The organism is Nocardiopsis sp. CNS-639, assembly GCF_000381685.1.
GTDB lineage: Bacteria > Actinomycetota > Actinomycetes > Streptosporangiales > Streptosporangiaceae > Nocardiopsis > Nocardiopsis dassonvillei.
The window spans coordinates 4,530-60,795 of the sequence record NZ_KB906867.1 but is presented as its reverse complement, the minus strand read 5'-3'; the positions used below and the strand labels follow the sequence as shown (position 1 = coordinate 60,795).

55 protein-coding genes, 4 tRNA genes and 1 pseudogene are annotated in these 56,266 nt (G+C 71.2%); 20 read left to right on the top strand and 40 right to left on the bottom strand.

Annotated elements, in window-relative coordinates; translation table 11 throughout:
- Positions 1-317 precede the first annotated feature (317 nt).
- Complete coding sequence (gene rplL / locus G011_RS0120290) at positions 318-707, bottom strand: 50S ribosomal protein L7/L12 (RefSeq protein ID WP_019610089.1); 390 nt, start codon at positions 705-707, stop codon at positions 318-320.
- Positions 708-804: 97 nt separating this feature from the next.
- Positions 805-1,332 (bottom strand): 50S ribosomal protein L10, encoded by a 528-nt coding sequence (gene rplJ, locus G011_RS0120285; protein WP_013156102.1) that lies wholly within the window; start codon positions 1,330-1,332, stop codon positions 805-807.
- Positions 1,333-1,797: 465 nt separating this feature from the next.
- On the opposite strand from rplJ, the gene G011_RS0120280 reads away from it, so the two are divergent.
- A complete protein-coding gene (locus G011_RS0120280; RefSeq protein WP_231391542.1) occupies positions 1,798-2,643 on the top strand; it encodes a hypothetical protein in 846 nt (281 codons plus the stop codon).
- A gap of 131 nt (positions 2,644-2,774) precedes the next feature.
- Here G011_RS0120280 and rplA read toward each other — a convergent pair whose 3' ends face one another.
- The 5 genes from rplA to G011_RS0120255 all read right to left on the bottom strand — a co-directional run bounded on the left by rplA (position 2,775) and on the right by G011_RS0120255 (position 5,794).
- Positions 2,775-3,452, bottom strand: a complete 678-nt coding sequence (gene rplA / locus G011_RS0120275) for a 50S ribosomal protein L1 (RefSeq protein ID WP_013156099.1) — start codon at positions 3,450-3,452, stop codon at positions 2,775-2,777.
- Positions 3,453-3,573: 121 nt separating this feature from the next.
- Positions 3,574-4,002: a 50S ribosomal protein L11 gene (rplK, locus tag G011_RS0120270; RefSeq protein ID WP_013156098.1), complete on the bottom strand. Its 429-nt coding sequence runs from the start codon at positions 4,000-4,002 to the stop codon at positions 3,574-3,576.
- Positions 4,003-4,353: 351 nt separating this feature from the next.
- A complete protein-coding gene (gene nusG / locus G011_RS0120265; RefSeq protein WP_019610087.1) occupies positions 4,354-5,196 on the bottom strand; it encodes a transcription termination/antitermination protein NusG in 843 nt (280 codons plus the stop codon).
- A gap of 171 nt (positions 5,197-5,367) precedes the next feature.
- Complete coding sequence (gene secE, locus G011_RS0120260) at positions 5,368-5,622, bottom strand: preprotein translocase subunit SecE (protein ID WP_013156096.1); 255 nt, start codon at positions 5,620-5,622, stop codon at positions 5,368-5,370.
- 99 nt (positions 5,623-5,721) lie between these two features.
- A tRNA-Trp gene (locus G011_RS0120255) sits at positions 5,722-5,794 on the bottom strand.
- Positions 5,795-6,016: 222 nt separating this feature from the next.
- On the opposite strand from G011_RS0120255, the gene G011_RS0120250 reads away from it, so the two are divergent.
- Entirely contained in the window at positions 6,017-7,225 is a 1,209-nt protein-coding gene (locus G011_RS0120250; protein ID WP_174547194.1) for a pyridoxal phosphate-dependent aminotransferase, read from the top strand.
- Positions 7,226-7,521: 296 nt separating this feature from the next.
- Positions 7,522-8,571 carry an adenosine deaminase gene (locus G011_RS0120245; protein WP_013156094.1) on the top strand — a complete coding sequence of 350 codons (1,050 nt, stop codon included), beginning with the start codon at positions 7,522-7,524 and terminating at the stop codon, positions 8,569-8,571.
- A 121-nt stretch (positions 8,572-8,692) separates the two neighbouring features.
- Here the strand turns inward: G011_RS0120245 and G011_RS0120240 are convergent, their stop codons facing one another.
- The 17 genes from G011_RS0120240 to G011_RS0120160 all read right to left on the bottom strand — a co-directional run bounded on the left by G011_RS0120240 (position 8,693) and on the right by G011_RS0120160 (position 25,131).
- Entirely contained in the window at positions 8,693-9,286 is a 594-nt protein-coding gene (locus G011_RS0120240) for a TMEM165/GDT1 family protein (protein ID WP_013156093.1), read from the bottom strand.
- Between the two features lie 327 nt (positions 9,287-9,613).
- Entirely contained in the window at positions 9,614-10,678 is a 1,065-nt protein-coding gene (locus G011_RS0120235) for a UDP-N-acetylmuramate dehydrogenase (RefSeq protein ID WP_019610085.1), read from the bottom strand.
- 2 nt (positions 10,679-10,680) lie between these two features.
- Complete coding sequence (locus G011_RS0120230; protein WP_013156091.1) at positions 10,681-11,109, bottom strand: MaoC family dehydratase; 429 nt, start codon at positions 11,107-11,109, stop codon at positions 10,681-10,683.
- Entirely contained in the window at positions 11,106-11,555 is a 450-nt protein-coding gene (locus G011_RS0120225; RefSeq protein WP_013156090.1) for a MaoC family dehydratase N-terminal domain-containing protein, read from the bottom strand. Before G011_RS0120225 ends, G011_RS0120230 begins: the two co-directional genes overlap by 4 nt.
- 146 nt (positions 11,556-11,701) lie before the next feature.
- Positions 11,702-11,866 (bottom strand): 50S ribosomal protein L33, encoded by a 165-nt coding sequence (rpmG, locus tag G011_RS0120220; protein WP_013156089.1) that lies wholly within the window; start codon positions 11,864-11,866, stop codon positions 11,702-11,704.
- Positions 11,867-11,945: 79 nt separating this feature from the next.
- Positions 11,946-12,021: transfer RNA gene (locus tag G011_RS0120215), tRNA-Met, on the bottom strand.
- Positions 12,022-12,123: 102 nt separating this feature from the next.
- Positions 12,124-12,199, bottom strand: a tRNA-Thr gene (locus G011_RS0120210).
- A gap of 162 nt (positions 12,200-12,361) precedes the next feature.
- On the bottom strand, positions 12,362-14,392 hold the full coding sequence (locus G011_RS0120205; protein ID WP_019610084.1) for an ATP-binding protein: 2,031 nt from the start codon (positions 14,390-14,392) through the stop codon (positions 12,362-12,364).
- A 127-nt stretch (positions 14,393-14,519) separates the two neighbouring features.
- Positions 14,520-19,274, bottom strand: coding sequence for a TIGR02680 family protein (locus G011_RS0120200; protein WP_019610083.1), 4,755 nt, complete (start codon positions 19,272-19,274; stop codon positions 14,520-14,522).
- On the bottom strand, positions 19,216-20,610 hold the full coding sequence (locus G011_RS0120195) for a TIGR02678 family protein (RefSeq protein ID WP_019610082.1): 1,395 nt from the start codon (positions 20,608-20,610) through the stop codon (positions 19,216-19,218). The genes G011_RS0120200 and G011_RS0120195 overlap by 59 nt, the downstream gene beginning before the upstream one ends.
- Positions 20,610-22,169: a DUF2397 family protein gene (locus G011_RS0120190; RefSeq protein WP_019610081.1), complete on the bottom strand. Its 1,560-nt coding sequence runs from the start codon at positions 22,167-22,169 to the stop codon at positions 20,610-20,612. The genes G011_RS0120195 and G011_RS0120190 overlap by 1 nt, the downstream gene beginning before the upstream one ends.
- Before the next feature lie 191 nt (positions 22,170-22,360).
- Positions 22,361-22,915, bottom strand: coding sequence for a hypothetical protein (locus G011_RS0120185; RefSeq protein WP_019610080.1), 555 nt, complete (start codon positions 22,913-22,915; stop codon positions 22,361-22,363).
- 137 nt (positions 22,916-23,052) lie between these two features.
- Entirely contained in the window at positions 23,053-23,379 is a 327-nt protein-coding gene (locus tag G011_RS0120180; RefSeq protein ID WP_019610079.1) for a hypothetical protein, read from the bottom strand.
- 10 nt (positions 23,380-23,389) lie between these two features.
- On the bottom strand, positions 23,390-23,653 hold the full coding sequence (locus tag G011_RS0120175) for a hypothetical protein (protein ID WP_013156082.1): 264 nt from the start codon (positions 23,651-23,653) through the stop codon (positions 23,390-23,392).
- 10 nt (positions 23,654-23,663) lie between these two features.
- Positions 23,664-23,915 (bottom strand): hypothetical protein, encoded by a 252-nt coding sequence (locus G011_RS0120170; RefSeq protein WP_019610078.1) that lies wholly within the window; start codon positions 23,913-23,915, stop codon positions 23,664-23,666.
- 56 nt (positions 23,916-23,971) lie between these two features.
- Positions 23,972-24,223, bottom strand: coding sequence for a hypothetical protein (locus G011_RS0120165; RefSeq protein ID WP_013156080.1), 252 nt, complete (start codon positions 24,221-24,223; stop codon positions 23,972-23,974).
- A gap of 826 nt (positions 24,224-25,049) precedes the next feature.
- Positions 25,050-25,131 (bottom strand) — tRNA-Tyr (locus G011_RS0120160).
- Positions 25,132-25,363: 232 nt separating this feature from the next.
- Between G011_RS0120160 and G011_RS0120155 the strand changes: the two genes are divergently transcribed.
- Positions 25,364-25,861, top strand: a complete 498-nt coding sequence (locus G011_RS0120155) for a YajQ family cyclic di-GMP-binding protein (RefSeq protein ID WP_013156079.1) — start codon at positions 25,364-25,366, stop codon at positions 25,859-25,861.
- A 130-nt stretch (positions 25,862-25,991) separates the two neighbouring features.
- Here G011_RS0120155 and G011_RS0120150 read toward each other — a convergent pair whose 3' ends face one another.
- A complete protein-coding gene (locus tag G011_RS0120150; protein ID WP_019610077.1) occupies positions 25,992-26,855 on the bottom strand; it encodes a M48 family metalloprotease in 864 nt (287 codons plus the stop codon).
- Positions 26,856-27,381: 526 nt separating this feature from the next.
- Between G011_RS0120150 and G011_RS0120145 the strand changes: the two genes are divergently transcribed.
- The 6 genes from G011_RS0120145 to G011_RS0120120 all read left to right on the top strand — a co-directional run bounded on the left by G011_RS0120145 (position 27,382) and on the right by G011_RS0120120 (position 32,650).
- On the top strand, positions 27,382-29,232 hold the full coding sequence (locus tag G011_RS0120145; RefSeq protein ID WP_019610076.1) for a 2-oxoacid:acceptor oxidoreductase subunit alpha: 1,851 nt from the start codon (positions 27,382-27,384) through the stop codon (positions 29,230-29,232).
- Positions 29,225-30,316 (top strand): 2-oxoacid:ferredoxin oxidoreductase subunit beta, encoded by a 1,092-nt coding sequence (locus G011_RS0120140; protein WP_019610075.1) that lies wholly within the window; start codon positions 29,225-29,227, stop codon positions 30,314-30,316. The genes G011_RS0120145 and G011_RS0120140 overlap by 8 nt, the downstream gene beginning before the upstream one ends.
- A gap of 170 nt (positions 30,317-30,486) precedes the next feature.
- Positions 30,487-31,155, top strand: coding sequence for an SDR family oxidoreductase (locus G011_RS0120135; RefSeq protein WP_019610074.1), 669 nt, complete (start codon positions 30,487-30,489; stop codon positions 31,153-31,155).
- A 154-nt stretch (positions 31,156-31,309) separates the two neighbouring features.
- A complete protein-coding gene (locus G011_RS0120130) occupies positions 31,310-31,825 on the top strand; it encodes a hypothetical protein (RefSeq protein ID WP_013156074.1) in 516 nt (171 codons plus the stop codon).
- A 301-nt stretch (positions 31,826-32,126) separates the two neighbouring features.
- Complete coding sequence (locus G011_RS0120125; protein ID WP_019610073.1) at positions 32,127-32,339, top strand: hypothetical protein; 213 nt, start codon at positions 32,127-32,129, stop codon at positions 32,337-32,339.
- Between the two features lie 95 nt (positions 32,340-32,434).
- Positions 32,435-32,650 carry a hypothetical protein gene (locus G011_RS0120120; protein ID WP_013156072.1) on the top strand — a complete coding sequence of 72 codons (216 nt, stop codon included), beginning with the start codon at positions 32,435-32,437 and terminating at the stop codon, positions 32,648-32,650.
- A 105-nt stretch (positions 32,651-32,755) separates the two neighbouring features.
- Here G011_RS0120120 and G011_RS0120115 read toward each other — a convergent pair whose 3' ends face one another.
- The gene (locus G011_RS0120115) at positions 32,756-33,292 is read right to left on the bottom strand and encodes a GNAT family N-acetyltransferase (protein WP_019610072.1); all 537 of its coding nucleotides are present in this window, start codon (positions 33,290-33,292) and stop codon (positions 32,756-32,758) included.
- 186 nt (positions 33,293-33,478) lie between these two features.
- Here G011_RS0120115 and sigJ point away from each other — a divergent pair, with 186 nt between their 5' ends.
- Together sigJ and G011_RS0120105 are read left to right on the top strand one after the other, a co-directional pair.
- Entirely contained in the window at positions 33,479-34,387 is a 909-nt protein-coding gene (gene sigJ, locus G011_RS0120110) for an RNA polymerase sigma factor SigJ (RefSeq protein WP_013156070.1), read from the top strand.
- 4 nt (positions 34,388-34,391) lie between these two features.
- On the top strand, positions 34,392-35,537 hold the full coding sequence (locus G011_RS0120105; protein ID WP_019610071.1) for an FAD-dependent oxidoreductase: 1,146 nt from the start codon (positions 34,392-34,394) through the stop codon (positions 35,535-35,537).
- A 142-nt stretch (positions 35,538-35,679) separates the two neighbouring features.
- Here G011_RS0120105 and G011_RS0120100 read toward each other — a convergent pair whose 3' ends face one another.
- Positions 35,680-36,048, bottom strand: coding sequence for a VOC family protein (locus tag G011_RS0120100; RefSeq protein ID WP_019610070.1), 369 nt, complete (start codon positions 36,046-36,048; stop codon positions 35,680-35,682).
- A 135-nt stretch (positions 36,049-36,183) separates the two neighbouring features.
- Here G011_RS0120100 and G011_RS0120095 point away from each other — a divergent pair, with 135 nt between their 5' ends.
- A complete protein-coding gene (locus G011_RS0120095; RefSeq protein WP_019610069.1) occupies positions 36,184-36,810 on the top strand; it encodes a Uma2 family endonuclease in 627 nt (208 codons plus the stop codon).
- Here the strand turns inward: G011_RS0120095 and G011_RS0120090 are convergent.
- The 3 genes from G011_RS0120090 to G011_RS0120080 form a co-directional block, all read right to left on the bottom strand.
- Positions 36,792-37,478 (bottom strand): response regulator, encoded by a 687-nt coding sequence (locus tag G011_RS0120090; protein WP_013156066.1) that lies wholly within the window; start codon positions 37,476-37,478, stop codon positions 36,792-36,794. The genes G011_RS0120095 and G011_RS0120090 overlap by 19 nt on opposite strands.
- Complete coding sequence (locus G011_RS0120085; protein ID WP_019610067.1) at positions 37,475-39,151, bottom strand: sensor histidine kinase; 1,677 nt, start codon at positions 39,149-39,151, stop codon at positions 37,475-37,477. Before G011_RS0120085 ends, G011_RS0120090 begins: the two co-directional genes overlap by 4 nt.
- A gap of 208 nt (positions 39,152-39,359) precedes the next feature.
- On the bottom strand, positions 39,360-40,232 hold the full coding sequence (locus G011_RS0120080) for a phosphorothioated DNA-binding restriction endonuclease (protein ID WP_019610066.1): 873 nt from the start codon (positions 40,230-40,232) through the stop codon (positions 39,360-39,362).
- A gap of 271 nt (positions 40,233-40,503) precedes the next feature.
- Between G011_RS0120080 and G011_RS0120075 the strand changes: the two genes are divergently transcribed.
- The 4 genes from G011_RS0120075 (at position 40,504) to G011_RS0120060 (ending at position 44,976) form a co-directional block, all read left to right on the top strand.
- Positions 40,504-41,556: a LacI family DNA-binding transcriptional regulator gene (locus G011_RS0120075; protein ID WP_019610065.1), complete on the top strand. Its 1,053-nt coding sequence runs from the start codon at positions 40,504-40,506 to the stop codon at positions 41,554-41,556.
- Between the two features lie 216 nt (positions 41,557-41,772).
- On the top strand, positions 41,773-43,089 hold the full coding sequence (locus G011_RS0120070) for an extracellular solute-binding protein (RefSeq protein WP_019610064.1): 1,317 nt from the start codon (positions 41,773-41,775) through the stop codon (positions 43,087-43,089).
- A 62-nt stretch (positions 43,090-43,151) separates the two neighbouring features.
- Entirely contained in the window at positions 43,152-44,144 is a 993-nt protein-coding gene (locus G011_RS0120065; RefSeq protein WP_013156061.1) for a carbohydrate ABC transporter permease, read from the top strand.
- On the top strand, positions 44,137-44,976 hold the full coding sequence (locus tag G011_RS0120060; protein ID WP_013156060.1) for a carbohydrate ABC transporter permease: 840 nt from the start codon (positions 44,137-44,139) through the stop codon (positions 44,974-44,976). The genes G011_RS0120065 and G011_RS0120060 overlap by 8 nt, the downstream gene beginning before the upstream one ends.
- Positions 44,977-45,101: 125 nt before the next feature.
- Here the strand turns inward: G011_RS0120060 and G011_RS32570 are convergent.
- Positions 45,102-45,203, bottom strand: a pseudogene (locus G011_RS32570) (peptide-methionine (S)-S-oxide reductase); the annotation flags it as partial.
- Between the two features lie 115 nt (positions 45,204-45,318).
- Here G011_RS32570 and G011_RS32900 point away from each other — a divergent pair.
- Positions 45,319-46,503 carry a tyrosine-type recombinase/integrase gene (locus tag G011_RS32900; RefSeq protein ID WP_019610062.1) on the top strand — a complete coding sequence of 395 codons (1,185 nt, stop codon included), beginning with the start codon at positions 45,319-45,321 and terminating at the stop codon, positions 46,501-46,503.
- A 59-nt stretch (positions 46,504-46,562) separates the two neighbouring features.
- Here G011_RS32900 and G011_RS30065 read toward each other — a convergent pair whose 3' ends face one another.
- The 9 genes from G011_RS30065 to G011_RS33030 form a co-directional block, all read right to left on the bottom strand.
- Positions 46,563-46,775 carry a hypothetical protein gene (locus G011_RS30065; RefSeq protein ID WP_019610061.1) on the bottom strand — a complete coding sequence of 71 codons (213 nt, stop codon included), beginning with the start codon at positions 46,773-46,775 and terminating at the stop codon, positions 46,563-46,565.
- A gap of 17 nt (positions 46,776-46,792) precedes the next feature.
- Positions 46,793-47,725 carry a replication-relaxation family protein gene (locus tag G011_RS30060; protein WP_019610060.1) on the bottom strand — a complete coding sequence of 311 codons (933 nt, stop codon included), beginning with the start codon at positions 47,723-47,725 and terminating at the stop codon, positions 46,793-46,795.
- Between the two features lie 804 nt (positions 47,726-48,529).
- A complete protein-coding gene (locus G011_RS32560) occupies positions 48,530-48,868 on the bottom strand; it encodes a hypothetical protein (RefSeq protein WP_155979808.1) in 339 nt (112 codons plus the stop codon).
- A 380-nt stretch (positions 48,869-49,248) separates the two neighbouring features.
- Complete coding sequence (locus G011_RS0120040) at positions 49,249-50,088, bottom strand: hypothetical protein (RefSeq protein WP_231391541.1); 840 nt, start codon at positions 50,086-50,088, stop codon at positions 49,249-49,251.
- 5 nt (positions 50,089-50,093) lie between these two features.
- Entirely contained in the window at positions 50,094-51,389 is a 1,296-nt protein-coding gene (gene hisS / locus G011_RS0120035; protein WP_019610058.1) for a histidine--tRNA ligase, read from the bottom strand.
- Between the two features lie 47 nt (positions 51,390-51,436).
- Entirely contained in the window at positions 51,437-52,453 is a 1,017-nt protein-coding gene (locus G011_RS0120030; RefSeq protein ID WP_231391540.1) for a hypothetical protein, read from the bottom strand.
- Positions 52,454-52,707: 254 nt separating this feature from the next.
- Positions 52,708-52,860 carry a hypothetical protein gene (locus G011_RS32155; RefSeq protein ID WP_019610056.1) on the bottom strand — a complete coding sequence of 51 codons (153 nt, stop codon included), beginning with the start codon at positions 52,858-52,860 and terminating at the stop codon, positions 52,708-52,710.
- Between the two features lie 78 nt (positions 52,861-52,938).
- Entirely contained in the window at positions 52,939-53,496 is a 558-nt protein-coding gene (locus tag G011_RS33035; protein WP_369757417.1) for a helix-turn-helix domain-containing protein, read from the bottom strand.
- Between the two features lie 347 nt (positions 53,497-53,843).
- Entirely contained in the window at positions 53,844-54,440 is a 597-nt protein-coding gene (locus G011_RS33030) for an ATP-binding protein (protein WP_369757401.1), read from the bottom strand.
- Between the two features lie 120 nt (positions 54,441-54,560).
- Here G011_RS33030 and G011_RS31255 point away from each other — a divergent pair, with 120 nt between their 5' ends.
- On the top strand, positions 54,561-55,379 hold the full coding sequence (locus tag G011_RS31255) for a helix-turn-helix transcriptional regulator (RefSeq protein ID WP_196808529.1): 819 nt from the start codon (positions 54,561-54,563) through the stop codon (positions 55,377-55,379).
- On the top strand, positions 55,376-55,552 hold the full coding sequence (locus G011_RS31250; protein WP_081642999.1) for a DUF397 domain-containing protein: 177 nt from the start codon (positions 55,376-55,378) through the stop codon (positions 55,550-55,552). The genes G011_RS31255 and G011_RS31250 overlap by 4 nt, the downstream gene beginning before the upstream one ends.
- Positions 55,553-56,266: the final 714 nt, after the last annotated feature.

Sequence of the window (56,266 nt, the reverse complement as noted above, 5' to 3'; positions counted from 1 at the left end):
GGGCCTGGGGCCGGGCGGCGGGGCGGAGAACACGGCGGGCACCGACACGGGGCGCGGGGAAAGGCAAGGACCCCGTGGCGGGGAGCACGGCGGGCGCGGGACACGGCGGGCACCGGCCCGGGGCGCGGGGAAGGGAAGGGCCGCGGGGGCGCCGCGGTCCCGGACCGGAGCGCGGAGGAGCGCGGGCCGGAGGGGGCGCGGGAGGGCCGCCCGGAGCCGGTGAGGGGTTCCAGGACGCACGAAGGCGGCCGCCCCTCCCCGGAAGGAGGGACGGCCGCCGGAAGCAGGCCAGCGGGCGCTCAGCGGCCCGCGTGGGACTACTTGAGGGTGACGGAGGCGCCAGCGCCCTCGAGAGCGGCCTTGGCCTTCTCGGCCGTCTCCTTGTTGACGCCCTCCAGCAGCGGCTTGGGAGCGTTGTCGACCAGGTCCTTGGCCTCCTTGAGGCCCAGGCTCGTGAGGCCGCGGACCTCCTTGATGACCTGGATCTTCTTGTCGCCAGCGCCCTCGAGGATGACGTCGAACTCGTCCTTCTCCTCGGCCTCGGCGGCGCCGCCGCCACCCTGGCCGGGAGCGGCGACGGCCACGGCGGCCGGAGCGGCGGCGGTGACGTCGAACTTGTCCTCGAAGAGCTTCACGAAGTCGGCCAGCTCGAGAAGGGTCATCTCCTCGAACGCGGCAAGCAGGTCCTCGTTGCTGAGCTTCGCCATGGTGCGATCTCTCTTTCTCTGCGGACACGCGGTCCTGTCGGGCCCGCGTGCGAGTCAGTGTCCGAGCGCCCTCGGCGCCCGGCGGGTTTCAAAAAGGTCAGGCGGCTTCCTGGGAGCGCTTGTCCGCCAGGGCCTGCGCGAGACGCACAGTCTTGGAGGGAAGCGCCTGGAAGACGGCGGCGGCCTGGCCCTGCTTGGCCTTGAGCGCACCCGCCAGCTTCGCGAGGATGACCTCGCGGGACTCCAGATCGGCCAGCTTGGTGATGTCGTCGGCGCTCATCGACTTGCCGTCGATGACACCGCCCTTGATCACCAGGGGCGAGTTCGCCTTCGCGAAGTCACGCAGACCCTTGGCGGCCTCGACCACGTCACCGTGGACGAAGGCGATGGCGGACGGGCCCTCGAGCAGGTCCTTGACCTGCTCGTCGACACCGGCCTCCGTGACCGCGATCTTGGTCAGCGTGTTCTTGACGATGCGAAAACGCGCGCTCTGGCCGAGGCTGCGACGCAGTTCAGTGATCTGCGCGACAGTGAGCCCCCGGTATTCGGTCAGCACGGCGCCGTTCGACTCACGGAACTCGCCCGTGAGTTCGGCGACCGCGGCTGCCTTGTCCGGCCTCGCCATGGGACTCCTTCCAACATTGAACGCTGGTTGACTCCAAGGGCCCGGGCGATCGGCGTCAGCACGAGAAAAAGCCCCGGGCGCGAGGCGCACGGGGCATGACCGCGTTCCGGGGGCCGCGCGGGGCGCGGCGTGGAACGGGAAGCTCTTGTGACACCTGCGCGGGCGCCCATCGCGGATGGGCCCTTAGGTCACCCGTTCGGGTGACGACCAGCGGTCTTCGGCAAGAACCCATCGTACCGCACGCTCGGGAGCCCCCGTTCCGCACCGGGGGGCCGAAACCGTGATCGCGCTCACTCCCCCGCGGGCGCGGAATCGCCGGGGCGCGGCCGACGTCGAATCGGTGGCCGCGCGGAGGAACCGGCAGGGACCGGAATGTCCCTCCGACGTGGCAGCATGACGCTACCGGGCACCCCCGCTCCCAGTCGTGCCCGTGTCCCCCGCACAAAAGAAGAAGGCGAACACCCCGTGAAGACCCGTATGCCGGTCCTGATCTCCGCCGGCACCCTCGCTCTGTCCCTCACCGCCTGCGGCGGAGGCGCCGCGGAGGAGGAGCCCGCCGAGGCGGCGGCCGAGTCGCCCGAGGAGGGCGGTGGCGGCAGCGTCCTGGACCTGGTCGCCGGTCTCGGAGCGAGCACCCAGGACATCGAGAACTACACCCTCGACATCTCGATGGTCATGCCCGACCCGGACATGGGCGACATCGACATGGACATGACCTACGAGGTCATGGAGGACCCGCAGGCGGCCAAGGTCACCATGGTCATGCCCTCGATGGGCGAGATGCTCCTGGAGCTGGCTGCGGTGTCCGGCCAGGATCTGGGCCTGACCGCCGAGGAGATCGGCACGTCCATCGTCATCATCCCGGCGGAGGGCGACGCCCTCGTCTCCAACCACAACGGCCTCCAGGAGGTCGACACCGCCTGGGTCCGCGGCGCCCAGGACACCGACCAGATCGCCCCGGAGGAGATGTTCGACATCAACGCGCTCCCCGACATCGTGGGGGCGTTCGCGGAGATCGAGCAGATCGAGGAGACGGGCGCCGAGGAGATCAGCGGCGTCTCGACCACCCTCATCGAGGGCACGATGACCGGCGAGGACGTCGAGGCCCTGAACCAGGAGCAGCAGGACGCCGTCAACGAGCTGCTGGGCGGCGTCAGCGGATCCGTCGACGTGTCCGTCTGGGTGGCCGACGACGGCTTCCCGATGCGCTTGGACTTCTCCGACGAGGAGGCCGACATCTCGATGGTCTTCTCCAACCTGGGTGAGACCTCCTTCGAGATGCCCGCCGAGGACGAGATCACCGACAGGTAGGCGCTGGGACACCCCGGGGCTTGTCCGGCCGCCGTGAGGCGGCCGGACAAGCCCCGGGAGAAGCGGAGCGGCCCCCGCCGTCCTCTCGGACTGCGGGGGCCGCTCTCGTCTGCGCTGGGCAGCCGCGAAGGCTAGACCTCGAGCGGGATGCTCGGGCCCATGGACGTGGAGACCACGGCCTTCTTGATGTAGCGGCCCTTGGCGGCGGACGGCTTGAGGCGGTTCACCTCGTCGATCGCGGCCTGGTAGTTCTCCAGGAGCTTCTGGTCGTCGAAGGAGGCCTTGCCGATGATGAAGTGCAGGTTCCCGTGGCGGTCCACGCGGAACTCGATCTTGCCGCCCTTGATGTCGGTGACGGCCTTGGCGACGTCGGGGGTGACGGTGCCGGTCTTCGGGTTCGGCATCAGGCCGCGCGGACCGAGCACGCGGCCGAGGCGGCCGACCTTGCCCATGAGGTCCGGGGTGGCCACGACGGCGTCGAAGTCGGTGAAGCCCTTCGAGACCTTCTCGATCATCTCGTCGTCGCCGATGATGTCGGCGCCAGCCGCGAGAGCCTGCTCGGCACGCTCACCGGTCGCGAAGACCAGGACCCGAGCGGTCTTGCCGGTGCCGTTCGGCAGGTTCACGGTGCCGCGGACCATCTGGTCGGCCTTGCGCGGGTCGACGCCCAGGCGCAGGGCGACCTCGACGGTCGCGTCGAACTTGACGGTGGAGGTCTCCTTGGCGAGCTTCACGGCCTCGGCGGGGCCGTAGAGCTTGTCACGGTCCACCTGCTGGCTGGCTTTGCGGTGGTTCTTGCTGCGCTTCACTCTGTTCTCCTGGGGAACGTGTGGTCACCGGGCCAGCGCCTGGCCCTGCCACGGTGGTTCTTGAACGTCGAGCGTCCCCGGTCGCTCCGGTCCTCCGCGGACCGGTGCCACCGTGCGGGGACTACTTGACCTCGATGCCCATCGAGCGGGCGGTACCGGCGACGATCTTGGCGGCGGCCTCGATGTCCTCGGTGTTGAGGTCGGGCAGCTTGGTCTGCGCGATCTCGCGGACCTGCTCGGCGGTGATGGAACCGGCGGTGCTGCGGCCCGGGTCGGTCGCGGCCTTGTCCAGACCGGCGGCCTTCAGGATCAGCTTCGGCGCCGGAGGCGTCTTGGTGACGAAGCTGAAGGAACGGTCCTCGTAGATGGAGATCTCGACGGGGATGACGTTGCCGCGCTGGGACTCCGTGGCAGCGTTGTACTGCTTGCAGAAGTCCATGATGTTGACGCCGTGCGGACCGAGCGCGGTACCGACGGGCGGCGCCGGGGTGGCCTGACCGGCGGGGAGCTGCACCTTGACGAGTGCGGCCAGTTTCTTCTTCGGAGGCATATCGGGTCCTTTGCCTGATCTGCGTTGTGTTCTGGTCCCGTTGCCTCCCTGACGGCACCGCGCGGCCGCGGGGGCCGGGGAACCGCTGCCGAAGGAGGCGGGAACCCCGCGCTCGACGGGCGCGGGGCGTCGGCCCGCCGGGACCGGGCGGGCCGGGGCGCGCCCCGCCGGGGCGGGACACGCGAGTGGGTCCGCCACGGGGCGGACCCACCAAGTCTATGCCGATCATGGAGGTGCCCTGACAGGCACCTCACGACCGCGGGGCCCGAGCCCGGGCGGCGGGGGCGTGGAGTGCCCCGACAGCCGTTCCGCGACCGCGGGCCCGAGCGGTGAGAGCCGGGAGTGGACGGGCTAGATCTTGGCGACCTGGTTGAACGACAGCTCGACCGGGGTCTCGCGGCCGAAGATCGACACCAGCACCTTGAGCTTCTGAGTGTCGGGGTTGATCTCGCTGACCGTCGCGGGCAGGGTCGCGAACGGGCCCTCCATGACGGTGACGGACTCGCCGACCTCGTAGGCCACGTCCATGCGGGCCTCTCCGACGCCGCCAGCGGTCCGGGCCTGCTGCGCCTGCTCCGGCTCCACCTCCGGCTCGGGGGCGAGGAGCTTGGCGACCTCGGTCAGGCTCAGCGGCGCGGGCTTGTTGGACAGGCCCACGAAGCCGGTGACGCCCGGGGTGTTGCGGATGGCCGACCAGGACTCGTCGGTCAGGTCCATGCGGACGAGCACGTAGCCGGGCAGGACCTTCTCGGTGACCTGCTGGCGCTTGCCGCTCTTGACCTCGGTGACCTCGTGCTCGGGCACCTCGACCTGGAAGATGTACTCCTCCATGTTGAGGGACTGGGTGCGGCTCTCGACGTTGGCCTTGACCCGCTTCTCGTAACCGGCGTAGGTGTGCACGACGTACCAGTCGCCGGGCAGCAGGACGAGCTCGTTCTTGAACTCCTCGACGGGGTCCAGGCGGGGGGCCTCCTCCTCGGCGGCCTCGTCCTGCTCCTCGTCCTCCTCCACGACGCCCTCGTGGTCGTCGGCGGCCTCGGACGCGTCGGCGTCACCGGTCAGCTCCGGGCTGTCGGTGTCGACCGCGTCGGTCGCGTCCTCCGGCAGCTCGCCCGCCAGGCCGGTCTCTTCCGCCGACGACTGAACCGGCTCCTCTTCGGGGAAGTCGTCAGAGGTCAGTGGGGACTCGGACACGGCTGCTCTTTCTCTCGTCGGATTCGCTCTCGGGGCGACGCACACGAGGCAGCGCTGTGCGTCGAACCCGGTTCTGCCAGCTTACGGTCTCTCCGGGCGGACCGGGACCAACGCGCGGACGAGGAGGCCGCGTCCCGGCTCCTGCCGGAGGACGCGGCGCGGAAGTGGTGGTCAGACGCCCTGCGGAGTGCCGAACGTGCCGTACAGCCAGGTGACCGCCTCGCCGAAGCCCCAGTCCACGAGGGAGACGTATCCCAGGACGACCAGAACGAAGACGAGGACCACGATGGTGTAGGTCACCAGCTCGCGGCGCGTGGGCCAGCGGACCTTGCGCAGCTCTCCGGCGACCTGCTTGGTGAACGTCACCGGACCGGTACGACGCTTGGGCTCCTTGTCGGGCTTGGCGTCGGCGTCAGTCTGAGTCACCTGGGGTCCTTAGGGTCGCGGGCTGCTACTTGTCCCCGTAGTTTCGGTGCCCGTGCCGTGCGGCGCCCGCCGGGGCGCCGCACCGCACGCGCGAAGGTGCAGGGCAGGAGGGACTCGAACCCCCAACCGCCGGTTTTGGAGACCGGTGCTCTGCCAATTGAGCCACTGCCCTTAGCGGAAACTGCAATCCCACCATAGCCGGTTCCGGTGCGCTGCGCACACCGTGCGCCAGGTAACACCTGGGCCACGACCGGCCGACCCGAAAGAGTGTATGCGCTCGGGGCGCCGTGACCAAACCGTTCGTCCCTCCGAGGAGGGTGAACGACCCCTTCGTCCGGTTGCGCCCTCCTTCCCGCCCGCGCCCGGACCAGGGGCGCATGACAACATGGGACGCATGACTGATCGACCCCGTCTCTCTGCACGTATCAGCGCGATCTCCGAGTCCGCCACCCTGGCCGTGGACGCCAAGGCCAAGGCGATGAAGGCGGAGGGCCGTGCCGTCATCGGCTTCGGCGCGGGAGAGCCCGACTTCCCGACCCCCGACTACATCGTCGAGGCCGCCGTCGAGGCCGCCCGTGAGCCCCGGTTCCACCGCTACACGCCCGCCGGCGGCCTGCCCGAGCTCAAGAAGGCCATCGCCGAGAAGACCCTGCGCGACTCCGGCTACGAGGTCGACCCCGCCCAGGTCCTGGTGACCAACGGCGGCAAGCAGGCCATCTACGAGGCCTTCGCCGCCATGCTGGACCCGGGCGACGAGGTCATCGTCATCGCCCCGTACTGGACCACCTACCCCGAGTCGATCAAGCTCGCGGGCGGCGTCCCGGTCTTCGTCGTCACCGACGAGAGCACCGGCTACCTGGCCAGTGTGGAGCAGCTGGAGGCGGCGCGCAGCGAGCGCACCAAGGTCCTGGTGTTCGTCTCCCCGTCCAACCCGACCGGCGCCGTGTACCCGCGCGAGCAGGTCCGCGAGATCGGCCGCTGGGCGAACGAGCACGGCCTGTGGGTGCTGTCCGACGAGATCTACGAGCACCTGGTCTACGGGGACGCCGAGTTCTCCTCGCTGCCCGTCGAGGTGCCCGAGATCGCCGACCGCACCGTCATCGTCAACGGCGTGGCCAAGACCTACGCCATGACCGGCTGGCGCGTGGGGTGGATCATCGGCCCCAAGGACGTGGTCAAGGCCGCGGGCAACCTCCAGTCGCACGCCACCTCCAACGTCGCCAACGTCTCGCAGGCCGCCGCCCTGGCCGCGGTCTCCGGCGACCTGGACGCCGTGGCGACGATGCGCGAGGCCTTCGACCGCCGCCGCAAGACGATCGTGCGCATGCTCAACGAGATCGACGGCGTGGTCTGCCCCGAGCCGCAGGGCGCGTTCTACGCCTACCCCTCGGTCAAGGGCGTGCTGGGCAAGGAGATCCGGGGCCGGACGCCGCAGACCTCCACCGAGCTGGCCGAGCTCATCCTGGAGCAGGCCGAGGTCGCCGTGGTGCCCGGTGAGGCCTTCGGCACCCCCGGCTACCTGCGCCTGTCCTACGCGCTCAGCGACGAGGACCTCGCCGAGGGCGTGAGCCGCATCCAGAAGCTGCTGGCCGAGGCCAAGTAGCGGCGCCTCTTCGGGGCTCCGCTGCGCTTCGCCCGTGTCCGGGCGCCCAAAGAGCGGGAACCTTCGGTGCCTCCGGCGGGTTCGCTCGTTCCTCGCGAACCCGCCTCCGCCACCTCCAGAACCCCGCGGGCGCCCGGACAGAACCCCCTGAAGCCGGGCACCCGGTCACCGGCTCCGTTCACGCGCCCCGGGGACGGGTTCCCCGGGGCGCGTCCGCGTGTACGGGGACCGGCCCCCGCGCGGCCGGGTGGGGCGTACTGGCACCGGAGGCGTCCCGTATACGGCAGGCTTACGTCATGGAGACACCGACCAGCGCCCGCCGGTTGGACCGGCTGCCCAAAGCACACCTGCACCTGCACTTCACCGGATCGATGCGCCATCCCACCCTGGTGGAGCTGGCCGCCGAGCACGGCATCCACCTCCCCCAGGCCCTGGTCGAGGAGTGGCCGCCCAGGCTCCGCGCCACGGACGAGCGCGGCTGGTTCCGCTTCCAGCGCCTGTACGACATCGCCCGGTCGGTGCTGCGCAGACCCGAGGACGTGTACCGGCTGCTGCGCGAGGCGGCCGAGGACGAGCGCGCGGCCGGGTCCGGCTGGCTGGAGATCCAGGTGGACCCGAGCGGTTACGCGTCGCTCTTCGACGGGCTCACCGCCACCCTGGAGCTGTTCCTGGACGCGGCCCGCGCCGCCGAGCGCGAGACCGGCGTGCACGTCGGCCTGATGGTGGCGGCCAACCGCACCAGGCACCCGCTGGACGCCAAGGTGCTGGCCCGCCTGGCCCGCCAGTACGCGGGCAGGGGCGTGGTGTCGTTCGGCCTGAACAACGACGAGCGGCGTGGCCGCGCCCTGGAGTTCGAGGGGGCGTTCCGGATCGCGCGGCGGGCCGGGCTGCTCTCCGCTCCGCACGGCGGCGAGCTCCAGGGGCCCCGCAGCGTGCGCGAGTGCCTGGACGTGCTGGACGCCGACAGGATCGGGCACGGTGTGCGGGCCGTGGAGGACCCGCGGCTGGTGGAGCGGATCGCCGAACGCGGGGTGACCCTGGAGGTCTGCCCGACCTCCAACGTGGGCCTGGGGGTGTACGACGACCTGGGGCAGCTGCCGCTGCGCACGCTCTTCGACGCCGGGGTCCCGGTCGCGCTGGGCACCGACGACCCGCTGCTGTTCGGGCCGCGCCTGGTGGAGCAGTACCGGATCGCCCGCGAGGTGCTCGGGTTCTCCGACCCGGAGCTGGCCGAGCTGGCGCGGATGTCGGTCCGCGGCTCGGGTGCGCCGGAGTCGCTGCGCAAGGAGCTGCTGGCCGGGGTGGACGCCTGGCTGGCCGCAGACCCGGAGCCCGTCGGGGACTGAGCCGCCCCCGGCTCCGGCCGCTCGCGGAGGCATCGGCCGTCCGGGGCGCGGTCCCGGCCCCGCCGGAGCCACCCGCCCCATCCGGCCCAGGGCTCAGGGCTCAGGGCTCAGGGCTCAGGGCTCAGGCGAGGAGCATCCAGGCGCCCTGGCCCAGCATGGCGACGCCCGCGACGAAGAACAGGGTGGCCGCGCCGATCTGGATGGCGCGCTCGGGCAGCTTCTTGCCGAGCACGGCGCCCAGCGCGATGGCGATGGCGTCGGCCGCGACCATGCCCACGGTGGAGCCGATCCACACGGGCAGCCAGTGGTGCTGGGTGCCGACGGTGATCGTGGCGAGCATGGTCTTGTCGCCGAGTTCGGCGACGAGGAAGACGACGAAGACGGTCGCGAAAGCGGAGCGGATGCGCCGGGAGGCCGCTCGGGCCTCGTCCTTGTCGCTCATCTCGTCGCCGCGCAGGGTCCACGCGCCGAAGAACAGGAACGCGACACCGGCGGCGAGGGTGAGCCAGTCGGTGGGGAGCGCGGCGCCCAGGACCTCGGCCAGCAGGACGCTGCCCGCGTGTACGACGGCGGTGGCGGCGGTGATGCCGAGGATGACCGTGAGGGCCCGGTAGCGGGTGGCCAGGGACATGGCCACGAGTTGGGTCTTGTCGCCCATTTCGGCGATGAAGATGGCGAAGGCGCTGAATGCCAGCCCGGCGGCGAACCCCGTCATGTTTCCCCTTCCGTCCGATCCTGTCTGGGCAGAAGGAGGCGGACACCACTTCAACCCGGTCTTTTCCGGGTCAAAGGTCTCGTCCGCTCCTGGCTCGGCGTGTCTGGCCTGGCCGGGCTCGTACGACCGGGCCGCGGGGCGGCCAGTGTGTCGATCGCACGCATTGGGGACTACTCCCCTTCGACGCCTCCGACTTTATGGCACAACAGAAGGGGAATGCAATTCATGGCTTTACTGAATTGATTTATCAGCCCGCCCTGAAAAACAAGTTTGCCGCGCCCAACTCGGAAATTGGGCGCGGCTGGGGCCGGGGCTCGGGGCACCGGTTCAGAGGGAGACGCCGACCATCACCGGCTCGTTGACCAGGCGGACCCCGAAGGCCTCCTCCACGCCCGCCCGCACCTCGCGGGCCAGCTCCAGCAGGTCCTTCGTGGTGGCGCCGCCGGGGTTGGTCAGGGCGAGGCTGTGCTTGCCGGAGATGCGCGCGGGGCCGTCGCCGTACCCCTTGGTGAACCCGGCGCGGTCGATCAGCCAGGCCGCGGAGAGCTTGACGTTCCCCCGTGCGTCGGGGTGGCCGGGCACCTGCACGTCGGCGCCCAGGCGGGCGGCCGCCCGTTCGCGCACGGCCGCGAACTCCTCGGCGGTGACCACCGGGTTGGTGAAGAACGACCCGGCGCTGCGGGTGTCGGGGTCGGCGGGGTCCAGGACCATGCCCTTGCCCTTGCGCAGCCCCAGGACGGTCTCGCGCGCCCGCTCCAGCGGCACCCGGGCGCCCGCCTCGGCCCCCAGGGTGCGGGCCACCTCGGCGTAGGCGACCGGACGGCTGAGCTTGGAGCGGCGCAGCGCGAAGACCACCTCGCACACCACGTGGCGGTCGTCGCCCTTGAAGACGCTGTCGCGGTAGCTGAAGCCGCACTCGGCGTTGGTCATCCGGCGCCGCTCGCCGGTGCGCCGGTCGTGGACGAGCACCTCGCGGATGGTCTGGCTGACGTCCTGGCCGTAGGCGCCCACGTTCTGGATGGGCGTGGAGCCGACCCGGCCGGGGATGCCCGACAGGAACTCCAGCCCGCTGAGGCCCTCGGCCACGACGCGCTCCACCAGCGGGTCCCACTCCACGCCCGCGTCGGCGCGCAGCAGCACGACCGGTTCGCCCTCGTCGTCGGTGCCCGCCTCCTCGAAGGAGACGCCCTTGGAGTCCACGAGGACCACCGTTCCGGGGAACCCGTCGTCGGAGACCACGAGGTTGCTGCCGCCGCCCAGGACGAGGACGGGCTCGCCGGCGGCGTCGGCCCGGGTCACGGCGGTGACCAGTTCGTCGGTGGTGCCCGCGACCAGGAAGGTCCGCGCCGGGCCGCCCAGACGCAGGGTGGTGTACTCGGAGAGTGCGGTCACGTCTACCTCGCCAGGCGCACGGTGGCCTTGGACTGCACCAGGACCTTGGCGCCGCCCGACCGCGCGGTCAGCAGCACCGTGACGGTGCCGTCGTCGTTCTTGGTCTTGACCTTGCCGCCGACGGTGATCTCGGCGCCCTCGTCGTCGTCGGGGACCACCACGGGCGCGGAGAAGCGCACCGAGTAGTCGACGACGCAGCCGGGGTCGCCCGCCCAGTCGGTGATCACCCGCGCGGCCTCGGCCATGGTGAACATGCCGTGCGCGATGACGTCGGGCAGTCCGACAGACTTGGCGAAGCGCTCGTTCCAGTGGATCGGGTTGAAGTCGCCCGAGGCGCCCGCGTAGCGGACCAGGTCCAGGCGGCGGACCGGGAAGGTGCGCTCGGGCAGCTCGGTGCCGACCTCGACGTCGGCGTGGCGCAGCCTGCTCATGCCTCTCCTCCTCGCGCGACCAGCATCATCGTGGCGGTGACCACGTGCTCGCCGTCGGCGTCGTGTGCCGCGGTCTCCAGGGTGATCAGCTCGTTGCCGCCCAGGGCCCGGATGGCCGTGATGCGGGTGACGCTGCTGAGGACGTCCCCGGCGTGCAGCGGACGGCTGTAGCGGAAGCTCTGGTCGCCGTGCACGACCCGGGAGAAGTCCAGGCCGAGGTCGGGGTCGGCGATGGCCTGGGCCGAGCCCGCCATCCCCAGGATGACCGGGAAGGTGGGCGGGGCGACCACGTCGGGGTGTCCGGCCGCCCGGGCCGAGGCCTGGTCGGTGTAGACCGGGTTGGGGTCGTTGACCGCCTCGGCGAACTCCCGGATCTTGCCCCGGGTGACCTCGTAGGCCTCCGGCGCGGGGTACTCCCGGCCGAGGTAGTCAGGGTTGATCGCCACGCTCTCTCCTGCTCCTGTCGTGAAGGGGCCCGGACACGCGAACAGCCCGGTGAGCGGATCGCTCACCGGGCTGGAAGCCTTCGAGAACTGCCTCTGCGACGTCGCGGCGGAGACGATCGCGCTCGACAGGGGCGCTCGCGCGGGACCTAACGGGTCTCGCGGTGCTCGTTGTGCTTGCGGCAGTTCGGGCAGAACTTCTTGATCGCGAGACGGTCGGGGGTGTTCCGACGGTTCTTGCGGGTGATGTAGTTCCGGTGATTGCACTCCTGGCAGGCCAGGGTGATCTTCGGCCTCACGTCGGTGGCAGCCACTTCGGAGTGCCTTTCTCGCTGGAAACAGTAGTAAACGCCCGCGACGACCCCTGAGATGTGGGCTCAGGGGTCAGCGGGTTGGTAGCGGGGGCCGGACTTGAACCGACGACACAGCGATTATGAGCCGCTTGCTCTACCGACTGAGCTACCCCGCCCCGATCAACGGGACCACAACCCTACCAGGGCTGCGACCCGGTGCAGGCCGGCGGATGCTCCCTCCGGCCACCCACCTGAGTGGACCGTACCCCGTCAAGTGGTGGAGCCCCTTTACGGAATCGAACCGTAGACCTTCTCCTTACCATGGAGACGCTCTGCCGACTGAGCTAAAGGGGCGCGCTGGTGGGGCTTTCTCTCGTCCGCCCCGGGGGTGTTGCCCCCTTGCGCTGGTCATGACTATACAGGGATCCGGGGGTGGTCTGCCAAATCGAATGCCCCCGCCCCGCGCCCGGACGCCGAAACCCCTGTTCACAGCGGTTTCGGCGCCGCGACTGTGACTCAGACCGCCTCGACCCACACGTTGGACATCGCGTCCCGGTTGATCGTGCGGATGTCGGCGGGCAGGCCCAGTCGGCGCAGGGCGTCGGACAGACGGGTGTCGTGGGTGAACACGATCAGCTGCCGGTGCCTGCCCACCTCCGCCAGCACCGCGGACAGGCCCTCCACGGTCTCGGTGTCCATCGCCTGGACCGGGTCGTCCAGGACCAGGAAGCCGAAGGGGTTGCCCTCCACCAGGGTGCGCGGCAGGCAGATGGACAGCGCCAGCGCCTGGAACTCGCCCTGGCTCAGGAGCCCGGGCGCGCTGGTCTGGTCGCCGACGCCGTCGACCGACACGTCCACCTCGACCCGGCGCCGGGCGCCCCGGCCGATCAGCCGCATGCCCTGGAGGTCGATGTGGCGCTCCTGGCGCAACCGGTACCAGACCTGCTCGGCCTGCGCCGCGACCGGGCCCAGCCGCTCCTCGCGCAGGATCCTCGCCTGCTCCGACAGCCAGTTCAGCGCGGCCTCGGCCCCGTTGAGGACCTCGCGCGCGGTGAGGGCGTCCTGGGCGTCGTCCAGCCACCCCGAGAGCTGCTCGGCCAGCTCCGACCAGCCGCCGGTCGGGTCCTCCAACCGCTCGCTCGCGTCCCGGCGGGCGCTCACCGCGGCCGCCCGCAGCCTGCGGCCGACCGCCTCGATGTGCTCGGCCAGCTCGGCCAGGTCCTCGATGTCCGCGCCGGACTCCCACAGCGACCACACCTGGCCCAGCTCGCTCTCCGGTGGCAGCCAGCCCGGCGCCGGGGACATCAGGAAGCGGGCCTGGTCCCTGGCCGCGTCGGCGCGCTCGTAGGCGGCCGAGACGACGGCCGCCTGGGGCTTGAGGGCGCGCAGCTGGGCGTTGGCCCGGCGCACCCAGTCGGCGCCCAGCGGCGCGGAGCACGTGGGGCACTCGGTCTCGGAGGGGTGGCGCTGGTGGTGTTCGAGGGCCTGTTCCAGGAGCCTGACCACCCCGTGCGCGCGGTCGCCCTTGCTGCCCGCGGCCATGGCCAGCTCCATGGACGCGCCCCGCAGCTCGTTGACCACGTCGGACATCAGCGTCCGCTCGGGCACGGCCAGCCGCCGCAGGCGGCGCAGGACCGTGTGCAGCTCGGGGTCGCTGGGCCCGGTGTCGGAGGCGAGCCTGCGCAGGGCGTCCATGTCGAAGTAGGAGGCGGTGAGCAGCTGGACGGCCTGCACGGCCCTGGGGTCGTCGGAGGCCCGGAGCGCGTCGAGCAGGTACCGCAGCTCCCGCGAGGGCCGGTCGCGGCGCTTGGCGAGCCCGTCGCACACCTTGGCCAGGCGCCGCTCGGCCTCCGCCAGGCCGCTGAGCCCGAGCAGGCCGGTGAGCGTGTCGTACAGCTCGGCCGAACGCCCGGTGACCGTGCGGCCGAGTTCGTCGTAGGACAGGAACGGGCGGTAGCGCACGAGGTTGTCGCCCCAGTCCATGGTCCTGAGGGGGGAGACCTCGCCGTCGGGGTGGACGACCTCGCCGCGCGCGGAGCGGACGCTCTCGCCCGTCCACCTGCGGCTGATGCGGGTGGAGCCCTCGTCCCCGGCGACGCGGACGTCCACGGTCGCCTCGGTGCGCTCGTCGTAGTGGAGGTTGCGCCAGCCGTCGCGCCAGCCCGTGGGCATGGAATCCCACCGGGGGTTGCGGCCGGTGAGGGCCGCCTCCGCGGCCTCGGCGAAGCTGGACTTGCCCGAGCCGTTGCGCCCGACGATCACGGTGAGTCCGGGACCGGCGTCGAAGGTGAGCTCGGCGGGGCGGCCGATGCCCCGGAAGCCCTGGACCCTGATCCCCGTGAGGTAGGTCCGCCGGACCCTGCCCGCGGGCGGCTCGGCGACGGGTTCCGGCTCGGGGACCCGTTCACCCCTCAGGCGGGCCTCCAGGGCGTCCTCTCCCCACAGGGCCGCGCTGACCCAGGAGCTGACCTCCCGGGGCAGTCCGGAGCGCGCCAGAGCGTCCAGGAGCGCCGTCCCACCCTCGAACGTCTCGGGTACCCGAGTCACTTCGTCACCCCGTTCACGTGTCGTCTCCGCACAAGCAGACTAGGACAGGACGGGAGGAAGCACTCGCCGAACGCCGGTCTCCGTCGCGGGAGGGGCCGACAGGCCTCCTCCCCCGACGCGGCCCCCCTCACACCCCCACCAGGCGCCTCCTGCTCCCGTCCCACGTGAAGTGCAGGGTGGCGATCCCGGGCACGTTCGGGTCCCGCAGGCACTCGTAGATGTTGAGGCTGGGGACGCTGGCGAAGCAGCCCCACACCCGTTCCGAGGTCAGGACGAAGTCCAGGTCCAGTTCGACCAGCAGGCCCAGCAGGCGTCCGTGCGTGGGCTCGTCGACCTTGGCGAAGGCGTCGTCGAGCAGGATCAGTCTCGGCGCCCACGGCGCCCGGGCCGCCAGGGCGTCGAAGTGCGCGGCGGCGGCCGCGAACAGCACCAGGTAGGCCACCACGCGCTGCTCGCCCTGGCTGAGCGCCGTGCGGTGCCCCAGGCGCCGTTCGTCGCCCGCGCCGTCGGTCACGTACACGGTGAAGGTGAACCAGGACCGGTAGTCCAGGGCCGCGCGCAGCTGCGCGCCCCCCGTGGCGGTGGGGTCCAGGCGGCGGATGGCCTCGATGCAGCGCCGGAGCGCGTCGCGCAGCCGGGTCGTCTGCACGCGGGTCCGCTCCTTGGCCGGGGTGGCCAGGAGCGGCACGACCGCCTCGATGTCCGCGCCCGCGTCGGGGGCGAGCCGCCAGTCCAGGCGCACGCCCAGACCGGCCGAGGTGGTGACGTCCTTGAGGACGTCGTTCATGGTGGCGATGAGGGCCCTGGCCTCCTCGACCTGACGCGCCAGGTGGCCGGCCAGCTCCCCGAGCAGGTGCCGCTCGAAGGCCTCCTCCTCCGCGATCGCGACGCTCTCCTCGGCCCCGGCGACCGCGGCGGCGATCCGTTCGGCGTAGGCGGTGACGTCGTGCGCGCCGTCCTCGTCGTGGACCGTGAGGCGCTTGACGCCCCGGGGTTCGCTCATCTCGGTGCGGACCTGCGTCCAGCCCGCCGAGGCGAGCACCCGGTCCAGGTCCTCGCGGCTGGCCAGGACCGTGCTGTCGTCGACCCGGGGTACGTCCGCCGCGTCGTCGCCCTCCGGGGCGGCCAGGCCCTCCTCCATCCCGAGGACGAAGGCCTCCAGCAGGGCGAGGCGCGCGTCGGGCCCGGGGGGCGCGGTCTCGGCGCGGGCGGCCAGGTAGGCGGCCAGGGGCGCGTCGTCCTCGGCGCACGCGCCCAGTCCCGCGGCGCGCAGCAGCACGGCGTCGGGGACCTCGGCTCCGGACGCGTCGGTCCAGGTGAGCGAGGAGACCAGGCCGTCCCCGGCCGCGAGCGCGCGACTCACCTGCTCGGCGCGCTCGCGCGTGGCCGCGGCCAGGCGCGCCTCGGCGCTGACCCGTTCGTCCCGGGCGCGCTGGGCGTCGCGTTCGAGTTCGGGCAGGCGCTGGGCGGCCTCCTCGGCCCTGGCCCCGACCTGCTCGCGGGCGGCGTCGAGCTGTTCTTCGGCCACGCCCCGCGCCCGGTCGCCGAGCTCGATCTGGCGGCGGACGGTGATCATGTCGTCGATCGCCGCGGCGCGGGCGTCCTCGGCCAGCACCCGGTCGGCCCGGACGGCCCGCCAGGCGGCGACGTGGTGCTCGTGGTCGGCGAGCTCCCAGGCCAGGACGTCCAGGTCGCGCAGCGCGGAGGCGATGAGTACGCGCAGGTGGTCCAGGGCGCGCAGGGCGCTGTCCAGGTCGGCGCGCGCGGTGGGCAGGTCCTTCTCCCCCTCCGCGGGTCCGCCCACCCCGGTGCCCTCCACCACGGAGGAGCGGCGCAGCCCCTCGCGGATGTCGAGCAGTTCGGCCCGGCAGTCCTCGGCCGCGTCGCGGGCCACGTCGTGGGCGCGGCGCGCGGCGGCCACGTCGTCCCGGGCGGTCTCCAGGACGGCCCAGGCGCGGATCAGGGGGGCGGCGTCGGGCAGGTCGCGGGAGACCTCCAGGAGTTCGGCGTAGGAGTGCTCGACGGCCCAGCGGCGCTCGCCCGCCTCGGCGAGCAGCGCCTCGGCGATCGCCATGCGCCTGTCGGTGTTGGCGGTGGTGCGGTCGCGGGCACGTTTGCGGGCGGCCTCGCCGATGTACTCGGGTTCGCTCTTGTAGTGGGCACCGGAGGCCACGCCCAGGCGCCAGCCGCCGGACAGGGACATGGCGCTGGAGAGGGCGACGGCTCCGGGGCTGTCCTTGCGGTGACGGGGTTCGGCCTCGGCGTCCTCGGGGTCGCGGACCCGCTCCGCCTCGGAGTCCAGGGCGATGGAGGAGAGCAGGGCGCGCAGGGTGTCGGGGGCGACGCCGCGGCCGGTGGTGGGACCGGCGGCCGGGACGAGCACGTCGAGCAGCGTCCGGCCGCGGACGGGGCGCGAGAGCGCGGGGACCGGCACCGGGGAGACCATGAGGTCGCGCGTGGTCGGGTCGTGCAGGGCGCCGTCGGCGCGGACCCAGCCCGCCAGCAGTCCGCTGGCCTCCAGGGCGGCCTCCAGACCGGCCTGCTCGCGCGTGCTGAGCCCGTCCGCGAAGTCGACGGCCAGGTAGAGCGGGACGCCGTCCCCCTCGGGGCGCGGGTAGGTGGCCCATCCGGGGCGCTCGGGGGCGTGCTCGGCGTTCTTGGTGCGCCGGTCCGCCAGTTCCGCGAGTTCGCCGGAGAGCTGGCCCTCCTCCCCGACGGCCACGTCCCGCCGTGCGCGCAGTTCCTCCAGGAGGGGGTCCACGGCGGCGTGCGCCAGACGGGCCACTCTGCCGGGGACCGCGGGGTCCAGAACGCGCAGGGCGTCGTCGATGGGCAGTTCGACGCTGCCCTCCAGCTCGTGGATGGCCTCGCCCAGGGCGTGCGCGTGGCTGGAGTCGCGCAGCCGTGCGGACCAGGCGCGGACGCCCTCGGCGTAGGCGGCGCTCTGGCGCCGTACGAGGGCGACGGCGTCCTGCTCGCGCTGGTGGGCGCGTTCGAGCACGGCGTCGGCGGACTCGGCCTCGCTGGTCAGCGCGACGAGGCGGCGGTCGGCGGCGGCCTCGGCGGCGGTGAGTCCGGTCAGGCGGGCGGCCAGGTCGGCGCGGTCGGCGGCGCGGTCGGCGGCTCCGGTGAGGCGGTCGTGGAGGCGGCCCAGGCGTTCGCGCAGGGTGTCCAGGTCCACGCCCTCGACGGGTTCGCGCTCGACGGCCTGTTCCAGTCCCCGCAGGTCGACCCGGGTGGTGCTCTCGCGGGGGGCGTGGACGGTGGCGACCGGGTCGGGGACGGTGCCGAGGACGCCGGGGTCGATGCCCGCCGCGGAGGCGGCGCGCGCGGCCTCGGCGTGGGTCTGGCGCAGGACGTCGAGCGCGCGCTCGATCGTGGCGGTGTCCTCGCCGATGCGCTCGACGGTGTGGCGTTCGACCCGTTCGGCGTGCTCGGCGGCCACCCAGGCGGCCTCGGCCGCGCGGATGTAGGCGCCCACGGCGGCGTCGTAGGCGCGGCGCTCGCCGTCCGTGGCCGTGGCGGCGCCGCCCTGGGCGGCGGCGAGGGTCATGTCGTCGGACCGGGCGGTGTCGCGGGTGCGGCGGGCCTGGTCGCGTTCCTCGGAGACCTGGCTCTCCGCCGTGATGAGGTCGTCGAGTTCGGCGCGCAGCCGCTCGGTCTCCTCGGTGCGGTCCGCGGCGGCGTCGATCTGCTCGCGCACCTCGGCGGCCCGGGCGCGCAGGGTGTGGACGAGGTAGCCCCGGTAGTCCTCCAGGAACGCCGTGACGCCCGCCCCGGCCTCGGTGAGGGCGTCCTTGTCGGAGCGGGCCCGCTCCAGGTCGGCGATGTTGCGGGCGACCTCGTCCAGGACGGTCTCGTCCATGGGCGGCAGCGCCTCGGACAGGACGCCGACGAGTTCCCCGGCCTCCAGGCGGTCGCCGATGGTGGGGCGGCGCAGCCGGTAGAGCAGGTGGATGAGGTTGCGGTAGCGGACGGAGTCGTCGATGCCGAACAGGTCGTGCATCACGCGGGCCCGGTAGGGGACGGGACTGGTGAAGCAGTTGTCGGCGCCGATCTCCGAGCGGAGGCGGTCGACGGGCTTGGGGCGGCCGTCGGTGACGAGTTCGAGGTCGTGGCCGACCCGGCGGTCGGTGACGAAGAACACGCACCGAGGGTCGGAGTCGCCGACCGCCATGACGGCGGCGCCCAGGGTCAGGTGGCTGGGCGGAGCGTCGGGGTCGCGGGGCTCGGGTTCCCGCGCCGCCGCGTCGGAGTCGGCGGCGGCGCTGGCCGCCGCGCTGGCGGCGAGGAGGGCGGAGGCGCTGCTCGCACCGGTACCGGCGAGCAGCGCGGAGGCCCCCCGGCCGTTGCCGGAGCGGGCGGCGGCGTCGAGTCCGCGGTCGCCGCGCTCGGTGGTGAACTCCACCCACAGGTAGCCGAGCCGGGTGGCGGGGCCGGACTCCTCCTCCGCGGGGTCGTCGGAGGCGTCGGCGCCGTGCGGGGCGTCCGCGGACGCGTCCTCCGCGCCGGGGCCGCCGAGCAGGTCGGGACCGTCGTCCTCGGCTCCGTGGAGGCGGCCGGGCCGCGTGTCCTCGGCCATGAGCCAGCGCAGGCTGGTGCGGTTGGTGCCCGTGGTGTCCAGGCGGCGCACGTCGCCGTCGAGCAGGAACGGGAGCAGCATCTCCAGCGCCTTGGACTTGCCCGCGCCGTTGCGGCCGCGCAGCAGCAGCCGCCCCTCGGCGAAGTCCAGGACGTGGTCGTCGTACTGCCAGACGTTGCGGATGCCCGCACGTTCGAGCCGGTAGCGGGGGACGCCGCCGGAGGCGCCGGTACCGGCGGAATCAGCCGGACCCGTCGCCGCCGCCGCTTCCGGGGCCTGGCTGGTCTCCTGAGTCACCACTGGTCGCGCTCACCTTCTCGTTCGCCACCGCTTGCAGCACGGACGCCACCCGGCTCAGATCGCCGCGGGGGTCGGCGGGAGCGTCGGGTCCGCCCTCGTCGTCGCCGGGGGCACGCACCGGGTCGGGATGTGTCCGGCTGTCTTCGTCATTGTCCTGGATCGGGGGGACGCGGATGTCCGTTTCGGCCCCGTAGCGGGCGGCCGCGGCGGTGAGCCGCCACCGTCCGGGGGCGCCCCGCAGCAGTCCGAGGTCGGCCAGCAGGACCAGGACCCGCTCGCGGAGCCGTCCGGGGTCGGGGATCTCGGGTCCCGCGGTGCGGGCCCACTCGGCCCGCGCGGGCGCGTCCGCGCCGCAGAGGGCCTCCAGCGCGGTGTTCATCTCCTCCTCCGGGACCGGGGCGGAGGTGGCGGGGCGACCGGGGTGCAGGCGGCCGGAGAGGTGGCGGACCAGGGCCAGGGCGACCTGTCCGACGGGGTCGTCGGAGGGGAAGGCGGGGCGGGCGCCCGCCTCGTCGGGCATCACGAGGGCGACGCCCTCGGCGCGGACCTCGGTGTCGCAGCCCAGGAGGTTGCCGAGCGCCGCTGCGGCCCGCCACTGGTGCGCGGCGAGGCGGTCGCGCTGGCGGTCGGGGAGCTCCTCGCGGTAGACGACGGCGGTCTCGGTGAGGAGCCTGCGCAGGGCGGTCTCGCCCTGGTGGTCGCCGTCGGGGTCGGTGTCGCGTGCGGCGGCGAGGAAGGAGTCGGGGTCGTCGGAGGCGCGGGGCAGGTGGACGGCGACCGAGCGCAGGACCTGCGTGTGCGGGATCAGCTCCGCGTCGGCGGAGGGGTCCTCACGGTGGTCGGCGATGGTGCCGAAGTCCTCGGTGAGGGCGCCGAGCGAGACCAGGTGGAGCAGGGCGGCGCAGAAGGCGCGGCGCTCGGCGAGGCCGCGCTCGGGGTCGGCGTCGACCCCGGCCTCGTGCGCGGCGGAGCGGACCCGCGCGGCCAGGCCGCGGACGGTGGTGGGGCCTTGCTCCTCGACCAGGACGGCCAGGGACAGCGCCAGGTAGGTGTGCGTGCGCGGGGTGAAGGGGGCGCCGGTCCCGCGCGCGAGGGGGCGCGCGACCTCGGTGACGAGACCGCGTTTGACCAGCCGGGCGTGGTCCTCGGCGACGGTCAGGCGGTAGCCGAGCACGCGTTGGAAGCGCTGGACGAGCCACTCGGTGTGGGAGCGCACGAGGGCGAACTCGGCGGGGTGGGTGCGCTCGGTGAGCAGGGGATGGGCCAGGAGGGCGCGGGCCGCGGCCTGGCGTTCGCCGATGAGCGCGGCGTCCTCGCTGTAGGTGTCCGTCTCCATCACTCCCACGATGGCTTCTCGGGCGGGTTCGCGGACAGGTCGTCCGGGCCGGGGGCTCGCGGGTCCGGTCCAGGGAGGTTACCTGTGGGTTCGGTGTCCTCGGGGCGGGGCGCCGCCTCGGGAGCCGGGGAGGGTTCCGGGGTCGTGGAGGGGACCGGAATCCCCAGGATGTCCGCGTAGGACGGGGCGGCGGGCGTCCCGGGGATCTCCGGGACGGGCGGGGCTTCGGAGCGCGCGGAGTACGGCGGGACCGTCGGGGGCTGGGGGAAGAGGGGTTCCGTCGACGCGGCCGGGGTCTGGGGGGTACGGGGTGCGGCCGGGGACGGCGGGGTCTTCGGGTCCTCGGAGGCGGCCGGGGCGAAGGGGTTGCGGGGGGCGAACGGCGTGGACGATGTGCCCGGGCTGGCCGAGCGGCCCGAGGCAGTCGGGAGCCGAGGGTCGAAAGGGGCCGCCGGGGTCTCGGGGTTCTTCGTGTCTGTCGGGGCGGAGGAAGCCGTTGGGGCCTTGGTGCCAGCAGGGGCTTGCGGGCCCGTCGAACGGTCCGAGGCGGCAGAGTACGGAGAGTCGGCGGGGGCCAGCGGGTCATCTGGGGTCTGCGCACTCTCAGGTGCGACAGGGACCCGCGGATCGAACGGGGCCGCAGGGCCGTCGAGCACGGACGGACCCACCGGAGCCTCAGGGGCAGCGGAGGCGTCCGGGCTTACGGAGTCGGCGGGAGCCAGCGGGTCCTCGGACGGCTCTTCGGACGGCTCGGAGAGGTCCTCGTCGGTCCCGGGGCCGAGCGGATCCACGGAGGTCCGGGAATCGGCGGAGACCTCCTCCCCCTCCGGGGCAGCGTCCCCCCCCTCCGGGGCACCGGCCGCGAGGGGGTCCGCCCCGTCCTCCTCCGGCTCCTCCGGGAGCGGGTCGAGGTCACCGGGGCTGTGCTGCTCGTAGGGGGTCACCAGCAGGCGCAGCCCCTCCAGGGTCAGCTCCCCGCCCTCGCCCCGGATGGTGACGTCGGCGCCCGGCGCGGCGACGACGTGCAGGCGCAGCGCGAACTCCAGGTCCCCGGCGGAGGTGGGGCGCCTGCTGGCGTCGCCGGATCCCAGGGCCGCGGTGAGGAGTTCCATCAGGACCTCCATCCCGGCGCCGGACAGGTCCAGGCGGGCACGGCGGCCCGTGGGCTCGGTCAGCAGGGAGCGGATCTGCGCGGCACCGGCGCGGCGCCAGTGGGCGGAGGACTCGGCGGCGTCGCGCAGGCGCGCCTGCTGGGCGCGGTGGTCGCTCACCGGTTCGGGCGGTCGGGCGCCCGGGTGCTCGGTGACGGTGCTGCGGTCGGCGTCGGCCTGCCACCAGCTGGTGGTCGCGGCGACACCCTCGTCCACCCTCCCCTCCAGGTGGAGCGCCGGGTGGAGGGCGTACGAGGCGGCGGCGAGGGCGTCGGCGCGGTCCGGGTCGGACTCCTCGAACCAGGCGGCCAGGCGCAGCAGTGAGGCGCGGCCGTGCCGCGGCGTCGGCCGCCCGTCGGCGCCGCGTCCGTCGTCCGCGTGGTTGTCCGTCCACTGGTTGAGTCCCACAACTCAGCAGACTAGAGACCTCGCGGGCGCGCCACGCCCGTTTCGGCCCCCTCCGGTCCCGGGAAGAGGGCCGCGTCACCCGTTTTGATCAGGAGTTATGTACTTTTGAGGAACTTTGGCATGATTCTGCGGAGGGAGGCGAAGCTCACCTCCGCCGGACGCGGCGGCGTGCCCCCGGCAGCCGGCCCGGATCACTCGGGCTCCGGCACCGCCAGGGTTCCGCCGTCGGTCTCCTCCAGCGTCCCGATCATCTCCTCGGACATCTCCTCGCCGTGGTCGGTGATCGTGTACGTGGAGAAGTACATGGTGCCGTCGACGTCCACCGGGTCGCCCAGCTCGACCTCGACCTCGTAGGGGTCGTCCTGGCACCCCTCCTGCATGCACCAGGTCCCCTTGACCCCTCCCTCGCCGCGCGCGACCTCGTCCGCCCACGTGTCCCACTCCATGTCGGTGAAGGTGGTGAACTCCGTGGCCACGTACTCGGTGGGGGTCTGGTCGTCGAACCCGTTCTCGTTGCCGTACCGGTTGAGGACGAAGGCCCCGCTGCTCTGGTCGGCGTCCTCCTCCGGAGTGGGCCGCGTCTCCCGCGGGCTGGCCTGCTCCTGCGGGCCGGCGGTCTCCCCCTGCGGGCTCTGCTCCGTCTCCGGAGTACTCGTGGCCTCGGGCGGGTCGGGCACGCTCAACTGCTCGCCGCAGCCGGTGGCGGCCAACAGCAGTACCGCTCCCGTCAGGACCGTGCGCCTCATCTGACGTCTCCCCCCACGTCGGTTCCCTCGGATGTCCTACCTGCGACAAGGCCCTCCGGCAGGCTGCCGGAGGGCCTCGACGAACCACTCGCGTCTTCCGTCACTGCGGGATCGGGGACCCCGCCACCCGGAGGTGGCTAGTACCCGTCGCCCCCGTCTTCACCCTCGTCCTTGTGACCCTCCGGGGCGCCACTGTCGTGGTCCTCGGAGTCGTCGTGCTGGACGTTGGTGGTGGCGGGACCGTTGATGCAGTCACCCGTCGTCTGTGGCGACAGGATGGGCACGGTCACGCCGGCCAGGCCGACGGACAGCTGGGCGTTGCAGATCTGGACCGGAACCAACTGGAGGTTCTGGTTGAACTGCTGGCCGCCGCCGTGCGAGCTGGCGAACACGGGTGAGGCGGCGAGCATTGCGCCCAGGGCGACACCGGCGATGGCGGTGGCCGCCGTGAACTTGCGCAGCATGCCGGGTCTCCTAGTCGATGTTGGTGCTGACCGGGCCGTTGGTGCAGTCGCCCGTGGTGTCGGGCGACAGGATCGGCGCGGTGACCCCGACGAGGAGGCCCACGGTCAGGTCCGTGTTGCAGAGCTGAACCGGAACCAGCTGGAGGTTCTGGTTGTACTGCTGGTCGCCGCCGTGCGAACCGTGCGACTCACCCGCGGAGGCGGGCGTGGCGGCCAGGATGGCGCCCAGGGCGACACCGGCGATGGCGGTGGCGGTGGTGAACTTGCGCAGCATGCCGGGTCTCCTAGTCGATGTTGGTGCTGACGGGGCCGTTGGTGCAGTCGCCGGTGGTGTCGGGCGACAGGATCGGGATCGTGATCGCGACCAGGCCGACGGTGGCGTCCGTGTTGCACAGCTGGACCGGGATGGCCTGCAGGTTCTGGTTGTACTGCTGGTCGCCGCCGTGCGAACCGCTGGCGGAGGCCGGGGAACCGGCGAGGACGACACCGAAAGCGGCACCAGCGACGAGGCCGGCAACTCCGAGCTTACGCAGCATTGAATTACCCTTCGAGAAAGTTTGAGATAGCGTTTCTTGCGGACGGATTGCCGGAACTAGCTGATGTTGGTGCCGACGGGGCCGTTGGTGCAGTCGCCCGTGGTCTGCGGCGACAGGACCGGCACGGTCACGGCGACCAGGCCGACGCTGGCCTGCAGGTTGCAGGACTGGATCGGAACCAGCTGGAGGTTCTGGTTGAACTGCTGGTCACCACCGTGCGAACCACTGGCGTGAGCCGGGGCTCCCATGAGGAGCGCGCCCATCGCGGCACCGGCGACCAGGCCAGCAACGGCCATCTTCTTGAACATGACTTCCCCCGAGAATCGGTTACGAGGTATTGACAGAAAAAGACTCAGGCGCTTGTTGCACCTGTGTCGCGGTGGACTGGGGCAATCATCATCCGGCCCCCAGTTTTTGTCAACGCCGAAACTCGCGAAGCATTTTGTCCAGATTGTCTCGACCATTCTTTTCGTGCTGACCGCGAATGGCCACATTGGCTTTCTTTCCGCTCGACCCGCCCAAAGGACCGACGCCGTGCCAAGACGGATTCGGACCGGCGAAGCGGACACACCATCCGCTACCAGCGCAGCAGGGACGGGGCCGGCGCGCCAACCCTCCAAGGACAACAGCGAAACCGCAGGTCAGCGCCCATTCGGGCACATGACCCGCCCTCGACGCCCCTGAGGGGAGAGCGGACATTCGCGTTATCCGCCCGTGTCCCGACCGAGATGAATACGCGACCGGCCGAATCCGGAAAACAGCGCCGCGCGGGGTCCGGAACACCCTCCGACCCACCGGAGGGGCGAGGGGATGTGACCCGCGTCTCCCCCACTGTGGGGCGTCACACCCGCGCCGGAGCGGAGGCGCGCCAGGGCCGCCGCACGGGGATCCCGGGCCGCCTCGGTCCGCCCCGGGGACGGCGGCCAGCACGGGTGGCCGCGACGGGCCCGGGACGGGCGCGGGCGACTCAGGACAGGCGTGGACGGCCCGGGGCGGGCGCGGACCGCGCGGACACCCGGGAGCGCCGCCTGGGAGCGTTCCGCGGCTGTTCCACAGACACCCGTGAACGGCCGGGAACGCGAGAAGGCCCCGGTGTCCAGCGTTTCCGCTGGTCACCGGGGCCTTCTCCCCGTGTGGCAGGTCAAGGATTCGAACCTTGGAAGGCTAAGCCGACGGATTTACAGTCCGCTCCCATTGGCCGCTCGGGCAACCTGCCTGGGCTGCGGCGACGTGTTCGTCGCGGCGCATCACCGAGAATAGCGGATGATCCGCCCGAACCTGAAATCGGTTGTTCGGGCGCGCCCCGACCGGGCACGTCGGGCGCCCGACCAGCGCGCGGCTAAGCTCTGAGGACCGTCCGCGCGGGATCCGCCGCGGACCGACGAGAACCCACGCGGGCGTCCACGGGCGCCCGCGACCCATGAAGACCTAGCGGGGTGTGAGCGAACGTGGCCGCCGAATCCAGTTTCGACGTCGTGTCCAAACTCGACCGTCAGGAGGTCGACAACGCGCTGAACCAGACCGCCAAGGAGCTGGCCCAGCGGTTCGACTTCAAGGGCACCGGGACCACCATCGCCTGGCAGGGCGAGGACGGGATCGAGGTCAGGGGCAACTCCGAGGAGCGGGTCAACGCCGCCCTGGACGTCTTCAAGGAGAAGCTGGTCAAGCGCAAGCTCTCCCTGAAGATCCTGGACCCCGCCGACGAGCCCCGGCTCTCGGGCAAGGAGTACCGCCTTCCCGTCGGCCTCAAGGAGGGCATCACCTCCGAGGACGCCAAGAAGATCTCCAAGCTGATCCGCGACGAGGGCCCCAAGGGCGTCAAGGCCCAGATCCAGGGCGACGAGCTGCGCGTCAGCTCCAAGAAGAAGGACGACCTCCAGAACGTCCAGAACCTCATCAAGGAGAAGGACTTCGACCTGGCGCTCCAGTTCGTCAACTACCGCTAGCGGTGGCGGACCGGCAGACGTAGCCGGCGGCGAGGACACGACGGCCGCCCGCCCCCGAGGGGGAGGGCGGCCGTCGCCGTCCCACCGCACCGGCGTGGTCGGGCCGCCCCGCGGGTCCGTCGGCAGCGCCTCAGTGGCCCAGGTCCCAGCTGCGGCGCAGCTCCCGCAGGCGCCGGACGCGCTCCGCCGTCGGCGGGTGCGCGGCGAACAGGCGGCCCACGCCGCTCGGGAACGGGTTGGTGGTCATCAGGTGCGCCGAGGCCAGCAGGCTGCGCTCCCGGGGCAGCGGGTACCGGAGCGCGCCCACCTCCAGCTTGCGCAGGGCGTCGGCCAGCGCCAGCGGGTCGCCGGTCAGCCGCGCGGCCTGCTCGTCGGCCCGGAACTCCCGCTGTCTCCCCACCCCGCAGTAGACGACCATGGCCGCGAGCGGCGCCAGCAGGACCGTCATCAGACCGCCCAGCAGGGTGGGCATGTCGCTCTCCTCGGAGTCCCCCAGCGGGACCAGGAGGGCGATGGCGGTCGTCGCCGTGATCACCGCGGTCAGGGTGGCGGCCACCGAGCTGATCAGCGTGTCGTTGGCCCGGATGTGCGCCAGCTCGTGGGCGATCACGCCGCGCAGCTCGCGCTCGTCCAGCGTGCGCAGCAGCCCCGTGGTGCAGCACAGGGAGGCGCGGCGCGGGCTGCTGCCGGTGGCGAAGGCGTTGGGCGAGCGCACCGGCGACAGGTAGAGCCGGGGCATCGGCTGCCGGGCGGCCGTGGCCAGCTCGCGGACGATCCTGTACAGCTCGGGGCGCTCGATCTCGCTCACCGGCCGCGCGCGCATCGCGCGCAGCGCCAGGGACTCCCCGAAGAGGTAGACCAGGACCCCGGCGCACAGCACCAGGGCCACGGAGAACTGGGCGCCCTTCTCCGCTCCGCACAGCCAGCCGACCAGGACGACGAGCACCGCGGCGCCGACGAACAGACCGGCCGCGCGGGCCACGCTGACGTACACGCCACCACCTCCTCGTTCAGCCGACGATGAATGCGTACATGGTGGCAAACGTGCGGCTCGCCGCTCCGCGTTCCCGTTATGGGACCAACGTCCGAGGCATCACTGATCTCCCTCTCACCTGCCGCCTCCCCCGCACCACCCGCACCTTCGCCCACAGCCACACCCCTCCGACCCCCCTCCGTGTGAGAATGGCCACCCGCGCGCGGTCCCGGCACACCCGACGACCTATAGTGCGAACGTGGCCCTCATCACTGCGTGTACCAGGCCGTCGGGACTCCAGCCCCTCGGTCCGGTGCGCGGGCGGCCGTGTCGTTGAAGGCTGGCCCCTTCACGACCCGGCCGTCGCGGCGCGGCCGCACCGCGCGAGACCGGGTTGGCGCATCCGGCGCTCGCGAGGGCCGCGAACGCTGTCCCCACGTCCCCGAACCAGGCACCCGGCCCGCGACGGTGCGGTCCGGTCGGGGGCGACACCCGAGCGCCGCCGCCCGTCACGACCGGCGGCTCACCAAGGAGGTCGTCGATCTCAGTGGCCAAACAGATCGAACAGCTCGACCGCGTCATCATCCGCTTCGCCGGGGACTCCGGCGACGGCATGCAGCTGACCGGTGACCGCTTCACGCAGGAGACGGCGTCGTTCGGCAACGACCTGTCCACCCTGCCGAACTTCCCCGCGGAGATCCGCGCTCCCGCCGGGACCCTGCCCGGGGTGTCCAGCTTCCAGCTGCACTTCGCCGACCACGACATCATGACCCCGGGGGACGCCCCGGACGTGCTGGTGGCGATGAACCCCGCGGCCCTCAAGGCCAACCTGGGCGACCTGCCCCGGGGCGCCACCGTGATCGTCAACACCGACGAGTTCACCAAGCGCAGCCTGGCCAAGGTCGGGTACACGGCCGACCCGCTGACGGACGGGACGCTGGACGCGTTCAAGGTGAGCGCGGTGCCGCTGACGTCCATGACGGTGGAGGCGCTGTCCGGCGCCGACATCTCCAAGAAGGACGCGCAGCGGGCCAAGAACATGTTCGCCCTGGGCCTGCTGTCGTGGATGTACAACCGGCCGACGGAGGGGACGACCTCGTTCCTGAAGTCGAAGTTCGCCGCCAAGCCCGACATCCTGGCCGCGAACCTGACCGCGTTCCAGGCGGGGTGGAACTTCGGCGAGACCACCGAGGACTTCGCGGTCTCCTACGAGATCAAGCCCGCGCGGCTCCCGGCGGGCACCTACCGCAACATCACCGGCAACCTGGCCACCGCCTACGGGCTGATCGCCGGGTCCGAGCGGTCGGGGCTGCCCCTGTTCCTGGGCTCGTACCCGATCACCCCGGCGTCGGACATCCTGCACGAGCTGTCCCGGCACAAGCGGTTCGGTGTGCGCACGTTCCAGGCCGAGGACGAGATCTCCGGTGTGGGCGCCGCCCTGGGCGCGGCCTTCGGCGGCTCCCTGGGCGTGACCACCACCTCGGGTCCGGGCATGGTGCTCAAGCAGGAGACGGTGGGGCTGGCGGTGATGACCGAGCTGCCGCTGGTCATCGTGGACGTGCAGCGGGCCGGTCCGAGCACCGGCATGCCCACCAAGACCGAGCAGACCGACCTGCTCATGGCCCTGTACGGGCGCAACGGCGAGTCGCCGGTGCCCGTGGTGGCGCCCGCCTCCCCCGCGGACTGCTTCGACGCCGCGCTGGAGGCCGTGCGGATCGCGGTGCGCTACCGCACGCCGGTGGTGGTGCTCTCCGACGGGTACCTGGCCAACGGTTCGGAGCCGTGGCGGCTGCCGGAGGTCTCGGAGCTGCCGCGGATCGACCCGGCCTTCGCGACCGGGCCCAACGGGCCGGGCGAAACCTTCCTGCCCTACCTGCGCGACGAGGAGACGCTGGCCCGCCCGTGGGCGGTGCCGGGCACGGCGGGGCTGGAGCACCGGATCGGCGGTATCGAGAAGCACGCGCAGAGCGGCGACATCTCGTACACGCCCGCCAACCACGACCTGATGGTCCGCACGCGCCAGGCCAAGATCGACGCGATCGCCCGCGACATCCCCGAGCTGGCGGTGGACGACCCCGGCGGGGAGGCGGACGTGCTGGTCCTGGGCTGGGGCGGCACGTACGGGTCGATCACCGCGGCGGTGCGCCGCGTGCGCCGCGCGGGCGGCCGGGTGGCGCAGGCGCACCTGCGCCACCTCAACCCGTTCCCGGCCAACCTCGGCACAGTGCTCCACCGGTACGAGCGGGTGGTGGTCCCCGAGATCAACCTGGGCCAGCTGTCCCTGCTGCTGCGCGGCAGGTACCTGGTCGACGTCATCGGCTACAACAAGGTCCGCGGCCTGCCCTTCAAGGCCGAGGAGCTCGCGGGCGTGCTTCAGGAGGTCATCGACCGTGACTGAGAACGTGACGGGTACCGGCGCGAACGGCCACGTCCACGGGGCCCCGGAGGCCCTGGGCGGGCTGCGCCTGGTGCCCAGGACCGACACCGCGTACAAGATGAAGGACTTCAAGTCCGACCAGGAGGTGCGCTGGTGCCCGGGCTGCGGCGACTACGCGATCCTGGCCGCCTTCCAGTCCTTCCTGCCCGAGCTGGGCGTGCCGCGCGAGAACGTGGTGATGGTGTCGGGCATCGGCTGCTCCTCCCGATTCCCGTACTACCTGAGCACGTACGGCATGCACTCGATCCACGGGCGCGCCCCGGCGATCGCGACCGGGCTGGCCACCAGCCGCCCGGACCTGTCGGTGTGGGTGGTGACCGGTGACGGCGACGGGCTGTCCATCGGCGGCAACCACCTCGTCCACGCGCTGCGCCGCAACGTCAACATCAACATCCTGTTGTTCAACAACCGGATCTACGGGCTGACCAAGGGTCAGTACTCCCCCACCTCCGAGCCGGGCAAGATCACCAAGTCCTCGCCGGTGGGGTCGCTGGACCACCCGTTCAACCCGCTGTCGCTGGCGCTGGGCGCGGAGGCCACGTTCGTGGCCCGCACGATCGACTCCGACCGCAAGCACCTCACGTCGGTGCTGCGGGCGGCGGCCGACCACCCCGGCGCGTCGTTCGTGGAGATCTACCAGAACTGCCCGATCTTCAACGACGACGCGTTCGAGCCGCTGAAGGACCCGGCGGCGCGGGACGTCCGGCTGCTGCGCCTGGAGCACGGCGAGCCGCTGCGGCTGGGCCCGGACCGGGGCGTGGTCGCCGGGGAGTTCGGCGGCCTGGAGGTCGTGGACGTGGACTCGGTGGGAGAGGACCGGCTGCTGCGGCACGACGCGCACCGGGAGGACCCGGGGTACGCGTTCGCGCTGTCGCGCCTGGACCAGCCCGCGTTCGAGCACGTGCCGATCGGGGTGCTGCGGGACGTGCGCCGCCCGGCCTACGACGAGCTGGTGAACGAGCAGGTGGCCGACGCGCGGGCCGAGCGCGGCGCCGGCGAGCTGGCCGCCCTGCTGGCCAGCGGGGACACCTGGAGGGTGGAGTAGGACCGTGTCCGGGCCCCGCCGGGGGCGGGGCCCGGACACGCCGTGGTCCGTGCGGCACGGGCCCCGCGCCGCCGGCACGCGGGGCCCGGACGGGCCGGGCGACCGGGTGTGACACGGCGGACAGACGCACCACCCCGCCGACCGCACCATGAGGGCATACGCTCTCCCCCATGCGTATCGTCATCGCCGGAGGACACGGGAAGATCGCGCTGCGGCTGGCCAGGCAGCTGGCCGACCGAGGTGACGAGCCCGTCGCCCTCATCCGTAACCCGGACCACACCCAGGACGTCGTCGACGCCGGTGCCGAACCGGTCGTGATCGACCTGGAGAAGGCCACCGTCACCGAGCTGACGGAGAAACTCATGAACGCGGACGCCGTCGTGTTCGCCGCGGGCGCGGGCCCGGGCAGCGGCGCCGCCCGCAAGGCGACCGTCGACCACAAGGCCGCCGTGCTGACCGCCGACGCGGCCTCCCTGGCGGGCACGCGCCGCCTGGTCCAGGTGTCGGCCATCGGCGTGGACGAACCCGTGCCGGAGGGCACCGACGAGACGTGGGCGGCGTACGTGGAGGCCAAGCGGGCCGCCGACGCCGACCTGCGCGAGCGCGACCTGGAGCTGGACTGGACGATCCTGCGCCCGGGCCGGCTGACCGACGACCCGGGCACCGGCAGGGTGGAGCTGGGCGGGGAGGTCGAGCGCGACGCGGTGACCCGTGACGACGTGGCCTCGGTGATCGTGGCCCTTCTGGACGAACCGGGAACGGTCGGCAAGGTTCTCAACCTGGTGAACGGGGAGACACCCGTCGCCGAGGCCGTCCGCGCCGCTGCCGCCTCCTCCTGAGGGGGTGCCCGCGGCTCTCTGTGGCCAGATGCGCCTCCAGGGGGCATGATGGTTGCGGAGCCCGGCGGAGCCCCGCCACGGTGGACGCGGATGACCGGGTGTCAGCCCGACGAGTACGGCAAGCTCCACGCAGAGCAGATGGGTACGGTTATTCATGAGCGTCACGCAGGTCGTGAGGGACAGCACGGTCGTCGAGCACGCCAAGGTCGCCGCGCAGCAGAAGCGCCGGATGTTCATCATCCAGCTGGAGGTGAACGCCTACGACGAGGCCTCCAGCAAGCTGCGCCCCGGGCTCACGCGCATCCTGGAGGGGATCGAGGAGGCCGGGTGGCGGCTGGACCTGATCACCCCGGGCGACGAGGGTGACAAGCCCGCCCGTCTGTTCATCTTCCGTCCGGACCCCGACAGCAAGAAGGACGACGCCGCCAAGGCCGAGCAGCAGCACCAGCAGGAGCCCTCGGGCCAGCAGCACGCCTACCCGCACCCGCCGACGGGCGCGCAGCCGCAGGACCCGTACGCGGGGTACGGCCAGCAGCCCGGATACGGGCAGCAGCAGTACCCGGGATACGACCAGCAGCAGTACCCCGGGTACGGGCAGCAGCCGGGCTACGGCCAGCAGCCCGGATACGGGCAGCAGTACCCGGGATACGGGCAGCAGCAGGGCTGGTAGTCCCTCGATCGAGTAACAGGCCCGCACGGTCAGCCGTGCGGGCCTTTTTCGTGCGCCTGATATCGGACAAATCCGGGTTCCGATGTATTCGGCGTACATCGCCGCTGCCCCTGTTTTCGGCTGGATAAAACCTTCACCCGACGAAGCGTCGATATGTCCGGCATGCCTACCCCGAAGCCGAAGAAACTCCAGGGAAACTCTGGATTCTTCCCTGAAAGTACTCCAAGCACGTCCTCGACTACGCTAAGTTAATTCCGGCGGATGCAGCCACCCTGTTTTGAACTTCCGAAAGGTAAGAAGAATGTCCCGTATTGCCAAGGTTTCCGGATTCGTTCTCGCCACCGGCCTCGCGTTCGGTGCCTTCACCGGGACCGCCGCCGCCGACAACAACGCCGACGTGCAGAACGTGACCATCCCGATCTGCCTGGACATCCTCACGGCCTCCGGCGTCAGCGGCAGCGACTGCAACGTCATCGACTGGGAGTCCACGAAGGGCATCTCCGTCAACGACTAGGACCGGCCCGCCCTCGCACCCGGCTCGGTCACAGCGGGATCCACGGGTCCCGTCAGCACCAACGATCACACCACGAACCGAAAAGGACCAACACCATGAAGCGCTTCGCCTCCGTCTCCGGCCTCATCCTCGCCACCGGCCTCGCCCTGGGCGCCATGTCCGGCACCGCCGCCGCCGACAACAACGCCAACATCCAGAACGTCACCGTGCCGATCTGCGCCAACGTGCTGGCCTTCACCGGCTTCGAGCTGGGCGGCGACTGCAACGTGGCCTCCGGCACCAGCACGAACGGCATCTCCGTCGAGGACTAAGCCCGTCGACACGACGAACCTCTTGCGCACGACCTTCTGTGGGGGTGGACGCGGGGCACGGCGCACGCCGCGCCCCGCGTTCTGTGTCTGTGGCGGGCAGAGCGCTCAGGACGCGCAGGGCCGCGGATCGACGCCCTCCACCGGGTCGGTGGCCAGTCGGGCGTGCGCACCCGTGTCGAAGCGCTCGGCGCCGTAGCGCAGCTTGCGCCGTTCGATCCCCTCCGGCCGGAACCCGGACCGGCGCGCCACCACGCACGATCCCGGGTTGTTCAGCCGGTGCCCCAGCTCCAGCCGGAACAGGCCCGCCTCGGCGAAGGCGTACTCGCTCACCAGCAGCGTCGCGGCCGTGGCCACACCCCGGCCCCGCGCCTCGGCCAGGGTCCAGTAGGAGACCCAGCCGGTGTCGTGGGCCCTGCTGGTCACGTTGACCTGGACGTGTCCCAGCACCGGCCCGCCGTCCTCGACGACCGCGAAACCGAAGGCCGTGCCCTCCTCCGCCCGGACGCGCTGCCGGTCGATCCACGCGGCGGCCAATTCCGGGGTGTCGGGGACCTCGGGCGACTGCCAGGCCAGCTCCGGCTCAGCGAAGGCCTCCAGCACCCGGTCGGTGTCCCCCGGCTCCCACCTGCGCAGTCGGTACACAGCGGCTGCCTCCTCCTCGTCCGCGCTCTGACCGCGCCACGCTACAGCCACTCCTCCTCCCGCCTTCGGGGAGGGTGGGCCGGCGGATCTCCTAGCGCGGGCCCCGCCGCCCCGTCCGCCGGCCGGGAGGACCCGTTCCGCGCCCGGGGATGTCACGTACGGCCGGAGCTGGTACGTCTGCCTGTCATGACCACCGATGTCTTCGAAGAGCACCGCTCCCTGCTGACCGGTGTCGCCTACCGCATCCTCGGCAGCGCCTCCGACGCGGAGGACGCCGTCCAGGAGGCCTGGCTGCGCTGGTCCTCCGTCGATCCGGCCGCGGTGGAGGACCCGCGCGCCTACCTGGTCACCGTCACCTCCCGGCTGGCCATCGACCGGCTGCGCAGCGTCCGGTCCCGGCGGGAGTCCTACGTGGGCGACTGGCTGCCCGAGCCGGTCAGCGACGTCCCCGGCGGGGCTGAGCACGCCGAACTCGCGGACTCGGTGGAGTTCGCGCTGCTGGTGGTCCTGGAGACCCTCAGCCCGCTGGAGCGCGCCGTCTTCGTGCTGCGCGAGGCCTTCCAGATGCCCTACGCCGAGATCGGCGCGGTGATCAGCCGGGAGGAGGCCGCCACCCGCCAGCTCGCCCGGCGGGCGCGCGAGCACGTACGCGACAGGCGCCCGCGGTTCGAGGCCGACCGGGCCGTGCGGCGGCGGATCACCGAGCGCTTCCTGGGAGCCTGCCTGGAGGGTGACCTGGAGGGGTTGACCGGCCTGCTGGCCGACGACGTCACGCTGGTGAGCGACAGCGGCGGCCGGACCAGGGCGCCCCACCGGATCCTGGAGGGCGCGGCGAGGGTCGGCCGGTTCCTGTCCGTGCTGGCGCGGCCGCGCAACGCGGAGCGCTTCCTCGTCTCCGCGGGCCTGGACGGCACGGAGGAGCCGCGGTCGGCGGTCACCGAGGTCAACGGCGGACCGGCGGCGGTCGTCTCCGTCGGGGACAGGGTGGTCGCGCTGCTGTCCCTGGACATCACCGCCGAGGGCCGTGTTCGGCACGTGTACCTCGTGGCCAATCCCGACAAGATGTCACGTCTGCGGGCGCCCGAACCGTCCTAGTGGCATGGACATCACCGTTGTGGGCGGTGGGCTCGCCGGACTGACCGCGGCCATCGCCAGCGCCGAGAGGGGCGCGAACGTCACCCTGCTGGAGGCGCACCGGACCCTGGGCGGGCGGGCGCGCTCCACCGAACCGCCGTACACGGCCAACGAGGGGCCGCACGTGCTGTACGGCGACGGCCCGCTGTTCGCCTGGCTGGCCGAACGCGACCTGCTCCCGCCCCACCTGCCCTTCCCCGCGCGCGCCGTGCCCCGGGTGCGCGTGCGCGACCGGGGGCGTGTGGGAGCGCCGCCGGTCGCCCTGCTCCGGGCCGCCGCGCGGCGGCGGCTGCGCGCTCCGCACGACCGGGACTTCGGCTCGTGGGCGCGGGAGGCGCTCGGCGCGGAGCCCGCGCGCGTGGCCGCGAACATGATGGGCGTGGCGCTGTTCGACTCCGACCCGTCGCGGTTGTCGGCCGCGTTCGTCTGGGAGCGGTTCCTGCGGGTCACCAACCCCGGCTGGCCCTCACCGAAGTACCTGGTCGGCGGCTGGTCCTCGCTGGTGGAGCGGTTGGCCGGACGGGCGCGGGAGATGGGGGTGCGCGTGGGAACCGGCGAGCGGGTGGACGCGCTCCCGGGTACCCCGACCATCGTCGCGACGTCGCTGGCCTCGGCCCGCGCGCTGCTCGGCGACGACTCACTGGAGTGGGAGAGCGGGCACGCCCTCATGGTGGACCTGGGGCTGCGGCGCGGCCGGGACCCCTTCATCGTCTTCGACGCCGACGAGTGCGGCTTCCTGGAGCGCTACTCACTGGTGGACCGCACGCTCGCCCCCGGGGGCGAGGAGCTGGTCCAGGCGCAGCTGCCGGTGCGGCCGGGTGAGTCCCGGGCGCGGGTCGCCGAGCGGCTGGAGCGGTTCCTGGACCTGTCCCTGCCGGGATGGCGGGAGCGGGTGACGTGGCGGCGCGACCAGGTGGCGCGCGGGCGCACGGGCGCGCTGGACCTGCCGGGGTACACGTGGCGGGACCGCCCGGCCGTGGACCGGGGCGACGGCGTCTACCTGGCGGGTGACGCGGTGGCGGCGCCCGGTCTCCTGGGCGAGGTGTCGCTCAACAGCGCGGTCGCGGCGGCGGAGGCGGCCACGGGCAGGCGCGCCGTCGGCACCCGCTAGGAAGCCTCGGGACGGCTGGGACGGCGGAGGCCCGTGGAGGCCTCCGCCGTTCCCGTCGCCCGGGTCCCGACGGCGTGTTCTGTCAGGCGGCACGACCGGCTCCGCGGCCGCCCGCGCGGTGGCGTGTTCCTGGCCGGGCCGGTCAGGCGGGCGCGCGCGAGACGGCCTCGACGTTGTTGCCGTCCGGGTCGCGGACGAACGCGCCGTAGTAGTGCTCGTGGTACTCCGGCCAGACCTTCGGCTCGTGGAGCACCTCCGCGCCCGCCTCGACGGCGGCGGCGAAGAAGGCGTCCACCGCGGCCCGGTCGGGCGCGGTGAAGGCGAAGTGCGACTCGCGGGCCTCACCGGGCGCGGGCGCGGGTCCGATCCAGAAGTCGGGTCCGGACGTGCCGTAGCCGACGTTCTCGCCGTAGTCGAGGACGCGGCGGGCGCCCAGCGGGGCGAGGACCGCGTCGTAGAAGGCGGCGCTGGCCGCGGGGTCGCTGACCTGGATTCCGAGGTGGTCCAACATGGGATGAGTGTGACACGGGCCACCGACACTTCCGGGGGCAAGGGGCCAGGTGCAGGGCCGGGTTTCGGACACCCTTGCGAGGCTTTCTCCGCGAAACCCGCCGGTAACCGAGCGTGCGTCAGAATACTGGCTGCCATGCACGACCCGTGGCGCGACCTCCCGGCACTGCCCGACCGTCCCCTGACCGTGGAGGACCTGGAACCCCTGCCGGACGACGGTCGGAGGTACGAACTGGCCGACGGCAGGCTGGAGGTCTTCTACGCCGGTACCGCCATGCACTCCTTCGCCGCGACACGGTTGTGCTTCCACTTGACCATGAACGAGCCCGAGGGCTACGAGACCCTTCCCCGGGTGCCGTTCGTCATGGACGCGCGGCGTACGTGCTTCCGGGCGCCCGACGTGTCGGTGCGTTCCACGGACAGGGAACTGGAGGACTATCCGACGGGCCCTCCGCTGCTCGCGGTCGAGGTCACCACGGCGGAGAGTGTGCTGCGCGACCACCATGCCAAGTTCCGTGAGTACGCCGCCTTCGGCATCCCCTCGTACTGGATCGTCACTCCCTGCCAGTGGGCGCCGAACATCATCGAGTTCCGCCTGGAGAACAACGGATACCGGCCGGTCCGTAAGGTCGACGGCACCGACGTCTTCGAGACCGACCTCCCCTTCCCCGTGAAGCTCGTACCGCACTGGCTCGTCGCGAGCGGCCCGTGGAAGAGGCACATCGGCGGCGAACCCGAGGAGGCTCAGGCCGTCCAGCGGTAGAGGTGTTCGGGACGGCCCGTCGAGCCGTAGCGCATGCGCAGCTCGGCCCGGCCGACCGCGCACAGGTGCTCCAGGTAGCGGCGCGCGGTCACCCGGGACACCCCGGCGCGCTCGGCCACCTCCGAGGCCGACACGTCCCCCTCCGCCTCCCGCAGCACTCCCGCCACCAGGTCCACGGTGGTCGGGGTCAGCCCCTTGGGCAGCGATCGGCCCCCGGCCGGGCGCAGCAGCCCGAACAGCCGGTCCACCTCCTGCTGGGTGGCCTCCCCGTCGGCGTCCATCCTCCGGCGCGCCACGGCGTAGCGCTCCAGCTGGTCGCGCAGCACGCTGAGCGGGAACGGCTTGAGCAGGTAGTGGACCGCCCCGCCGTGCATGGCCGAGCGCACCTGGCCGATGTCGCGCACGGCGGTGATCATCAGGAAGTCCGTCCGCTGGGGCGCGGCGCTGGTGGCGGCGGCGCGCAGGGCGCGCATCACCGAGATCCCCGAGGCGTCGGGCAGGTGCAGGTCGAGCAGCACCAGGTCGGGCTGGTGCCCCCGGATCTGGGTGAGGGCGGCGGCCGCCGTGTGCGCGACCCCCGCCACGGTGAACCCGGGCAGCGACTCCACCAGCTCCTGGTGGTTGCGCGCCACCCGCACGTCGTCGTCCACGACCAGCACACGGATCATCGGGCCGCCCCCTGCGGCGCCCGCGCCCCCGGCAGGGGCAGGCAGGCGGTGAACACCGCGCCCTCGTCGGCGTCGGGCGCCTCCATCTCCACGCTTCCCCCTCTTCCCTCGCAGACCTGCTTGACCAGCGCCAGGCCCAGCCCGCGCGTGCCGCCGTCCCGGGACGCCTTGGTGGTGAACCCGAGCCGGAAGATCTCCTCCGCCACGTCGTCGGCCACCCCGTGTCCGGAGTCGGTCACCCGGATCTCCAGCAGGTCGTGGGGCAGGTCGGTGCCCTCGGCCCGGTGCAGCCGCACCATCAGCTCCACCCAGCCGTGCGGGGCCGAGGCCACCGCGTCGAGCGCGTTGTCGACCAGGTTGCCGAGGACGAGCAGCGCGTCGGAGCGCACCTCCCTGTCCAGCGCGGGGACGCTGGTGAGGGGGGACAGCCGCAGGTCCACACCCAGCTCGGAGGCCTGCGCGGACTTGGCGATGGTCAGCGCGGCCAGCGCGGAGTCGCCGACGTGCCGGGAGATGTCCGCGCTGGTGCGGCTGTGCGTCGCGGACAGGTCGGCGAGGTAGGCGCGGGCCTCCTCGTGGGCGCCGAGTTCGAGCATTCCGGCGATGGTGTGCACCCGGTTGGCGAACTCGTGGGTCTGGGCGCGCAGGCCGCGGGTGACCGTGCGCGCACCGTCGAGCTCGCCGGTGAGCCGGTCCAGTTCGGTGCGGTCGCGGAAGGTGACGACCGCCCCGGCGTCCTGGCCGCGCACGTGGACCGGCATCCGGTTGGCGACCAGGATGCGGTGCCCCGCCAGGAGGAGGCGGTCGTCGCCGGGGTCGGCGCCGGAGACGATGTCGCGGACGCGCTCGGACAGGCCGAGTTCGTCCAGGCCCCGGCCCTCGGCGTCCTCGGGCAGGCCGAGCATCTCCCGGACGGGCGGGTTGGCCAGGACGAGGCGGCCCGAGCCGTCCACGGCGAGCACGCCCTCGCGGACCGCGTACAGCAGGGCCTCGCGGCTCTCCAGCAGGGAGGTGATGTCGGCGGGTTCGAGTCCGTGGGTCTTGGTGCGGACCTGGCGGGAGAGGGCCCACGCGCCGGCCACGCCCAGGACCAGCACCACGGCCACCGTGCCCAGTATGGCGGGGACCGCGGCCCTGGCCTCGGTGGCGGCGCTGGAGGCGAGGATGCCCAGGGAGACGTAGCCGACCACCTCGCCGCGCGCGTCGCCGCCGTTGACCGAGCCGCCGCCGGAGAACACCGGGACCTTGGCGCGCACGGTGCGTCCCCGCGTCCCCTCCTGCACGCCGGTCCACTCCCGCCCCTGCGCGGCGGGTCCGGGCGGGGTGGACACGGTGCGGCCGATGAGTTCGTCGTCGGGGTGCGAGTAGCGGATCCCCTCCGGGGAGGCGATGACCACGAACTCGGTGCTGGTGGCGGAGTCGATCCGGTCGGCCAGGGGTGCGAGTTCGGCCGCCGGGTCGGCGGACTGCAGGCCCGCGACGACCTCGGGCATGACGGCCACGGACCGGGCCAGGCTCAGGACCCGCTCGGCGTAGTGGCGGTCGGTGGCCCGGTCCATGTGGACGGCCCACAGCGCGCCCACGGCGGCCAGGGCCAGTGCCAGCAGGAGCACGTAGCCGATGAACAGGGAGCCGGTGAGCGACAGTCGGAAGCGCGCGGGGTACGTGATCATGTGTTCTCCAGGCGCCGTGGCGGGGGACGCGGAAGCCCCGGCCGGGCGAACCCGCAGGTGGGCGTTGCACGAACAATACGACCGAACGTGACGCGGGTGTTAACACAATCCTGACACGCGCGTGACCCGGGTCACTTTCCAGCCCGTTCCGAGGCGCTCGGACAGGGGGTCCACAGGGGTCGGAACGCGCCGGTCGGGGCGGCGGCCCTCAGGCGGCGACGCGGAAGACCTGCTTGGAGTGCCAGGCGACATGGGCGGGTTCGACGGCGGGGCTTCCCGGAGCCGGGCGGACGAGGTCGCGTCCGGCGAGGGAGAGGACGACCGTCTCGGCCGCGGGGGAGCGGGCCTCGAAGCGCGGGGACACCGCGACGGTGAGTTCGCCGGTGAGCCCGAGGACGCCGCGGTCGAACAGCAGGTGGTGCGTCGGGCACAGGCACAGACCGTTGTCCAGGTCGTTGGGGCCGTCGTACGACCACCAGCGGATGTGGGCGGCCTCCAGCCCGACCGACACGCCGTCCAGCCGCCCCTCGTAGCCGCAGAACGCGCACCGGTGCTCGTAGGCGGTCAGCACGGTCTCCCGGAACCGGGGGTCGCGGACGCCGCCCTCCCCCGGCGCGGGGACCGGCCCCTGGCCCACGCGGAGTCCGGTGAGGGCGATGATGCCCTCGTGCAGCGAGGGGGCGAAGTTGTCGTCGAGCAGACGGCGGGCGATGCGGGCGGCCAGGCCGGGGTCGTCGCTCAGGGCCGCGTCCAGGTCGGGGTCCAGCCTGCCCCGCGCCTCCTTCTCCCGCAGCAGGGTCACCGCCGAGCCCGGGGACCCCTCGCCGTCCACCGTGGTGACCCGCCAGAACCCGTCGGTCTCCAGGTGGTGGAAGGGGTAGCCGGGGTTGGTGGGTTTGGCCGGGCCGAACTCCCGCAGGAGTCGCGCGAGCCGGGCCTCGGCCTCGCTGTAGACGATGGGCGCGTTGCCGTTCCGCTGGTGGTGCGCGAGCGCGTACAGCAGCAGGAGGGGCTTGTGGGGGGCGCGGACCCCGGCACGGGTCCACCGCTTGACGGAGCCGAGCCGCTGGGTCCAGTCCATACCGGCACACCCTAGTACGGACGGCCTCCGGCGGCTTCCGGAAGGTGCTCTTCCCCGGGAGGCCGCCTGTCGGAGGGCCGCGTGCCGGGAAGGCCGCATGCTGAGAGACCGCGTGCGAGGAAGGCCGCGTGCCGGGCGGACCGGGCCGTTCGGCGCGGTCGCGGGACCGCACCGAGCCGCGGAGCACGTCCCGGTACCGGAACGCTCCGAGGCCGCGGTAGCAGGCGTTATCGGCGCGGGCCCCGAAGCCCGGCGGACTACCATCGTCACCATGGCAACCGGGAACACGGGTCGCAAGCGCCCCACGATCAGCGACGTCGCCCGCCGGGCGGGTGTGAGCAAGGGCGCCGTGTCCCGGGCGTTGAACACCGGTACCGGCACCAGCGCCAGCACCCGTGAACGCATCCGCCAGGCGGCGGTCGAACTGGGCTGGAGCCCGAGTTACGCCGCACGCGCGCTCAACGGCAAGTCGCTGGGCACCATCGGCCTGATCGTGCGCCGCTCCCCCGAGATCCTCGACTTCGACGCGTTCTTCCCCTCGTTCCTGTCCGGTATCGAGTCGGTGCTCTCCGGCGAGGAGCACGCCACCGTCATCCGCTTCGTACCCGACGAGCGGACCGAGGCCGCCACCTACGAGCGGTTGTTCAACGACCACTTCGTCGACGGCTTCCTGGTCACCGACCTGCGGACGGACGACGGCCGTCCCGCGATGCTGCGCCGCCTGGGCGCGCCCGCCGTGGTGGTGGGCGCGCCCGAGGGCTCCTCCGACTTCCCCACCGTCACCAACGACTCCAGGGAGGCGATCCGCGGTCTGGTGCGCTGCTTCGCCGAGGCGGGGCACCGGCGCATCGCCCACGTCCAGGGCGACCCCCACATGCTGCACGCGCACCAGCGCCGGCGCCACTGGGAGGAGGCCGTGCGCGAGCTCGGCCTGGAGCCGGGGCCCGTGGAGGAGCACGGCGGCTACACCATCGAGGGCGGGGCCCGGGCCACGGAGCGCATCCTCGCCAGGCCCGCCGCCGAACGCCCCACCGCCGTCTTCTACGGCAGCGACCTCATGGCCATAGGCGGTTACTCCGTGCTGGGGGAGGCGGGTCTGACCGTCCCCGACGACATAGCGGTGGCCGGGTTCGACGACATCCCCCTGGCCTCGTTCGTCACACCGCCGCTGACGACCGTCCGCAACAGGCACCGCGCGCTGGGCAGTGTCGGGGCCCGCATCCTGCTGGACATGCTCAAGGGGCAGGAGCCGCCGCTGTCGACCGTGCTCGTCGGTGAGCTCCGCCCGAGGAAGTCGTCCGGACAGCCGATCCAAGGCTTGTAACGGTTCCACAACTGCCCCTCCTGCCTTCCTGTGATCTCGCCTACACTGCCGAGGTAAACCGGTTTACCTAATCATCGGGTCACGCAGAGCGACGGTCGTGGCCCACGGTTCCCGACGCTCCCGCCCACGGACCGACGGGCGCGTCCGATCCGCCCGCTCCGTCACCGCCGACGCTGACGACGGGCTCACATGGCCTACAGAGAAACGGAGACGGCCGTGAAGACACCCCCCACAGCACTCCTGTCCGCCTCGACGGCGCTGGTACTGGCCGCCGCGCTGACCGGCTGCGGTTCCGGCGAGGATTCCGGGGACCAGACGCTGACCTACTGGGCCAGCAACCAGGGAGCGAGCGTAGAGGAGGACCGGGAGGTCCTCCAGCCCGTGCTGGACCGCTTCACCGAGGAGACCGGGGTGGAGGTCGAGCTGGAGGTCATCCCCTGGAGCGAGCTGTACAACCGCATCCTCACCGCGGTGAGCAGCGGCGACGGCCCCGACGTGCTCAACATCGGCAACACCTGGGCGGCCAGCCTCCAGGAGACCGGCGCCTTCGTGCCCTACGAGGGCGCGGACCTGGAGGCGGTGGGCGGCGAGGGGCGCTTCGTCGGCACCAGCTTCGCCACCGGCGGCGCCGAGGGCCAGACGCCGACGTCGGTGCCGCTCTACGGGCTGTCCTACGCGCTGTTCTACAACCCCACCATGTTCGAGGAGGCGGGCATCGAGGAACCGCCCGCGACCTGGGACGAGTTCGTCGACACCGCGGACGAGCTGACCAGGGACACCGACGACGACGGCGACGTCGACCAGTACGGGTTCGTACTGGAGGGCGGCAACGAGCGGCAGAACTCCCACATGGCCTTCATCCTCGGCCAGCAGCAGGGCGGACAGCTGTGGGGCGATGACGGGCCCTCCTTCTCCTCCGACGAGCAGGTCGCCGCGGTCAAGCAGTGGGTGGACCTGATGGCCGTGGAGGAGGTCGTCGACCCCAGCAGCGCCGAGTTCAGCGACGGCACCCAGGGCATCAGCGACTTCGTCGACGGGCGCGCGGCCATGATCATCGTGCAGGGCAGCGCCCGCACCAGCATGGCCGCCCGCGGTTTCGAGGACTACGAGGTCGCCCAGGTGCCGATGCTCGACCCGCTGCCGGGCGAGCCCATCCAGAGCCACGCGGCCGGGATCAACATCAGCGTCTTCAACGACACCGACGACAAGGAGGGCGCTCTGCGGCTGGTCGAGCACCTGACCAGCCCGGAGGAGCAGGTGTACCTGTCCCAGGAGTTCCAGACGCTGCCGGTGGCCACCGAGGCCTACGACAGCGAGGAGCTGCGGAGCGAGTCCATGGAGACCTTCCGCACGATCCTGACCGAGCACTCCGCGCCGATGCCGCTGATCCCCGAGGAGGGCCAGATGGAGACGGTGCTCGGCGAGGCGATCGGCGGGCTCTTCGCCCAGGTGGCGACCGGGGACGAGGTCACCGAGGCCGACGTCCGCCAGGCCATGGAGGCGGCCGAGACCCAGATGGACGCCGCGAACTAGGCGGTGCGGCCCTTCGGCCGCCCCGTCCCCGCGGCGGGGCGGCCGTCTGATGGAGGCGCTAGATGTCGACTACAGAAGAACAGGGGCCCGGCGCCGTCGAGGCCCCGCCCCGGACCGGCCCCGTGGAGGAACCGGGCAGGCGGCGTCCGCGCCGCCCGGGGTGGTTCCTGCCCTACGGCATGGTGCTGCCCGCGGCGGTACTGGAGCTGCTGGTCCATATCGTCCCCATGGCCCTGGGGATCTACATCGCGTTCACCTCGCTGACGCAGCTGACCATCCGGCGCTGGACGACGGCGCCGCTGGTCGGCCTGGAGAACTTCGTCCGCGGCCTCGACCCCGGAAACGCCCTGGGCAGCGCCCTGTTCGAGAGCCTGTTCCGCACCACCGTCTACACCGTGCTGGTGGTGGGGGTGTCGTGGGTGCTGGGGATGGCCGCCGCCGTCGCGTTGAACACGAAGTTCCGGGGACGCGGCGTGCTGCGCACGCTGTTCCTCGTGCCCTACGCCCTGCCGGTCTACGTCGCCGCGATCATCTGGGCGTTCATGTTCAACCAGCGCGACGGCATGGTCAACCGGGTGCTCGTGGAGGATCTGGGGCTGCTGGACGAGCGCCCGTTCTGGCTCATCGGCGAGAACGCCTTCTGGGTGCTGGTGATCGTGTCGGTGTGGCGGCTGTGGCCGTTCGCGTTCCTGATGCTGCTGGCGGCGTTGCAGAGCATCCCCGAGGACATGTACGAGGCCGCGGCCATCGACGGCGCCTCGACCTGGAGGAGGTTCACCGGCATCACGCTGCCCATGGTGCGCCCGGCGAACGCGGTCGTGCTGCTCGTCATGACGTTGTGGACGTTCAACGAGTTCAACATCCCCTTCCTGCTCTTCGGCGACACCTCGCCCGAGAGCGCGCGGCTGATCTCACCGCTGATCTACGAGCACTCCTTCGTCAACTGGAACTTCGGCCTGGGCGCCGCGATGAGCGTGCTGCTGCTCGTCGCACTGGTCATCGCGTCGGCGGTCTACGTCCGACTGGTGCTGCCCAAGGGGAGCGGCAATGCATGAGACACGCGGGTTCCGCTGGTTCCGGCGGATCGTCCTGACCTTCCTCACCGTGTTCACGGTGCTGCCCCTGTACGTGCTGGTGGTGACCTCGGTGAAGCCGCTGGAGAACGTCCGGGGGATGTTCACCTGGCTTCCGGACCGCGTCACCCTCCAGCCGTACGTGGACATGTGGACGACGATCCCGTTGGCCCGCTACCTCACCAACAGCCTGATCGTCACGACCACGGCGACGGCCCTGGCGCTGGTGGTGGCGGTGCTGGCCGCCTATCCGCTGTCACGGCTGCGCTTTCGCGGCAGGCGGCTGTTCAGCATGACGGTGCTCTCGACGCAGATGTTTCCCGGCATCCTGTTCCTGCTGCCGCTCTTCCTGATCTTCGTGCGGCTGGAGGACCTCACCGGCATCGAGTTCACCGGTTCCTACACCGGGCTGATCATCACCTACCTGACCTTCGCCCTGCCGTTCTCGATCTGGATGCTGGCCGGGTACTTCAGCGCCATCCCCGAGGGGCTGGAGGAGGCGGCGATGATCGACGGCACCGGCAGGATCGGCGCCCTGGTACGGGTCATCCTCCCCGTGGCCCGCCCGGGCATCCTCGCCGTCGGGGTGTTCGCGTTCATCACCGCCTGGGGGGAGGTGCTGTTCGCCTCGGTGCTCACCGACACCGAGACCCGCACACTCTCCATCGGGCTGGAGCTCTACACCAGCCAGACCGACACCCTGTGGAACGAGCTGCTGGCCGCGTCGGTGACCGTCTCCCTGCCGGTGGTCGTGGCCTTCATGCTGGTGCAGCGCTACCTCGTGTCCGGGCTGTCGGCGGGCGCGGTGAAGTAGCGGAAGGGCTCCCGCCGCCCCGGCCCCGCCGACAGCGGGCGCGCGGGGCGGTCGGGGCCCTCACGCCCGCTGCACGCCTCCGAGCGGCCCCGTCACGCCGACGCGGTCCCGAGAGGACCTCCCGCTCACTCGGTGGGCGCCACACCGATCGGGCAGCTGGCGCCGGTCCCGCCGATGCCGCAGTAGCCGTTGGGGTTCTTGGCGTCGGACAGGTACTGCTGGTGGTAGTGCAGGACGATCCGGTGTTGTCACAGGTCAGGCCGTATACGGCTTCTGTCTTGATGGGAGCAACCATCGTTCAGCCATCACCAGCTCCCACCTGGACGACAAGGGAGCCGAGCATTGCCCCAGAAGCCGATCAGCCTCGGTCACGGCAAGGGCAGCATCTTCAAGCGCTGTGAGTGCGCCGACCAGACGCGCTGCAAGCACGAGTGGCACATCCGCTACCGCATCGACGGCAGGCCCCGTGAGGAGGGACACGACCAGGGCTGGACCCGCCGACAGGCGGAGGGCCGCCTGAAGGAGGTCAACAGGGCCAAGTTCGCCGAGGCGCCCGTGGAGCGCGCCACCATCCGTTCGGTCCCGTCCTTCGAACGGTTCACCTGCGACTACCTGCGCGGCCGAATCGATCTGGGCAAAAACACCCAGCGCAACTACCGCAGCATCCTGGAGAACCACGTCTACCCCGAACTGGGACGCCTGCCCATCAACCGCATCGCCCGCAACCCCCACGTGCTGAACCAGTTCAAGCACCTCGTCGACACGGGGTTCACCTATGGACGGCTCAAGGTCACGCGCGACCTGCTGCACATGGTCTTCGAGGAGGCCCGACTGGAGAAGGTCATCACCGACAACCCCGTGACACGCATCCCCCTGCCACCCGAACCCCTGGGCGAGTTCTACCTGCCCACCGCGCAGGAGATCCACGCCCTGGCCGAGGCCATGCCGCCCCACCTGAGCCTGGGGGTCTACCTGGGAGCGGGCTGCGGGCTGCGCCTGGGCGAGATCCTGGCGGCCAACGCCTCCTGCCTGCGGGAGGGCAACACCTACAGGCTCAACCACCAGTGGACCAAGCACAGCGAGTTCGGGCCCCTCAAGCACCGGCTCCAAGGCGAATACCGGGACACGCCGATCAGCGACGAACTGGTCTCCTGCATGGAAGAGCACCAGAAACGGTACGGGCTGACCCCGGACGGCTACTACCTGCGCGGGATGCGGCGGGAGTTCCTCAAACTCCGCGTCCCGCGGGGCGGTGAACACCTGAGGGACGTCCCCGTCTCGCACGCCGCGTGGGCCACCGCCTTCAGCACGGCACGGCGCATCGCCCAGATCCCGCCCGAGGTCGACACCAAGAGCCTGCGGCACTTCTTCGCCTCCACGGCCGTGCGCAATGGCATCCCGCTGTCGGACGTGGCCGACTACATGGGCCACAAGGACATGCAGGTCACCCACAAGACCTACAAGCACCTGTTGCCCGAATCCCTGACCAGCATGAGCAGGGTGGTCAGCAAGGCCCTGTTCCAGTAGCGCCGACAACGACCGGAGGTCCCCGACGGCGTGCCGGGGACCTCCCCCATCGACAGGCCCTACCTCTGCCGGTGCACCCACTTCCTCAGCTCGGCCGGGTCGCAGCGCAGCGACCTGCCGATCACCACCAGGGGCAGCCCCAGATCACGGCCCTCCATCCGCGCCCAGCGCTCGGACTTGCCCAAGTAGCGCGCCACCTCCTTGAGCGTCATCAGCCGTTCCATGCTCCTGTCGTCTGTCTCCGCCGCTCTCTCCTCCCCGGTCGCGGACATGCTGGGACAGGGTGGCTTCAGCGCCTGGGTGACCCGAGACCCAGCGCGAAGTCCGCGTACTGCTCCTGGTCCCATGACGGGTCGAGCAGGTTGAGCCAGATCCGGGCCCGCGGCCCCTGCTCCACCAGGTCGGTCATCGTCGCGCAGCCGATCGCGAACCTCGGCCGAGGCACCATCAGGTACTGCGAGGCCCGGACGTAGACCGCCAGATCGGTCCGGCGGTTGGCCAGACGACGTTCGTTAGCCCCGTCCAGGACCACCAGCACCCGGGGAAAGCGCGGGTAGCGCTTGCGCCACGCCGGGCGCGCCGGCCCGTCCGCCGCGCTCCTGCGTTTAGGCAGGGGGTGGTGGTCGAAGTAGCGGGCGTAGGCCACGAGCTTGTTCGCCAGCCGGTGTACGGGCATGGTGGCGCGGTCCACCTCCACCAGGAACTGGATCTGTGTGCGGTTCCCGCTGGGTTCGACGACGATGTAGTGCAGTAGGGCGTCGCTGATCACGTGGGTGTCGGCGAATCTGCCGTTGGCCTTGGTGTAGCGGTGGGCCACCTCCGGGATCCAGTGCAGGGGTTCGAAGCCGTCGCCCAGGAGGCGGGCGTGTTCGAGGAAGGCCAGGCCCGTCTCGACCACCGCCAGCGTGTGCTCGGCGAGTGGGCCCGCAGCGCGCTGGTGGCTCATTCGGTAGGGGCGTACCGGTACCTGGTCGGTGTCGTGTACCGCGTGTGCTCCTGCGGGGGTGAGGTACCAGCGGTGTGGTCGGCGGCCCGGGGGCACCACGCGGTCGGCCAGGCCTTGGGTGCGCAGTTGGTGCAGGACGTGGAGCATGTACCGGCGTGAGGCGGCATCCGGGGTGAGCATGCGGGCCAGTTGGTGGCTGGTGGCCAGGCGGTGCTGGTAGAGCACCGCCTGGGTGTGTTGGGCCAGGGCGCTGGCCTCGATGGTGCGGATCGGCAAACCCTCGTCCTCCTCGGCGTGGGGACAGACGTCGCGTCATAAGGGGGAAGCCCGCCAGGGGCGAGCATGTGACGCATCACGATCGCGCGACCGGGACCTTGAGGGGGAGCGGCGTTTTTGTCCGGGGGGAGAGAACTCCCCCGTCTCGCATCACCACAGAGGTCGAAAGTTCTGCGCCCCGCCCCAGGAGAAAGGAAGAGCACACCACAGCGCCTTTCAGGTCAATCCTGAGGCGCTCACTTTCCTCGTTCGACTCCTTTCTCCGGGGTGGTCCTTCCAGGGCTCCAGGGCGCAACTGAGGGCCTTGGCGGCACACAGGGGACGAGTACACCAGCCCTGCAGCCGCCGCCCTCCCGGCCCGGCCGGGCACCGGCTCAGACACACAGCATGTACGGGTGTTCCCAGCTCAGGTGGAGAGGCGAGCAGGTGAGCGGAGTTCAGGCAGGAGAGTGACAGGAAGCGAGGCTGGAGGTGGCATCACGATCGTGGGGAGACCGGGCGGAAGGTAGGTCACCGTGGCCTGGAACGTTGGGAAGCACCGCAGGTCTACAGAGGGGAGAGCGCGATCCAGGCGGAGCAGAGGAAGACAGGAGGTATAAGAAGGAAGACGCTTCTCTCCTATATAAGGGAAGAGAGAAGATGTCGGCGTTTGCCGACAACACCTCATCTCCTACTGCGTCAGGCTTTGACGCTTCCGGTGGCTGCGGAAAGGTCGAACCCGTCCCTGTAGTGGTGCCTGTAGCGTCCGGTCAACCGTGGGGTCAACCATTGTCCGAACCCTTAGGTCAACCCTGCTGAGGGCGTTCACGTCTGGGCGTCTACTCCCCACGGCGCTGCTGCCCGCAGGGCTGCCCGTTCAGGGCGCAGCGGGGCGACCGTTCGTACCCGGGGACCGGCTGACGCAGGCTCCGGCAACCTCGGGAGAAGGCCCCGGCCAGCGCGGTCCAGAGCCGTTCCGGTGGCCTGGTCCAGGCGGACCAGGCCGCGTGAGAGGTGGCACACCTTGGACAGGCTCTCGGACCATGCCAGTACGGCCGCGAACGCCCGGCGTTCGAAGAACGCCCCGCGCCTGGCCGTCGCACCGTGCTGCTGCGCGGTCGTGTCCATGGGTGTACCGGGCTGGCCGTGCTCGCGTACCACCATGGGCCGACCTCGTACCACTGTGTTCCACCGCCCGTCGGCAAGGGCACCAGTGCTGGTCACAGCGGTTTGCCGACAGAATCGGCAAACCACGTCGGCAAACCCCGGCCGCAGGCGGGTCGGGTCGGCAAACCCGCCTGTGTCACCGCTTCACGGAGTTGCCGACTCCCCGCATACAGCTCCGGTGCCCTGCCTGCTCCTGTGGGACAGAGCGGTCGGCACTGGTCCGGGCGGAGCCGGGCACTCATGTGGCCACAGATGTATGGGCCAGTGGAGACTCCGCGCTCCTCGCGAGAAGAGGGCGGGGCCTGACCCGGCTCACCGAGCGGGACCCAGCCGTGGTCGACTGCTGCGGAGCGAAGGTCATCGCCCGCTCCGTCGGTTCACGACGCCAGCTCCCGCAGGAGTCGCATGCCTGCCCGGTGAGCGTGGTCTGCCTGAACGGTGTTCTCGCCCCGCCTGCGCGCGCCCAGCACGCGGTTCGCGCACACCCACACGCGGCTGATGAGTCCGTCTCGTGTGGACAGAACGGGGAACCGTTCGATGATCTCCGCACCCAGTTCGGGAACGCGGTAGGACGCCTCCCAGAGTTTCGCCGCGTCCAGCCCACGCGGCACTCGTCCCCAGCTGTCCCAGTCGAGCAGGAACAGCTCCGGGGCCGTCACGTTCCCCCAGTGCAGGTCGCCATGACCGATGCACCAGTCGGACACGGTCGTGTCGGCGCACCCTCCGAACGCCTGGGTGATGGAGCGGTCGATGTCCTCCTGGACAAGGGAGACACGGTCGGTGTCGGTGGCCGCCAGGTTCACCAGAGCGAGGCTCAGGGAGGTCCACCAGGACTCGGGAAGTCGGGGAGGCTCGTCCACGACGTAACCCACCGACACGGTCCGCTGGTCCACGAACGTCATCTCCTCGGCTCGGCATACGAAGCCGCCGTGCGTCCAGTGGACGGCCTGGAGGAAATCGGGCCGGGGGACTCCGCGTACGGCCGTGGAGGCTTCCAGGCCGCTGAACTCGCGCGGGAAGATCCAGCCGGGGCGGTGCCAACTGATCCGCGCCCACGTACCCCGCCCGGTCGGCATTCCCAGGGAGGGACGTGTTCCAGCCGGAGCCTGCCCCTCTTCGATGAGATCGGTACCGAGCCGGACAGCGACCTGTTGGAGCAGGTCGCGCCGGAACGCGGGTGAGGGCGACCGTGCGAGGCAGGGGGTGGGCGCGGTCAAGGGGCTTACCTTTCGATCAGCTCCTGGAGGTAGGAGGCGGCGGTGCCGAGGGGGGCGCGGGTCTGCTCGCCCGACTCCATGTCGCGGACGGTCACCTCACCGGACTCCTGTTCCTCAGGACCGTAGAGGACGGTGAAGCGGGCGTGCTGGGCGTTGGCCCACTGGAGCTGCTTGCCGAGCTTGCGCGACGCTCCTAGGAACATGCCCACGCGCAGGCCGCCCGAGCGCAGTTCGCCCGCCAGGCGCATCAGCTCGGCCTCCCCGCCCAGAACGGTCAGGGCGACGTCGAGGCCGCGCGGTTCGGCGTCCTGGGAGTCCTGCATGGCCAGGATGCGCTCGATACCGATGGAACCACCGCAGGCGGGTGCGTCGGGGCCGCCCAGGGAGGCGACCAGGCCGTCATAGCGCCCTCCGGCCGCGACCGCGCCGGGGAAGCCGTCGGCTTCAACCTCCCAGATGGCTCCGGTGTAGTAGTCCAGGCCGCGCACCATCCGGGGGGCGAAGACGACACGCTCCCCGAGGTCGGCGGTCAGTTCCAACAGGCTGTCGATCTCGGCCAGACCCCGTTGCCCGCGTTCGGTGGTGGCGAGCTTGGAGCGGATGAGCTCCGGGTCGTCGGCGGCCACGTCCTCGGCCAGGCTCTCGGCGACGGACACGTCCAGGCCGCGTTCGTCGATGAGTTCCTTCGCGACGGCCTGGACGCCGATCTTGTCGAGCTTGTCCAGGGTGGCCAGGACCCCGTCACCGCGGTCCTCGGCCACCTCGTAGACCTCCAGTAGACCGCGCAGGGCCTCACGGCTGTTGACCAGGAAGCGGAAGCTCCCGACTCCCAGGGCGTCGAGACCGTCGGCGATGGCGCGCACGATCTCGGCATCGGCCAGCGGTGAGGTGGAGCCCACGGTGTCCACGTCACACTGGACGAACTCGCGGAACCGGCCTTCCTGGGGGCGGTCGGCCCGCCACACCGGACCGATGGCGTAGCGCTTGAAGGGGGAGGGCAGCTTGGAGCCGTGGGTACCGATGACGCGGGCCAGCGGCACCGTGTGGTCATAGCGCAGAGCCAGGTCGGGCTGTCCGCTGGCCTCGTGGACGCCCCGGCGCAAGATCTTGAACAGGAGCTTGGAGGCCTCCTCGCCGTACTTGCCGGTGACCACCTCGATCCGCTCGAACGCAGGGGTCTCCAACGGGTCGAACCCGTAGCGTTCGAAGACCTCGGAGACGGTGGCGATGGCCGCCCTCCTGCGCCTCAGGTCGTCCGCGAGGAAGTCCCGCGTTCCTGAGGGTGCCTGCGCCTTAGCCATGTTGGTGCCGCTTCCCGTGCCGTGGTGAATGCGTGGACAGCGCCAGACTACTGCTGCTCCGCTTCGCCGACCGACCAGTCGGGAAAGTACCGGCTGAGCAGCCTCACCAGCGCTTTCCTCTCGCTCGGATCTCCGTGACCGGTGTGAACGAGCGGCGTACCGTCGATCTCCTCCAGGGTCTCCCACCCGTTCAGGGAGTCCATGAGGTCTCGCACCCCCGTCATCAGGGACAGGGACATCTGGGGGACGATCGCGTCCAGGGCATGGGCCTGGTAGTAGATCGAGGACCGCCGCGGGGCGGTGCTGTCGATCCGTTCGCTGTAGTTCACTTCGCTCACCCGCGGATAGCAGGAGTCCAGCAGCACCTTGGGCACGTCCCAGACGGGCATGAAGCAGTCCACGTGGCCGACGCGGCGTTTGGGGTAGGGCAGCGGGCGACGTCCGTTCATCAGGCAGAAGAGCAGTTCCGCCATGACGTCCTCACGGTTGTAGCCCATCAGCAGGCAGGCGCCGCCGATCTCGCGGTTCAGCGCACGTCCGACCATGTTGAGCAGCCAGGTGCCGAAGAAGTGGCTGGCGTCGGCGCCGTAGGTGGAGCGGACCTCACGCCACAGGACCTCGGGAGACGCCGACATGCCCAGGAGGGAGGCGATGTCCTCGGGGTGGAGCACGCGGTGGCCGAACCCGTACCCCTCGCACAGGTCGCGGGCGCGGTCGGCAGCGGTTCCCCTCCACAGCGGGTCCAGGACCACCGTGAAGCAAAGCACCTGGTCGGGGCGCAGCCCTTCGGCGCGGACGTAGCGGTCCAGGCCGCGCACGAGGCTGCTGGAGTCCCCACCGCCGGAGATTCCCGCGACGAGCGGGAGCGTGACCCCGTACCCGCGCAGGAAGTCCGCGATCTTGGTGAAGACGATCTCTCGGAGCTGTTCGTCGTCCACCAGGTGAACCCGGTGCTCGGGGTCCTTCTCGGCGTACCGCAGGTCGTACATCGCGGCGACGGGCTCGGCGCTGTGCTCTCGGGTGTGCAGGGTGTGCGGCAGGATCTCCACATCGGTGTTGCGCATGCATTGCAGGATCACCGTGCTCGGTTCCGGGATCTGCCCCAGCGTGTGAGTGATGGGAACGGGACGCAGGCTTCCGTCTCCGGGGACTTCGTATGCCTGGAACATCGAGGGGGGCATGCGGTTGGCCCGAAGCAGGTCGGCGAAGGACAACTCGTCGGCTGGCGCGACCGGGCGGGCGCCGTTCGCGAAGAGCACTGTGACCCGTTCCCACTTACTCACTCAGGTGGCTCCTGTTCGTGTCGTGTGTCGTAGGCCTAGAAGTGCGCGGTCAGCGCCGAGCAGGCCAGGGTCTCCTCGACCTGCGGCAGGGTCATGCGGTCCATGCCGACCTGCGGCAGGGTGCGCGTCATGACGGCCGCCAACTCGGCCAGGTCGGAAGTCGTCGGACCGGTCGTGTCGGTGTTCATGAACGGTGTCCTTCCTTCGATGCGCCCGGCCGCGAAGCGGCGGGGCGTGGCCGCGCACCGGTCGGTGCACGGGGCTCGTCACATGCTTCGCTCGGACGGTCGCCCTCCGGAGAGCGTCCGAGGTCCTTCACCAGGCCGGGGGTCACGAGTGCTCTGAGGTCCTGGTTTAGGAGCGACCAGGGCGAACCAGGCGGTTGCCCCGTTCCGGGAGCTGTTCACTCCCCACGTGGTGTCTTCGGTGACCAGCAGACGCGGCCCGTCCTGATCGGCGACGAACGCGATCGCTGGAGGTTGGCCGGTTGGGGAGGATGACTTCCTCACCTGCACATCGATGGGTCCGGGAGCGTTGATGACCACGCGCGGCGTGTCCGCCGACGGGCTCGACTGAGCGGGCTCAGGTTCCGTGGTGTCGGTGCAGCCTGCGGGCAGGAGCCATCGCAGCCCCCAACGGACGCCGGGTGTCCCCAGGCCTTCGAAGAACTCGACGGCGCGCCGCGGGGCCGGGGTCCTGTTCCCGGACTCCCACCCGGAGATGGAGGATTGGCTGACACCGGCCAACTGGGCGAGTGCCGTCTGGGACAGGTTCCGGGTCAGAGGGTGGGAGCGCAGGAGCCGCACCACGGCCACGACGTCCATACGTTCGACGGCGACGATCATCTCGGGCTCTCTCCACACTCCGTCGGGAATACAGGAGCAACGCTGATGGGGCGCTCCTTCGCGGCGGGGGCGTCCACAGTGGGTGCAGAGAACCATCGGTGCTCGCTCTTCTTCGCTGTCACTGGTGTTGCCGTATTCGTTCGTAGAGGCCCTGGGCGCTCGGATCGCTGAGCATCAGGGGGTGGGGGCCGCCACGCAGGAAGGCCCAGAACCGGCGTGAGCCGGGGCCCCAGAACACGAGCCACCGAAGGCCGACATGGCGTTGCAGTTCTCGGGCGACGTCGTAAGCGCCTTGGTCGTCCGCACGTTGCCACCCCATGGCGGCCTCACGCGGCGGGGACGCGGGGGGCGCGGTCGATCTCGAACCACACCGTGGTCCGGCCTCCTTCGCGGATCGTGCCCCAGCGGCTCGCCTCGCTCGCGACCAGGTGCAGACCGAATCCGCCTTCGGCGAGCGGATCCAGCGGTCGGGGGTGGGGGAAGGTGTCCTGCTCCCCGCGGGAGCCCTGGTCGGTGACGCGAACCTGGTACCTGCCGGGCAGTTTGAACACCGCCACCGTTACCGTGCCCCCGGGGTCGCCGCTGCGCGAGTGGCGAAGGGCGTTGGTGAACAGCTCCGACGCCAGCAGCGCGAGGACTTCTGTCTGGTTGTCGCCGTTGGTGCGGGCTCGGATGCGGCGCCGCATAACGGCGACCTGGCTCGGCTCTCCCGGAAGGGCGATCGCGGCGCCGAGGTGCGGACGGTCCGCGTCCAAAGTCAGAGGAGCGTTCGAGCGAGGGTCAGCAAGGCGTCGAGGCAGCCGTTCACCATTGCTTCCATGCAACCGCTCTGTGTTCAACCCGATCACCTTGCCCACACAGATCACCCTTGGTCGTGCCCGTTCAGAAACGTTCAATGACGTTCGGTCTCTGGAAGAGAGCATGAACGGGAGGCAGGAAAGAAGCCAGAGATGCCGCTTAATCAGGTCAGACGCGGGAATGCCGCATCATTCTGCGTCATCAGCGCAGAGTCGATGCAGCATCGCCTATGGCATAGTGCTGACATGGCGACCGAAGCCCCTCCCAGCGCATGGCGCGAGTTTGGTGCGAAAATAAGCCATTTGCGAGATATGGCCGGATTGTCACAGCTAGAGCTGGCCCAACGGTGCGGCATGGCACGAAGCACCCTTGGTGGCTACGAGACCGGCCACCGCAAGCCCAGGCGCGGTCATGTCGAGACCCTGGACAGGGAACTGGATGCGCACGGAGGGGTTCTACGCTCCTGGGAGACCGCGAGGCGCATGGACAACAACCCGGAGTGGTTCCGGGCGATCGCTGACGCGGAGAAGTATGCGACGAGCATCGAGATGTTCCACTCGGCGCTCGTCCCCGGAAGGTTCCAGATACCCGACTACGCTCGTTCGGTCCTGACCGACTGTCGGCCTGGAGACCACCCGACCAACATCGAACGCCTGGTGAAGATCCGGACGTCGATGCTGCCCAAGTTGCTCTGGCACAACCGTCCGCAGATGCTCTTGGTCCTGACCGAGTATGTGATCCGGCACAACATAGGATCGCCGCAAGTTCAGGCGAAGCAGCTCGATCACCTGCTGAAATTACAAGCTGACGGCACGATCCGACTGCTCATCGTCCCCTCGGGAACCCAGAACCGAGCCGGTGTCGCGACGGGGCCGTTCAGACTCATCTCCTTCGAGGATCGACTGCCGCTGGCCTATGCCGAACATGCCTCCGGCGGGGTGATCATCGACCAGCGGGACGAGGTCAGGCGCTTGGACGCTATCTTCGGGGAACAGATGTCCTGGGCGCTTACACCCGCAGCGTCTCTGGACCTGGTGAAGCAAGTGAGAGGTGACCTGGCATGACTGCCGAATGGCACAAGTCCTCGTACAGCAGCGGCAACAACGAGTGCGTGGAAGTGCGGGAGCACGAGTCAGGCGCCGACGTGCGCGACACCGCTCACCGCGAGGCAGGGCACATCACTGTTCCCTTGAACCAGTGGGTAGCACTGATCGCTCAGGCTCGTGGAACCCATTAGCCGACCAGTAGTAGCCCCCGCTCCGGCTTGCCCCCAGGAAACGCCCTTCTGGGGGTGAGGTCGTGTTCCCCTTTCGATCGTCACCAGAGGTCGAGAAGATGCCCGAGCTGTTCAACACTCCAAGCCGAGGCGCTGTCCGCTCGCAGGGGCGATGAAGGCGTGGGTGTGCTCCACGGTCGCCCTGTACCGGATCCCGTTGCTACCCCTCGCAGGGGCGATGAAGGCACTACCCGCACCCCTCCCAGAACACCTCAGACTCGTTGCTACCCCTCGCAGAGGCGATGAAGGCCCGCCGCGAACTGGACGCCCTCACCGAGGTCACCACGTTGCTACCCCTCGCAGGGGCGATGAAGGCGCTACGCCCAGTACGGCAACCGCCGCGACGGCTACAGTTGCTACCCCTCGCAGGGGCGATGGAGGCTACTCAGCGGCCCGTGCCATCCCCACGTCGACCGGTGTTGCTACCCCTCGCAGGAGCAATGAAGGCAGGGACGCGGTGTTTACCGCGGTAAACAAGAGCCTCGTTACCACCCCTTGCAGGGGCCATAAAGGCGGTTCCGCCGTGGGAGGTGGCCATGGCCAGGCGGGGTTGCTACCCCTCGTAGGGGCAATGAAGGCGCGAAGCCGCCAGGTCCAAGGCCTACTTCCACGGGGTTGCTACCCCTTGTAGGAGCGATGAAGGCCACCCACACACCAGCACTCCCTGTGGGTGCC

Coding starts and splice junctions, on each gene's coding strand:
- rplL (WP_019610089.1), bottom strand. CDS start 707: ATGGCGAAGCTCAGCAACGAGGACCTGCTTGCCGCGTTCGAGGAGATG.
- rplJ (WP_013156102.1), bottom strand. CDS start 1,332: ATGGCGAGGCCGGACAAGGCAGCCGCGGTCGCCGAACTCACGGGCGAG.
- rplK (WP_013156098.1), bottom strand. CDS start 4,002: ATGCCTCCGAAGAAGAAACTGGCCGCACTCGTCAAGGTGCAGCTCCCC.
- G011_RS0120250 (WP_174547194.1), top strand. CDS start 6,017: ATGACTGATCGACCCCGTCTCTCTGCACGTATCAGCGCGATCTCCGAG.
- G011_RS0120245 (WP_013156094.1), top strand. CDS start 7,522: ATGGAGACACCGACCAGCGCCCGCCGGTTGGACCGGCTGCCCAAAGCA.
- G011_RS0120240 (WP_013156093.1), bottom strand. CDS start 9,286: ATGACGGGGTTCGCCGCCGGGCTGGCATTCAGCGCCTTCGCCATCTTC.
- G011_RS0120230 (WP_013156091.1), bottom strand. CDS start 11,109: ATGAGCAGGCTGCGCCACGCCGACGTCGAGGTCGGCACCGAGCTGCCC.
- G011_RS0120195 (WP_019610082.1), bottom strand. CDS start 20,610: ATGGAGACGGACACCTACAGCGAGGACGCCGCGCTCATCGGCGAACGC.
- G011_RS0120185 (WP_019610080.1), bottom strand. CDS start 22,915: ATGAGGCGCACGGTCCTGACGGGAGCGGTACTGCTGTTGGCCGCCACC.
- G011_RS0120180 (WP_019610079.1), bottom strand. CDS start 23,379: ATGCTGCGCAAGTTCACGGCGGCCACCGCCATCGCCGGTGTCGCCCTG.
- G011_RS0120175 (WP_013156082.1), bottom strand. CDS start 23,653: ATGCTGCGCAAGTTCACCACCGCCACCGCCATCGCCGGTGTCGCCCTG.
- G011_RS0120170 (WP_019610078.1), bottom strand. CDS start 23,915: ATGCTGCGTAAGCTCGGAGTTGCCGGCCTCGTCGCTGGTGCCGCTTTC.
- G011_RS0120165 (WP_013156080.1), bottom strand. CDS start 24,223: ATGTTCAAGAAGATGGCCGTTGCTGGCCTGGTCGCCGGTGCCGCGATG.
- G011_RS0120135 (WP_019610074.1), top strand. CDS start 30,487: ATGCGTATCGTCATCGCCGGAGGACACGGGAAGATCGCGCTGCGGCTG.
- G011_RS0120130 (WP_013156074.1), top strand. CDS start 31,310: ATGAGCGTCACGCAGGTCGTGAGGGACAGCACGGTCGTCGAGCACGCC.
- G011_RS0120125 (WP_019610073.1), top strand. CDS start 32,127: ATGTCCCGTATTGCCAAGGTTTCCGGATTCGTTCTCGCCACCGGCCTC.
- G011_RS0120120 (WP_013156072.1), top strand. CDS start 32,435: ATGAAGCGCTTCGCCTCCGTCTCCGGCCTCATCCTCGCCACCGGCCTC.
- sigJ (WP_013156070.1), top strand. CDS start 33,479: ATGACCACCGATGTCTTCGAAGAGCACCGCTCCCTGCTGACCGGTGTC.
- G011_RS0120105 (WP_019610071.1), top strand. CDS start 34,392: ATGGACATCACCGTTGTGGGCGGTGGGCTCGCCGGACTGACCGCGGCC.
- G011_RS0120100 (WP_019610070.1), bottom strand. CDS start 36,048: ATGTTGGACCACCTCGGAATCCAGGTCAGCGACCCCGCGGCCAGCGCC.
- G011_RS0120095 (WP_019610069.1), top strand. CDS start 36,184: ATGCACGACCCGTGGCGCGACCTCCCGGCACTGCCCGACCGTCCCCTG.
- G011_RS0120090 (WP_013156066.1), bottom strand. CDS start 37,478: ATGATCCGTGTGCTGGTCGTGGACGACGACGTGCGGGTGGCGCGCAAC.
- G011_RS0120085 (WP_019610067.1), bottom strand. CDS start 39,151: ATGATCACGTACCCCGCGCGCTTCCGACTGTCGCTCACCGGCTCCCTG.
- G011_RS0120080 (WP_019610066.1), bottom strand. CDS start 40,232: ATGGACTGGACCCAGCGGCTCGGCTCCGTCAAGCGGTGGACCCGTGCC.
- G011_RS0120075 (WP_019610065.1), top strand. CDS start 40,504: ATGGCAACCGGGAACACGGGTCGCAAGCGCCCCACGATCAGCGACGTC.
- G011_RS0120065 (WP_013156061.1), top strand. CDS start 43,152: ATGTCGACTACAGAAGAACAGGGGCCCGGCGCCGTCGAGGCCCCGCCC.
- G011_RS0120060 (WP_013156060.1), top strand. CDS start 44,137: ATGCATGAGACACGCGGGTTCCGCTGGTTCCGGCGGATCGTCCTGACC.
- G011_RS30065 (WP_019610061.1), bottom strand. CDS start 46,775: ATGTCCGCGACCGGGGAGGAGAGAGCGGCGGAGACAGACGACAGGAGC.
- G011_RS32560 (WP_155979808.1), bottom strand. CDS start 48,868: ATGGTGGTACGCGAGCACGGCCAGCCCGGTACACCCATGGACACGACC.
- hisS (WP_019610058.1), bottom strand. CDS start 51,389: ATGGCTAAGGCGCAGGCACCCTCAGGAACGCGGGACTTCCTCGCGGAC.
- G011_RS0120030 (WP_231391540.1), bottom strand. CDS start 52,453: ATGCGCAACACCGATGTGGAGATCCTGCCGCACACCCTGCACACCCGA.
- G011_RS32155 (WP_019610056.1), bottom strand. CDS start 52,860: ATGAACACCGACACGACCGGTCCGACGACTTCCGACCTGGCCGAGTTG.
- G011_RS33035 (WP_369757417.1), bottom strand. CDS start 53,496: ATGGACGTCGTGGCCGTGGTGCGGCTCCTGCGCTCCCACCCTCTGACC.
- G011_RS33030 (WP_369757401.1), bottom strand. CDS start 54,440: ATGCTCTCTTCCAGAGACCGAACGTCATTGAACGTTTCTGAACGGGCA.
- G011_RS31255 (WP_196808529.1), top strand. CDS start 54,561: ATGGCGACCGAAGCCCCTCCCAGCGCATGGCGCGAGTTTGGTGCGAAA.
- G011_RS31250 (WP_081642999.1), top strand. CDS start 55,376: ATGACTGCCGAATGGCACAAGTCCTCGTACAGCAGCGGCAACAACGAG.